Consider the following 56,644-nt stretch of genomic DNA (forward strand, 5'->3'; position numbering starts at 1 on the left):
TCACCGGTATCGGGATTGAGGATAGGCACTGTCGGGCCGCAGTAATCGATAAACAGCTTATCGCGGCAAGGTGTAATTGTCGCATGCTGCGCTTTTGGATCTTGCGCCAACTGCGATAGTGCTCACAGAACTGCGTGTAACCATAGGCAGTGGCTGAGTCCTTTTCGCGGTACTCGCGCCACAACAGTAGCTTTGTCATGCCTTTACGCTTGAGCTCTTGATGCATTTCATAAAAGTCTGGCTGGCGTTTAGCTCGGGACACATTCCGGCCTTTGTAAACACCCGCTTCAAGCTCTGTGTCACTGAACTCCTCAGGCAGCGGCCAGGTGAGTTCACTGGCAGCAAAGCGCGATAAAATCTCGCTAACGGTAGCGGGGCCGACAGATAAGCATTTACTGATGTCTCTCAAACTGAGCCCGGCATCAAACCGAAGTCTCAGGATGTCTTTTATCTTACTCATTTGGGTTCTCTTTCTAGCCATGGTCAGCCATTCCTCAATGCAGTTGCGTTGAGTTGAGCTTACCAGTTGATTTAGTTAGAAAAAGAACGGTATTTCGGCATTCCGATCACCGATTTCGGCAATCCGAACAGTGATTTCGGAAAAAGGCTAAAAGTGATCGGATAAAACCGAAACAGGTGATCGGTTTAAACCGAAATGGGTGATCGGATTGAACCGAAATGAGTGTTCGGATTCATCCGAAACATGCAAATGTATGTAACCGGATTTCTTGATCGGGACACTGGCCTCGGACTTGGAGCCAGCCCCAGCTCGACCAGAGGTGACTGGAATCAGTATACCCTGGACTTTAGGCTAAGTGGTCCGTTTGAGCTTTTAGGACGCCAACATCAAATGGTTGTTGGCTGGAACAGTAACCTTGAAGAAAATGACCGAAGCAGACGACCTTCGCTTTCAGCAATTGAGCCGTGGAGCTTTTACGAATGGGATTCTGTCCCTGAACCAGAATTTGCATCGGCATCTGACTATATCTGGGGCTGGGAAACCAAACAAAGTGGATTTTACAGTGGTGCGCAATTTGACGTAGCGGAGCCTTTGTCACTAATTGTAGGACTTCGCACCAGTTCATGGTCGCATGAAGAGTACAACTACACTCCCGAGGCTATGAGCTCCCCTATCATCGCGGTGGATGAATCTGACTCGGGTGTTATTACCCCATACGCAGGCATTGTTTACGACATTAATGAAAATTTCTCTACCTACGCAAGCCTGACCGATATCTACAACATTCAAACTCAAAAAGATCGGAATGGTAATTTGCTTGACCCAGTGCACGGCGAAAACTATGAAATAGGTCTAAAAGGTGAATTCTTTAACCAACGACTGAATTTTTCAACCGCTGTATTTCAGGTTAAACAAAAGAATGTCGCTATTCCGGATATTGAAGTTATTGTTAACGGTCAGCCAGAACAAAGCTATAAAGCTGAAGACGGCGTAGAAACAAAAGGTTATGAAGCTGAACTCTCAGGTGAACTTATGACCGGACTTCAAGTTTACGCCGGTTATACACACCGGGTAGCCCGCAACAATGAAGGTGAAAAAGTCAGCCGACAGGCGCCGGAAGATATGGTAAGAATAACCAGTTCTTATAGCTTTGCAGAGAATTTGCCGGGATTCACTCTGGGTGGCGGACTTCGCTGGCAGAGTGAAGTATTTCCTTCAAGAAACCAAGGTGTGGGCCCTAATGGTGAAATTCCCCGTCAGGAAAGTTATACGGTTGCCGACCTGTTTGCCCGCTATCAAATCTCTGACAGCCTTACTGCGTCATTAAATATTAACAACCTTTTTGATAAGAATTACTTTGAAAGTGTAGGCGTGTACAACTACGGCTCTTATGGCGAACCACGTAATATCAGTGCCAGTGTGCGCTGGGACTTTTAAGATATTGTCGACCTTTATTATCTAAACAATGGATATAGCCCCGCTACTACCTATGGTAGCAGGGCTATATGTAGACTCTCTGGTGTGCTGATTTTATCTTTACGCCAAATCATTGATTCAGATCAAGCTATTCAGCGAAACAAAGGAATACAATAATAGAATATAAATTCACTGACAGAAAAGGCTAATGCCATGAGCAGTACTTTTTATATTCCAGCGGTCAATATTATCGGCGAGAATGCCCTTAAAGATGCGGCCACGCAAATTGATAACTATGGCTTTAAAAAAGCCTTGATAGTCACCGACCCCGGCATGACCAAACTGGGCGTTACTGCCGAAATCGAAGCCCTGCTCAAAGAGCATGGAATAGAAAGTCTGGTTTACGATGGCGTACAACCCAACCCGACAGTGACGAACGTTAAAGCCGGGCTAGATGTTCTGCAGAAGCATCAATGCGATTGTGTTATTTCACTAGGTGGAGGTTCAGCTCACGACTGCGCCAAAGGCATAGCCCTGGTTGCCACTAATGGCGGGCATATTGGCGACTATGAGGGTGTTGATGTCTCGAAAAAGCCACAACTGCCACTCATTAGTATTAATACCACCGCAGGCACAGCGTCTGAAATGACCCGTTTCTGCATCATTACCGACCCGGAACGCCATATTAAAATGGCAATTGTCGACCAAAACGTGACACCTATTCTGTCTGTTAACGATCCGAGGTTAATGGTCGGCATGCCTGCCAACTTGACTGCAGCAACGGGTATGGATGCTCTGACCCATGCCGTTGAAGCCTTTGTATCTACCGATGCTACGCCGATTACCGATGCCTGTGCCATAAAAGCCATAGAGATTATCCGGGACAATCTTCACGAAGCGGTTCATAACGGAACGAATATGGAAGCTCGTGAACAAATGGCTTACGCACAGTTCCTGGCGGGTATGGCATTTAACAATGCATCTCTGGGTTATGTACATGCCATGGCGCACCAACTCGGCGGATTCTACGACTTGCCGCACGGTGTCTGCAACGCGGTTTTATTGCCTCATGTGCAACGCTACAACAGTCAGGTTGTCGCACCCCGCCTGAAAGACATTGGTAAAGCACTGGGCGCAGAAGTACAGGGATTAACAGACAAAGAAGGTGCTGACGCTGCTATTGCCGCCATTGTCGAACTGTCTCAAAGCGTTAATATTCCGGCTGGCCTGGAAGAACTGGGGGCAAAAGAAGAGGACTTTAGTACATTGGCAGACAATGCGATGAAAGACGCTTGTGGCCTGACTAATCCAATTCAACCCAGTCACGAAGACGTTGTTGCTATTTTTAAAGCGGCTTTTTAACCGGAGTCACCGAAACTTAACTGCTCAGGATTGGGCCACCTATGGAGGTGGCTTGATCCTCAATACTCTTGTGCATAAACATAAGCTGGCGCAACTTGCAGGCTTCGCGAAGCAGAGCTATAGCGGCCGGATGATCTGACGAAAGCGTATTCTGTAGCTGCTGAAAATGATGTAATGTCCTACTTAACAGAGAAATGCCGCAATTCACGCGATTTTGACGATGATATGTCTCAGACAAATTCTGCACCGCAATTGACAGGCAAATAATAACCTCGCCAGCCTGCTCATGCTGGTGTTTCAGAATATCACTCAAATGTTCCCGTAGCAGGAGAATGCTATTCATATAGTAATGATTGGCATTTTGCCATTGCCCCTGCTCAAACTCATAATTACCCATACGCTGTAACACTTTCCAATTCTGAATGAGTTCCATAGCAACCTCCTGTGTTGTTCATCAGCATGCATTGCAATTTAAATAAATGCAAATGATAATAATTATCGTTACATTAACTATCAGGAGTTAACTATGTCATTTGAATTACCTGCGTTACCCTATACTTACGATGCCCTTGAACCGCATGTCGATGCCATGACAATGGAAATTCACCATCAGCGACATCACCAGACCTATGTCAACGGTCTGAACAATGCACTGGCTGGCAGTCGTTACGAAAAATGGGACTTGTCTGAACTGTTACGACAGATTCAGAGTATACCTAGTAATATGCAATCGGCTGTGCGTAACCATGGCGGTGGTCATGCTAACCACTCATTGTTCTGGCAAGTTATGTCACCTCAAGGCGGTGGCGAGCCAACGGGCAAACTGGCTAAAGCCATAGAGAATGACATTGGTGGCTTTCAGAATTTCAAAGAGCAATTCACTCAGGCAGCGGTCAGTCGGATTGGTAGCGGCTGGGCCTGGTTAGTGCTTAATGCTAACGGGCAACTCGAAATAACCAGTACAGCCAATCAGGATAGTCCTTTAATGGATGGACTGACTCCCATACTAGGATTGGATGTATGGGAACACGCATACTATTTAAAGTATCAGAACAAACGTGCAGACTATATTGCAGCATTTTATGAAGTGATTCACTGGCCGGAAGTTGCCAGACGTTTTGAGGAGAATAAATGAAGGTAATGGAGTTATTTCAACCTGGCTGGCGACTTGGAAGCAAGCTGCTTGCCTGGTGCTGGGCGCGGGCTATGGTCTGTATCAGCTCATTCTCCTAATGCAGTATCAAGACCATGTACGCTACGCCTTTTATGCAGGAATGATGGCTGCCGGTGCAACCGCTTTAGGCACTCTTCCGGCTCTGTTCTCCAATCAGTTATCTAGTCGTTTACATGCTGCAATGCTGGGATTTGGCGCTGGTGTCATGCTGGCGGCCAGTATTTTTTCTCTCATTATACCGGCGTTAAACTTGTTTGAAGCGGCAGCACAAACGGCTTGGCAAGGCCCGCTTAAAGTAGCTGCCGCTATTCTCCGGGGCTCTTTTTTGATGATGGCTCTGGAGCGCAGTGTACCGCATGAGCACTTTATTAAAGGTACTGAAGGGCATCAGGCACTGATATTGAAACGCAGTTGGTTGTTTGTCATTGCCATTATACTGCACAACATTCCCGAGGGGCTCGCAATTGGTGTAGCTTATGCAGGCGAGGATACCGTTGGAGCGTCGACTCTTGCAACCGGTATTTCTGTACAAGACATACCGGAAGGTTTTGTCGTAGCCATGGCCTTACTGGCTGCCGGTTATAGCCGTAGACTTTCTATTGGAGTAGGTATGCTATCGGGGCTAGTAGAGCCTTTAATGGCTGTTATTGGTGCCATTGCATTGAGCAACTCAGCAGTGCTGCCCTGGGGGCTGGCTATGGCCGCGGGCGCTATGCTGTTCGTCATCAGTCATGAAATGATTCCCGAATCACACAGAAAAGGCCACGAAATGTCCGCAACGAACGGCCTTATGCTGGGTTTCGTGCTGATGTTTGTACTGGATACCGCTTTGGGTAGTTAGCGCTCAGCTTGTCGAACTTCAACGCGATCAATCAGCCAATCTTCATTCTCGGCCGGTACAGCTGTTATTTCTTCGCTATGCACGTGTTTTATTTATTAAGTAACCACATGACAAAGGCGTACAAGTTGGAAAGGAGATAAAGAGCGCACAAAAACAACGCCACAGAATAAACTGAAAACAGTACCACTTTGGGTACTGTCTCCCTGGCTAGCCAAAGGAAGCCTGATGCAGCCAACCAACAAGGCAATGCCGCAATCAATGCTAAAACTACAACCTGCATATATTCATGGCGATACTTAGCAGCGGGGTTAGCGTAATACCCGAATGTGTATTTGCCGGCAACGCCGAGAAAAAAGAGCCCGCCTACAGCAGCCAAGAAAGCCAGAATCATCCATATTTTCGAGAACATGAGTTATTCCTTTAACTACAATAATTAACATCGCCGATAATCAAGAGTACCTGTTTTGGTGAGGGAATACATACTTATCAGCTTAAAGACGTAGCAAGCTCTGTTAGTATCGTTTTTCTTTAAATAGACTGCTTTCGAACAAAGCGACACATACCTTTCCCGAGATTTTCGCCGTCTCGCGCAATAAACCCATAGTTCTGATAAAAGCCTCTTTTCCTTTAGCTGCGAGTAGACCGACCGTTGAACCCTCGGGACATGCATTACTTAAATAGTTTTTTCATTGTGTGACTCTGGTCGCCCCTGTCAGCAAGGAACTGTCTAACGACATTCCCATACTGACAGGGTAAGTATATTCAACTATTGGAACTCATTATTTTCAGACAAGCTCTCTGTAACAAATAGCTCTACTAGTACTGTAAGCAATGGGATGGACTCCTCCTCACCTCACCGGCATCGATGTGCCAAAATGGTGAGTGAGTCAAACATCACTGAGATGAGGAGAAGCCCAAATGAATATTATCCGTGTTGGAGTCGATATTGCCAAATCAGTTTTTCACGTCCACGGTGTAGATCGCTATGGAAAAACTGTATGGCAGGCCAAGTATACTCGCACAAAATGGTTAAACGCGCTGAGTCGCAAGGTCCCGGCAGGCTGTCCAGTCGGTATGGAAGCGTGTGCATCAGCCCATCATTGGGGACGAGAGCTCCAGAAGCTTGGCTATCATGTTCGTCTGGTTCCTGCTCAGTTTGTTAAACCTTACGTAAAGAGCAATAAGAACGACAAAGTTGATGCTGAAGCGATTTGTGAGGCAATGAGCCGACCCAACATGCGCTTTGTAGTCCTCAAAACAGCAGAGCAGCAAGATATCCAGGCTGCTCATCGCATACGCGAAGAATTGGTGGGGCAACGTACCGCCAAAGCTAACCAGATCCGCGGTTTGGTAGGCGAATATGGTGTTATTTCGCCAGTTGGCATCCATTAACTGAGAAGGGCTTTACAAAAATGGCTTGAGGATGCTGAAAACGGGCTGAGTGATACTTTCCGCACGCTTCTTAATAGTTTGGCGGAGGATCTTCGTTACCTCGATGACCGCATCAAAAGTCTTGATGAGAAAATTACTGAGAATGTCCAAAAGGCTCCCGTCGCGCGTCGCTTGATGACGTTGCGTGGCGTTGGGCCATTAACCGCAAGTGCACTTTCCGGGGCGCTGGGTGACGGAAAAGCTTTTCGAAAAGGACGTGATTTTGCAGCGTCTTTAGGATTAACACCCAGACAGCACAGCACCGGCGGCCGGGAGCGATTACTCGGAATTAGCAAGCGCGGTGACGGCTACCTCCGCAAGTTGCTTGTCCATGGTGCACGAGCGGTACTACGCCATGTTGATAGAAAAAGTGATGGGCTGAGTCATTGGTTAAAATGTCTGGTCAACCGTAAGCACATTAACGTAGCGACCGTTGCGTTGGCTAACAAAACGGCCCGAATTGCCTGGGCGTTAGTCGCCAATGAAACGGCTTATGATGAAACACTTGCAGCTGCAAGTAGATAATCTGATGCTCAAGTAACAAACAAATTTTAACAGGATAAACTCAACACCACGATTGCAAAGCTTTTGCTTGATGGCGAAACAGGTCGAACCGGCACTGAGAAACTCCTTATGTGACGAAGAGCCTTGAGCTCGTGTAAGCGTTTGGAAATCAGTGCGCGAATAGCCCATTAAGGTCCGATGCCTACCGATGCGGCATCTTTTTAGAGACCGAATACACGTAGGCAGTCGTACCTACTCGCAATTAAACAAAATGCTTGCAAAAGAGGGGGGTCCATACACGTCGCATAAACCACACAACCGGCCAAGATAATTGTCGCTGAGATGATTTCGGTTTAATCCGATCACCGCTTGCGGTCTACCCGAACAGTCCTTTTTAGGTCAGTTTTGCCAGCCTGATTCTTAGAAGGGTTACATCAGGTGAGATATTGGAACGGCATAGAGTTTTTCGCCAAAAGGTAGTACCTGTTCGCCATCATAAAACACCACGCCACCAGCAAAGTCCCCCTTACAGGCTTCTTTCAATTTAACCATACCTTTAAAGTCTGACTGCTTAACTGTCGCTGCCGCCTTTACCTCGATACCCGCTTTTAAACGTCCCTTCTCAATAACAATATCAACTTCTACTTTGTCCTTGTTTCTAAAGTGGTAGAACCTCAGGTCCTCATCATACCAACCGGCATGTTTTCTAAGCTCCTGATAAATGAAGGTTTCCAACAATTGTCCAAGTAGTTCTTTATCCTTCCAAAGCTCATCCGCATTGACACCCAGCAATGAGCTAACAAGCCCTGTATCAGACAAATGTAGCTTTGGTGTCTTTATAAGTCGACTAAGTCGATTGCTGTGCCAGGGAGCAAGCTCCTCTATAAGAAATATTTGTTCAAGTAATGCAAGGTACTCGCGAACAGTCGGACGACTAATCGAAAATGGAGATGCCAGTTCGCTGGAGTTAAATAGCCGACCGGTCTGAGACGCTGCGAGAGCGAGCAACTTGGGGAGCACATTGGCATTTTTTATATTGGCTAAATCTTTAATATCTCGTTGCAAAATGGTCTTAATATAATCTCGATACCATGCGTTTCTTCGTTTAGCGCTACTTCGGTTAACGGCTGCCGGATAACCTCCCTGCACTAAAATATCCGCTAAAGAGCGTCCCAGAGCATTTTTTTTCTGACTCGTACCAGCACCCGTCAGCAGGTTATCGGAAAAAAGCGAAGTCAGAAAGTTAGGAGTCCTGTCTGTCATTTCACATTGAGCCAGAGGCCGCAGGTGTATAATCTCCATACGACCAGCAAGGGAGTCAGACAATTGGGGTAAGAGCAGAACATTGGCTGACCCAGTCAAAATAAACCGACCAGGTATTCTATTAGCGTCTACGCTGTCCTTTAATGAGAGAAAAAGCTCAGGAACACGTTGAATTTCGTCTAAGATGGTTTTCTCTGGCAAACTCCTGACAAAACCAACAGGGTCGGCTTTTACTGCAGCCAATTGGTTTTCGTCATCAAAGGTAATGTAGGTATAGCCGAGTAATTCACCGACAGACTTAGCAAGGGTTGTTTTGCCGCATTGCCGCGAACCATGTATTAATACGACCGGCGTATCGTCAATAGCTTCGAGCAGATTTTGCTTTGTATTTCGCGGGAATAAGTTATCGGCCATCTACTGAATCCTTCGCCAAAATTTCGTCCAATTGTAACCTAGCTCGCGTCCATTTGAAAGCAAACGCCCGTCCAATTGAAAGTTCTAATGTGCAGATTGCTTTTCAAACGTGTGATTTGGGGACTCGGAACGACCGATTTGTAGATAAGCGTAACGATGCTCTCTTTGGAGTTCCCAGGCTTTACTAGTCACTTTTAACTCTTGAAAACCCTTGTTTTCAAGAGTAAACACCAAATCACCCAAACAGCGAAATGGTTTTTGATGCCTCCCCACAGCTTGAATTGACAACCCCAACTTTTTAAGAGTAATATTTCTTCTCCGCTGGGTTTGCGGGCCAGCCGCGGTGGCAAAAAACCTGTAAACTGTTTACTAAATTCTTTAATAAAAGCATTAGCTGTTGAGCGGCTCAACGTACGCGTGCTTATTTTTTAAGGAATTGATGTAAATGACAAAATCAAACCAACCCTTAGTCATGGATCGTCTTTTACAAGTAAAAAAAGACATCGGTGAAATTTCAAGAGAAATCCAAGAGCGTCATAACTTTCAGTACATCAAAGCTCGAGAGTTTGCACTTGCTGTGCTCGGTTTTCAAAGCAGCTATCAATTTGACCGCTGGTTTCAAAGCGAATGGAATAGACTCGAGTATTTATCAACCCACGAAAGACGATTAAACACTATGTGTCATGATGAGCCGCTTGACGACGAGCCAGTCTATATATTTGAACTTTACCCAGACTATCGCGCTTACGACTTAAAGACAGGAGAGCTTGAGCAGCTTGATATCTTACGGCACGAAGTTGCAATCGATGGGCTCAGGTTCAATTTCAACCAATTTAGATTGGAGAGCGTCGTCACTGATTTGATTCCGATATGTAGTATTTGGGCTGGAGATATGGATGATCTTGAAAAGCCTTACGAGAAACGAATTCCTCATTGCTTACCGAGCAATGAGTCAACTAGTGGCAAAGTATGAGCCTGAGTTACTTGATGATCAGGAACTGATGCCACCTGATTATCAAGCAAGGCTCCGCAAGGGGGTTGTCGGCTTCAAAATTCTTGTTGACGATATCCACGCCAAGGAAAAGCTGGGGCAGCATCGAAAAACCGATGACCAAGAAGGAGTGTTCTCCGCACTTCGGCAAAGCGCTCCTCCCGATGCGGTGGCTTTGTCGGGTTATATGAAAAAGCGAAAGCTTGGCGTTGGTAGTTAACCAAATTCACTACAACCGCTCAGCTTGTGCTATATATTTAGCCCGATACAGAAAAGGACTGTATGGCAATGACATTTAGTAAGTTTTTAAAGATCACCGCTTTCGCAGTTTTAATCCTGGGGCTATGTTCTGCTTATGTTCGAGCCTTTACCGTTGCGGGGCCGTCAATGAGCCCAACGCTCTTTTATGGTGACCTCGTCTTATCCAACCATGCAGCTTACGACTTCCGGTTGCCTTATATGGACAAGGTTTTGATTGAAGTCAGCGATCCGCAACGTGGTGATGTAATCACGTATTTTGATGTATCGAAAAATGTCATAGCAATTAAACGGATCATTGGAGTGCCCGGAGACACAGTGCAAATGAAAAATAACACTCTTTACGTCAATGGTGCTGAAGCTACTCAACGTATCGTATCCCAAGAAATTTTTGATGATATTTTTCTCCGAGATACTCCCGAGCAACTGGTTGTAAAGGAAACATTAGGAGGTGCGGAGCATTTGATTACCTACACTCCAGAAAATAGCCCGGTTCGCAGCTTTGAAGAAATAACAGTCACTGAAGGTAATTACTTTATTTTGGGTGATCACAGAGACAATAGTGCAGACTCGCGCTACATCGGCTTTATTCCCAGAGACCAAATTAAAGGGAGAGTTTTTAGAGGCATGAGAACACTAGATTCATTTTGATTCCTTGGATTTGAGGATGAAAAATCCGCTGCTCGCTCATTGCGGACATTTCAACGCGGCTCTTCAAACATCAGAAAAGTTCTACGATTTCAGACGACTTAGTTAATTCGAAAAACATTTAGCAACATTTCCGCACTGGATTTTGGCTTACTGAATGGTACGGTTAACAGTAGTTTAATAGGGACATTAAGAGATCAAGCATGAAATATCTACTAATTGCTGTTACGACGTACCTTTTAAGTTTTACCGCTATGGCATCGGATGCCGTTGAATATCGTACAGAGCTGACTTTTTCACTCGAAAGCTCAGCGTTAAACGCGGTAACTGAGATGCAAATACCAAAGAAGTACAGGAGTAGCGGTACTGTTGCCTTATTTCTGAATAAAGACTTTTCGGTAGAGTCTGTTACTGGGCAGCACATCGAGAGCTTTGAGGTAAAGCAATCGAAGAAGGTGCCTGTTTGGAATGAAGTGATAATTGAGTTTAGTTCGTCAGCTCAAGCAAACAATAAAGCTATACGCATTAAATATGCAGGCACTATTGATAATAACGCTCAGCACGGAAATTTCATTACCTCAAATCAAGTTCACCTGAGTATTGATTCGGCGTGGCATCCGGTATTCAGTGACTTTTCAACGCCAATTATAGGAACTGTTAGCGTCGAATTGGATGACGACTGGGAAGTGTTTGGTCCGGGAAGTGTGACCAGCAGTGGAAACAATTATCAGGTGATAAGTACAGAGCCAACAATCGACGTATCGCTTTATGCAGTGAAAAAGCCGACCAGCATTTATAGCGATGGCTTTACGGTTGTCCACGATGACGTTAACGCCGAGAGGGCAGAATTCGTATTAAATGCAGGTCGCCAATGTTTTGAAAAAATGAACGAGCGTTTTGGGAGGCAGAAACAGCTAAAAGCCGCTCAGGTAGTTCTTCTTGAACGCCCAGGCCCTAGCTTCGCGAGAGGAAACTATATTTCATTAAATTCTCAAACTTTGGGCTCTAAGGTCCATACGCATCAATACTTATGCCACGAAATAGCGCATAACTGGACAAACTTCACAAGCGCCATGTCGCATGACTACTGGATGATTGAATCGTTCGCTGAATACATTTCGGCCAGAGAGGTGGCACGTATTTATGGTGAAGAAGAATTTCAAAATATCGTGGAAAAATGGCAAGCGCGGGCGAAAGGCGAAGCGTTTATTTGGCGCGAAGATACTGCTCGCAGAGCGTCGCACAAAGTTAATTATGGTCTCGGCCCTATCGCTTTAATGAAGTTACAGGAAAAGCTGGGAGAAACTGCTTTTGATGAACTCATTGACTGGTATATGACCAGTGACGTAACCGAGACAGAAGCGCTAATTACAAAAGTGGGAACCTTTGCTGGTGCTGATACCAAGCGTTGGTTTAGCGCTTTATTAGCTGGCAAACATTCGGAATGAATTACTGAAATAATGGTAATTTGTAGTACGGTGGAAATATGGAATCAAAAGCGTTAACCATAATGTTTTTTATTGGGGGGGCTATGTTTCCTCATCACCAAACTCGGACATTCGCAATAACTGACTACTATGCCTTACTGTCAGAATATCTATTTGGCCTCTGACGCTGTAAATGATCCTATAGGCTCCAAATATAACTTCCCTGATGCGACGTCCTCCTACTTCAGGAACGACGCGCCCACTTTCAGGGAAGTCTGATAGCCGCTCCACAATGTCAAACAAACCTTCAACCCACTCAACAGCAGCGCTGGGTTTATCTTCCGCAATATACTGAGATATCTGTTCAACACGCTCTAAGGCAAGGGGAGACCAATTAACCCTCATTGTGCAAGCCTGCTCAGAACTCGTGATTTTGCCTCCTCATGAGAAATACCCTCCCCATTGGCCAGCTGCTCTTCAGCTTTATAAACCTCTTCCAACAGCTCTAGCCGTTCTTGCATCTTTTCGTATTCTTGGACGTCCACCAGCACAACAACGCCACGGCCTCTCTGAGTTAACACCATAGGGCGGCGGGTTTCATGTATCTGTTTTACAAATGATGCTACGCCCGCTCGAAATTCGGAAAGAGGGCGGATATCTTCATCGACGCGAACTCTTGTCATGGGAATCTCCTAAGTACATTTAGTTGTACTTTTAAGTGTACGCCGATGGTTTGGCGTTGGCAAGCAGGGTCTATGAGACATAACCTCTATATATTGTGCGTAAACACATTATATAGATTTAGCTAAACCTCCGACCCACAAGCAAACCCACTGCTCCAAGCCCATTGAAAATTAAAGCCTCCCAGCCAGCCGGTTACGTCCAGCACTTCGCCAATGAAGTACAGACCGGGTTGCTTCTGGCTTTCCATGGTTTTAGAGCTGATTTCGTCGACGTTTACGCCGCCTAGGGTAACTTCGGCGGTGCGATAGCCTTCGGTGCCGTTGGGTTTGAGCTGCCAGCGGTTAAGGTTGTCGGCTATGGTCTGGAACTGTGCGTTCGAGGTATCGGCCAGTTTGTTGCTTAACGGCCATTGGTGGTGCTCGGCTAATGCGGTAACCACGCGTTTGGGGAAGTGCGCTTGTAAAACGGTGTTGAGCTGGCTTTTAGGTTGTTGCTGCTGTTGTGTTTTCAGCCATTCGTAAGCGTCTAAATCGGGCAGCAGATTAATGGTCACGGCTTCGCCGGGCTGCCAGTAGGACGACACCTGCAAAATTGCGGGGCCGCTGACGCCTCGGTGCGTAAACAGCATGGCTTCACGGAAATAGCCGTCGTTAGCCTCTGCGGTTACTGGTAAAGCAACGCCTGAAAGCTCGGCAAAGCGTTCTTTGTCTTCTTCTTGCAGGGTAAATGGCACTAAGCCAGCGCGTACCGGCACAATGGAGTGCCCAAACTGCTCGGCAATTTGGTAGCCCAGAGGCGTAGCGCCCAATTTAGGCATGGAGAGCCCGCCACAGGCAACCACCAGTTTGTCGCTGCGGTATTCACCACGGCTGGTGTCTATGCAATACCCGTCGTCAAAGTCCACCGACATAATCTCTGTACGTAACTGTACTCGCGCGCCGTAGCGGTCGCACTCGCTCATTAGCATGCGCACAATGTCTTTGGCGGAGTCGTCGCAAAACAGCTGGCCTAAGGTTTTCTCATGGTAGGGAATGCCGTACTCAGCTACTAACCCAATAAAGTCCCATTGGGTGTAGCGGCTAAGCGCGGACTTACAAAAATGCGGGTTGGATGACAAAAAGTTATCGGGGCCTGCGTACATATTGGTGAAATTACAGCGGCCGCCGCCAGATATCAGTATCTTTTTCCCTGCCTGCTTGGCGTGATCAAGCACTAATACCGACTTACCGCGTTTAGCCGCGTGCGCAGCGCAGTGAAGTCCTGCTGCGCCGGCACCAATAACAATGACATCCCAGTTCGACATTACTTTTGCAATTGCTCCAAAATGTATTCCGCTTTGCTGACTTCAAAGGCTTTTTCGTCTTCAACGTACAAGCCTTTAACGGTGCCGTCGGTAATGATCATGGCATAGCGTTTTGAGCGAATACCGCCAAAGTTGCCAGTGTCCATTGCCAGGCCCAGCATTTGGTTGTAAGCGCCGTTACCGTCTGACAATAACCGAACTTTTTCTCCGATCCCTAACGACTCGCCCCAGGCTTTCATCACAAAAGCGTCATTTACGGCCACGCAGTTAATGCTTAAAACACCCGCTTCTTCAAGTGCTTCTGCGTGTTCGACATAGCCGGGTAAGTGTTTTTCCGAACAGGTCGGAGTAAAAGCGCCGGGTACGGAGAACAATATGTGGGTGCCCTTAGCAAATATCTCTGCCGGGTCGTAATTTTGAATGCCAAGTTCACCTTTGCTGGTCAGTGAACCGGATGGAATTTTATCGCCTTCTTTAATTTGCTGACTCATTGAAACCTCGTTTTATGTAAACATCAAAGCGATGCTTTTTACTCTTAATTTGGCTGTTTGGTTCACGCTCTGCCAGAAAAGGTGCGCTGTTCGGGCGCTTAACCACCACCCGGAACTTCGCATGAGCAAGTGCAGGCTCCAGTAGCGAATCAGCGTCGTTGTCGCTGCCAACCAGCTGTTGGAACATTTGCATGTCTTTTTTCACCTGCGCTTTTTGCTTGCCGGTTTTTGGGTACATTGGGTCTAAATACACCACGTCAGGCTCGTGGGTGAAGCCTCTGCCGGTGTATAAGTTGTCAGTGCCTATTAGGTGCATTCGCTGACAGGCTTCGCCAATATCGTCGGCTTCTAACTGAGCTCTGTGCAGGCCGTTATCGAGCAGCGCCGCGACCACTGGGTGACGTTCTATAAGCTGCACGTCACAGCCCAGCCCGGCCAATACAAAAGCGTCTCGGCTAAGGCCGGCAGTGCCGTCAACCACCGACGGTTTAAACTGTCCGGTGACACCCACTGCCTTGGCTATGGCTTCGTTTTTTAATTGCGTGTTCTGCGCACGGTACGCTGCTTTTCCCTGATGAAAATCGACCACTAACGGTGACATTTTTTGTGGGCTTTGCAGCCAGTGCAGGGCTAACACGCCTTCATTCAGCCACAGCTGAAAAGCGTCGTTGTCTCTGGCTTCTGACGGGAGCCCCCAACGTTCGGCAATAGTTTTTGCGGCAACGATGTCAGTATCGCTGCTTGCAAGCACCGGAACCCGATCTGTGACGGTCACTGGGCCGCCTTACGTTGCATATCAATGTGTGGAATGTCGTCTTCCAGATATTCTTCGCTAATCGGCTCAAAACCGAAGCTTTTATAAAAGTCGAGCAGATAAACCTGAGCACCCACACGAATAGGCGCCTGAGGTGCGTACTTCTCAAGATAGTCGATGCTGCGTTGCATAAGCTCAATGCCAAGCTTTTGGCGGCGCACTTTCTCGTGGGTTAATACGCGGCCAATGCGCGAGTAGCCAGTGTCTGCGGTGGCCTGGTAAAGTCGTGCGTAGGCAATCATTTCACCGGCGCTGTTGCGGGCGTACAAATGTAAAGCCTGCTCATCGGCGCCGTCGGCGTCAAGATACGGACAGGTTTGCTCCACAACGAAAACTTCTTGTCGAAGTTTCAGTAAGTCGTAGAGATCGTGCAGCGAAAGATCGTTAAATGCTTTTAAGTGCCAGTTCATGTGCCTACTTTCTTCAGTTTTTTATTAATAGATACGACATTGCTTGCGGCTGAATCCGTATTATAGAGCGCAAGCAGTTCGGTAACGGGCTTACGGCCGTCACCCTTTTGACTAATACTGCGTGACACCGACAAGCTGCTGATATCCGCTTGTTTGTAGAGAGCCCGCGTTAGTTCAGTATCGTGATTGCTAATAAGCACCGGTATGTCTCTTTTCTTGGCCACTTGCGCCGCCCGGCGCGCGAGTTCGTGTTGGTCAGTTAGGCCAAAGCCGCCGGTCGCGTAGCTGGTGAAGTTAGACGCTTGTACCAATGGCGCATACGGTGGGTCGCAATAAATAACGTCCCCCTGGCGTGCGCGGCGAAAAACTTGCTCAAACGGCCGGCAAATAAACTTGGCTTTGCGGGCTTTTTCGGCAAAATGCTCGAGCTCTTTTTCCGGAAAGTACGGTTTTCGGTAGTCGCCAAAAGGAACGTTAAAAATGCCTTTGCTGTTGTAGCGGCATAAGCCGTTATAACCATGTCGGTTCATATACAAAAACAGCAAAGAACGATAATAGGGGTCACTACTCGCATTAAACGCAGCGCGCAGCGCGTAGTAAGCGTCGGGCTGGTTATTGCGGTCAACGAAAAGCTTGCGGGCGTCCTGAATAAAGGTTTTAGGGCGACGCTTCACAAACTGATACAGGGTAATTAGGTCCTGGTTAATGTCGTTCAGCAGGTAACTGTCATAGTCCGTGTTCAGAAACACGGAGCCAGCACCCACGAAGGGCTCAATGAGCTTTTTACCGTGCGGCAAGCGTGCTGATATTGGCTCGATAAGTGAGTACTTACCGCCTGCCCATTTTAAAAATGCCCGATTCTTCTTCATGCGCCGGCCGTTGGTTGATCCTCAACGGATTGTAACCCAAAGGCCGGGGGATGAAAATTGCTGTGAGTATTAACGTCCCTGAATGTCGGCATGAACGCTGGCAAATGACTTAGCCCAGGGCTCCATTTGTTGAACTGCTTGCGGCAGTTCGCTGGCGGCATTGCGTGCCTGTTCAATGCTATTGTGGCTACCAAAAATAATGACATAGCGGTTATCGGCGCGCTGGTATACCTGCGTATTGTCAGTTAAGCCGTAGTCCTGGCGAAAATCTGACAGCAGCTGCGTGTCACTGATAATACTAATTTGTAAGGTGTAACTGTCGGTCGGCTGACTCAGTGCCCATTCGGTATTAAACGGTAATTCCTGAGTCTGTGCCGTTTGAGTTGTCGCCGGTTCCGCTTGGGCGGGCTGGCTTGCTTCGGTTGTCGTTGCGGCGGCTTCTGTATTTTCATTTGACTCAGCAACCACGGTGTCTACCGGCGCAGCCTCTTTCGGTTGTTGCTCTTTAATGAAACCAACGCTGATATCACCTTCTGTAATTTCAGCGGCGGCTTTGTTATTTAGCGTACCCAACGAAGCTCGATACGACGATGCCAGCTCTTCAGGAACAAGCTCTAATGAACGTTCGTTAATAGGCTCAAAGGTGGGTAACTCGGTTGTTTGTGGCTCTTCTGCCTGAGCCGTAGCAGGCTCTCTCTCACCCTCGCTGGCTTGTGCGGATGCTGCATCAGTTGCTTCTCGCGACGGCTCTGCTTGAGCTGGGCTGGCGGCTGAGCTGTTGAACTGCTCCCATAACGGCAGTAACTGGTCTTTATTCAGATAGCCAGCGACCGCGGTGCTGATAAGTGCAGCAATTAAAATAAGAGGCCACAGCTTCATTTTTGAAGGTGTCTTCTCCGTCTCCAACTCGGACGCACTTGTCGGCGCACTTTGCTCTTGTTCTGTCGGCGATGAGTCACGGTAGCGCGCCGCCTGAGTGGTTAAAGTCAGTTGCAGGCGTTGCTGAATTTCGCCGGGGTAGCCGTTAATCGAGTTTAAAAACTGCTGAATGCGCTCTAAGTTCCAGAAGCTACGTTGCTTTTCTGGTAATAGCGCTTGTACAAAACGTATTTGCTCTTCATGGCTAAACGGCTGCACTTCAACCATAGCAGGGCCTTGCACGCGAAGGTGTGGTGCCGGACGTTGCTGCTGTGCCCAACGCGAACTACCGGCAACGATAATGCTGGTGCGTTGGCCAATGGCGCTGAGTTGTGAAACTGTTGATATGCACTCGGCCAGAAAACTTTCAGACAGGTATTCGCCGTTGTCTATCACAATAATGGCGTGGTTCAGGGGGCGTTGGCGCTGAATTTGGCGGCTGAGTGACTCGTCACTAATGCTGATAGTACCAAACAGCTGATTCAGGATTTGCGCCCGCAGACGGTCGTTGGTTGAACGCTCGTTGGCTGAAATGAAAGCGACTTCTGCATAGTCTGACGCTTGCTCCAGAAAAAGCTCTGCAACGGTTGTTTTACCGCTACCTTCAGCGCCGTGCAGCATAATTAAAGACACACTTTGCTGGCATTGTTGATGAAGTTGATCAATCGCCTGCTGCTGGCTCGGTTTATTTTTTACCGGTGCGGCAACAATGTGTTGTGTGGTCGCAAGTGCTTGCATCGTTTCGTTCCTGTCTGTTTAGCCGAATAGAGATAACGCAGGTGCGTTAGCAACATTCAGTGATCACAGCAGCAACGGTGGTGTGCTCTATATCTTTGACAACGTCTGCCTGGCCAATGGCGGTAGGCAATACAAAATGCAGCTGGTCGTCTTTGACCTTTTTGTCACGCTGCATGTACTCCAACCACGACTCCCACGGCATGTCCGGGCAACGGGTTGGCAGTTCAAACGCTGTCAGCAGCTCTTTAATTCGTCGGAAATCTGACGCCGATAGCCGCTGAGTCACTTCTGACAGCTTAGATGCAATTATGATGCCAGCAGAAACGGCTTCGCCATGTGTCCATTCGCCGTAGGTTGTGGCAGCTTCAATAGCATGTCCAAAGGTGTGACCGAGGTTCAGCAGCGCCCGTAAACCTTTTTCGCGCTCATCTTTAGCCACGACATCGGCTTTTATTTCACAGCTGCGCTTTATGGCATAGGTTAAGGCATCAGGATCTTGCTGTTTTAACTCTGCGGCGTGGTGCTCCAGCCAATGGAAAAAGTCGGCGTCATAAATAATGCCGTACTTAACAATTTCCGCCAGGCCACTGCGAAAGTCTCGTTCGGTTAAGGTTTGCAGGCAGTCGATATCGATAGTGACCGACTTAGGTTGGTAAAACGCACCAATAAGGTTTTTACCGTGAGGATGGTTTACCGCGGTTTTCCCGCCCACCGAAGAGTCCACTTGCGACAACAAGGTTGTCGGTATTTGATAAAAATCGACGCCACGTTGGAAAGTCGCGGCCACAAAGCCTGCTAAGTCGCCAACCACACCTCCGCCTAAGGCAATAATGCCGCAGTCGCGGTTGTAGCCTTTACTGATTAACCGGTCCATTATTTCAGCGTAACTGTCGAGGTTCTTAAACTGCTCGCCGTCGCGCATTTCAAAAAAGTCGACATGGTGGTCGGTTAGCACGTTCAGCAAGGGCTTAAGATAGTACTGGCTCACCGTTGGATTGGTGATAATAAACAGCTGTTTATTGAGTTTATGGGCGTTGGTTGTGCGGAAGTTGGCAAGTTGTTCGTTGCCAATATGGATAGTGTAGCTGCGTTCGCCTAATGAGACTTGAACCTCGGCCATGAACGCAGCTCCTTTGTTTTATCCCAGCCCGTTAATGGTATCGAGCTGATCAATAATGTCATTGACGACAAATTTTGCACTTTGGTCGTCAGTTTGTACGGTAATGTCCGCAATTTCTTCGTACAGCGGATTACGCACATCCGCAAGCTCTTCTAATACTTCACGTGGGTCGTCGGCTTCTGCAATAAGAGGACGACGTTTATCACGCTGGGTACGTGCTAATTGCTTCTCAATAGGGGTTTTTAAATAAACCACAATACCCCGGGCTGATAAACGGTTACGGCTTTCTTTGCTCATTACCGAGCCACCACCGGTCGCAAGCACTATGCCCATTTTCTCAGTGAGTTCTTCTATGACTTTCTCTTCACGTGCGCGGAAGCCTTCTTCACCTTCCAGCTCAAACACCCAGCTGATATCCGCACCGGTACGGCGCTCTATCTCTGAATCAGAGTCATAAAAGTCTAAATGTAATTGTCTGGCGATTTGACGGCCAATCGTACTTTTGCCAGCCCCCATGGGCCCAACAAGAAAAATATTACGTTTCTCAGCCATATTCCTGCTTACATCATTGGTTAAAATTAGCTGTAACTCACGAATCCGGAGTGTCTGGAGAATCTCCCAACCCAACGAAAAGAAGCGGGATTATCTCAACTCGGAGTCACTTTAGCAATAGCCATTGGTAGCCGTGTTAGTTTTGCTGCAGAATCGTTGGTGTGACGAATATCATCAACTCACGTTTCTCTTTGCGTTGCTGCTCATGTGAGAACAGACTACCTAACACTGGAACAGACCCTAAGATGGGGACGCGACTGTCATCATTCAAGCTGTGTTCCTGAAATATTCCGCCAAGTACGATGGTTTCCCCATTGCGAGCCAGCACCCGAGTGGACATTTCCTGGGTATCTATGGCGACAGCGGGGCCGGTGGGCGTTGCGACGGTGTCGCCTCGCGTATTTTGGGTAATGGTTAAGTCCATCAGTACATGATTGTTGGGTGTGATCAATGGCGTCACGCTAAGGCCCATAACTGCTTTTTTAAACTGCACCGCGGTGGCACCGTGCGCTGCGGTTTCAACATAGGGAATCTCCGTGCCTTGTTCAATGTAGGCTGCTTGCTGGTTCGAGGTAAATATTTTCGGGCTGGTAATAATTTCGGCTTTATTTTCCTGCTCTAGTGCGGTGAGCTCTAAGTCGAGCAGAATGTCGTCGCTAAGCCGGGCTAAGTTGGCTGAAAAGGTGCCTGCCGGGTTGGTGACAGGTAAGTCGACGTGCATACCTTTAATAAAACCGGCTCCTTCTTCCGGCACCGACAACCCATAGTTAGAAGCACCCCAGCGTACGCCCAGAGCTTTACTCACGTTGGCTTTAACGGTAACCATGCGCGCTTCAATGAGCACCTGTTGCACCGGAATATCTAGTTTTTCAATGACGCGACGAACCGACTCGATTTGCTCGGGCGTGTCGCGAATAATCAACGTATTGGTGCGTTCGTCGACGCTAACGGCACCGCCTTCCGACAAGAAGCTTTGCTGGTCGTTCTTCAGTAACGCGGCTAAGTCTGCGGCCTTGGCAAAGTTGATGCGCAAAAGAGTAGAGGTACGCTCGTCGTTGTCTTCTTGCTCCTGAGGCTCGGTGGTTACCCACAACAAATCGCCCTGCCGCTTTAAATGCAGGCCGTGTGTACTGACGACGCTTTCAAAGGCATTTCTCCAGGCGACACCGTTCAGTTTTAAGGTCGACTCTCCGCTTATGTCGTTACCAATAAGAATATTCAGTTCATGCTGGTCGGCCAGCAGTTGCAGTAAATGTCGAAGCGGCAGGCCGTCGGTAGACAGCGAAACAGGCTCATTTAGCTGCTGTTCAGACAAAAGTAGCGTCCAGTCTAAGCGACTCGCGCTCACAGAAGATGTGTGGAATAGAAATAAAGAGGCCAGTAGGCAGGTCGTTATAAAATGCTTCATGAAGCGTCACTTTCCTTGTGTATGCGCAATTGTTGAGAATATCTGTGCCAGCAGTCTCCGGACTGCTGCCAGTGAGAAAGGATTAAGCTGTCTGAATGAATTGTGTCGAGTTGGGTGTGTTGTCCTAACCAGTCGCCCTCTAAAGCCGTTACCCACTTCTGGTTTTGGCTTTTAAAAATGGCTTTTCGGTTGGGAGCGGTTTGTATGGCGGTTAACCTTGCATCAGACATTTGGGGCACAATAAAATGAGGCTGTGTGCCGCTAAATGGTTTGTCATAACAGGACAAGGTCGGCACATTAATGGGCTTAAAATGGTTAGCGTATATGGGCTTCTCTAATTGGCTGATGCTGTGCTCGGTTTGCCACCGAAATTGCCACTGGAGTACGCCGTAAACACCACTGTTGATAGCGCCCAGAGCTTCCCAACGCAGGCTTTCTGTCTCCGGAAAATGTGAATATTGTTTGTATTGAGAACGAACAACTTCAGCGACGAACCGCGTTGCTTGTTGGGGTTCGGCTTCAATGGTGACCAGCCAGGTGCTGTCTACAGAGCCAGAGCGTTGGTAGTGAAGGTTAATGGGGTAGCGTTGGACAATATCAGATAACAGCTCATCCACTGGCGCTGACGGACTCAGCATAGCAGGCTCTCCGGCAAGCGCCGGAATGGGGCTGGCTAACTGCTCTGCGTTATCTGAAATAAGCTCACGTAACCGGTGCGACTGATGTGCGGTAAAGAAATAGGCCGACACAGCGCAAAGAATGCAAATAGCAACAAATAAGATTGACCAGAAGCCGATAGCTTTTGTGACCGAGCTTTTCATGACGATGACCTTTCTAGTACAAACAGCACGCGCTTTTCAGGCAGAAGTTGCTGATGCAGGGAGCTGGCAACTTCCGGGTTTTTCCAGTGCGCGTTCAACCAGTTTTTTAAAGCCTCGGTTTGGGCGATACGGTCGTATAATGAGGTCACTTCCAGTCGGCTGTTGCTCAGCTTAATGCTGGCTTCGCCGGACTCGATAGGCAGTTTCTCTAGAAGCCCGGCAAATGCATTCAGTTCATCACTGACACTTTGTTGCCTGCGCAAAAAGGCGTCTCTTTTAACCTGTGCTTGTCGCTGCTTTTCATAAATGTGTTGTTTGTGCTTGCGGCTTTCTAACTGTTGAGACTGCTGCAGAGCTATTTTATTGGCGTTATCTATAATGGGCTGATAACTGACAATAAACTGCGCCGTTAAGGCAATAGCGCCCAGACACAAGCTAACACCAATAAAACTCAGCGCCGGATGCTTAAAAACATGATAGCGGTTGTCTTTGGAAACCAGGTTTAACGATGCCATTGACTGAACCCTCTGAGAGCTAAGCCGACAAGGGCTATTTCGTTGTCTAAGGCGGACACAGTGGGCGCGGGCTCGTCAGCAAACAGCGGTGCGGTAGATAAAGCAATGTGCTTGCTGAAAGACTGGCTCTCACACGTTGTGCGCAATGCGGATTGCGCGACTTTATCGCCAAAGCTGAATAGCCAGTAGTCATCCATATCAGAGACCCGTTGCAGCAACTCAGCAGTGGCCAGTTTCTCGAACCGTTGAAAGCGGCCACTTTCACAATAAATGAGTGTCGACACCTTTTGGCGCAACTCAGCAATAATCCATTTCATGTTCGAGGAAAAGCGAGCACCTTCCGGCCATAAATACGGAATGAGTGTATTGGTGGCGCGAATTATCGAATGGTAAATAGGCTCAATGACTTTGACCGGAATGTTAAGAGGCGCCAAGTCCGATATTAACTGTTGCAGTGCACGCTCCGAACTTATCGCTGCCTCGATTTGACCGCTGTCATGCTGAATAAAGTCGTAAGAAAAACCGGCTTCGTTGTCCATAGTTGAGGGCAGCTGCTGTAAAATACTTTCCTCAACACTGACGGTAGAAGATTCGTTAGACAGCTGCTGGTAATGCACGGCTTGATAGTCTAACGCTGATATTAAGCCACAGCGTTTGAACCGCTGGGTGGTTAATTGGGCGGTCAGTTCGTGGGCAAAGTTCTGAACGGTAAAGCGTCCGTGGCTTCTGTTCAGCTGCAAAATTTTACAATTTTCTTGCTGAATACAGACCGCGATGGGTGTTTGCTCAAGCAGCGACATGAAACAATATCCTTATTGTGTAAAAGCCAGATGCAATCGTAGTGTTCTGAACAAAAATCCGCCATAATATGCGGGTAGGAATTGAACGGTAGGTAGTGTCGGAAAATGCTTATTTTGCCGACAGTTACATTTTAAGTGGTTATGGAGCAGGTCATTGAAGTGGTTTAAAAGGCTACTCTACACAATGTTAATTTGTGTGGTTCTTGGTGGTGCAACAGTTGGTGGACTTTATTTATACGTCAAACCCGAACTGCCTAGTGTCGAAACGCTACGCGATGTTCGTTGGCAGACCCCAATGCAGGTATTTACGGCCGACGGGAAGCTGATCTCGCAATTTGGTGAAAAACGCCGTATTCCGATTAAGCTCGAAGATGTACCTCAGCCACTTATTGATGCCTTCCTGGCGACCGAAGACAGTCGTTTTTACGAACACTTTGGTGTTGACCCTATTGGCGTTATGCGGGCGTTTAGCGTGCTCATAACAACCGGTGAAGTGCAGCAAGGGGCCAGTACCATTACTATGCAGCTGGCGCGCAACTTCTTTTTGACGTTTGAACGCGCGCTCATGCGTAAAATTAAAGAGTCCTTTATTGCTGTGCATATTGAACAGCAACTGAGTAAAGACGAAATTCTGGAGCTTTACTTAAATAAAATCACCTTCGGTCATCGAGCTCACGGTATTGGTGCAGCAGCCCAGGTTTATTACGGTAAAGAGCTGCATGAGTTAACGCTGGCACAAATGGCGACGCTGGCAGGTCTGCCGAAAGCGCCCTCTAACCTAAACCCAATTTCTAATCCACAGGCATCAAAAGAACGCCGCAGAGTTGTGCTGCTGCGTATGCTGGATGAAAACAAAATTACTCGCACGCAATTTGATGAAGCGGCCAATGCACCGGTGACAGCGCGTCGACATGGTGCCGAAGTTACCGTGAGTGCTCCTTACCTGGCAGAAATGGTGCGTCAGGAAATGGTCGACCGTTTTGGTGAAGAAGAGGCTTATACTGGCGGTTACAACGTTTACACAACGGTAAAAAGTGATGTTCAGTTAGCCGCTCGTCAAGCCGTGTGGGATAACCTGCATAGCTACGACGAACGTCACGGTTATCGCGGACCTATCAGTATTCTCTGGTCTGAAGAAGAAGGCCAGGAAGCGTTACCTCAAGAAGAAATAGAGCAGTATTTAGAGCAGCTGAAACGCATTGGCGATGTAACACCTGCTGTTGTTACTGGCGTTGAGGAGCAGACGGCAACTGTGATGGTCAAAGGCGCTGGTGCTGTTACTTTGCCCTGGGAGTCGATGCACTGGGCGCGCGAATACCTTAATGAAGAGCGTCAGGGCGAGCCACCGGAAACCGCATCCGATATTATGCAGCCGGGACATGTTATTTGGTTGCGTACTGTTAATGAACAGTGGCGTTTAGCGCAAATACCCGAGCCGAGTTCAGCAATTGCGTCGCTAAGACCAGACGATGGCGCCGTGGCTGCCGTTGTTGGTGGGTACAGTTTTACTCTGAGCCAATACAACAGGGCTCTGCAGGCCGAGCGTCAGGTGGGCTCGAACATTAAGCCTCTGATTTACTCAGCGGCCTTTGATAAAGGTTTGACGTTAGCGACTTTGGTTAACGATGCGCCCATCAACCAATGGAATCCGGGCTCAGGCATTGCATGGCGTCCGAAGAACTCTCCAGAGGTTTATGAAGGGCCTATTCGTCTGAGAAAGGGTCTGGCGAAGTCTAAAAACGTGGTATCTGTGCGCTTAATTCGTGAGGTCGGTGTTGAGAAAGTTGCCGATCATATTGCTAAGTTTGGTTTAAACAGAGACAACATCCCTGAGAATGAGTCGCTGTCACTGGGCTCGTTATCGATGACCCCAATGGAAGTAGCGCGTGCCTATGCGGTGTTTGCAAATGGCGGTTTTTTGGTTGAGCCGTACTTCATTTCAAAAATTGAAGATATGGATGCGAATACTGTGTATGAAGCTGATCCGGTGCGGGCGTGTTACGACTGCGAAAAACCGGCACCGCAAATTATCAGCGAGCAAAATGCCTTCTTGGTTGAGCAGGCGATGAACTCTGCTGTTTGGGGCGGCGGCAGCTGGCCAAATGGCACCGGCTGGAACGGTACGTCCTGGCGCATTCAGCGCTCGAAGCCTATTACTCAGGAAGTGGGTCGTAACATTGCCGGTAAAACCGGTACCACCAATGACGTGCGAGACACTTGGTTCTCGGGCTTCACCTCGGGCTTGGCGACGACAACCTGGGTTGGCTTTGATGACGTTTCAAGAAAGCTGGGACGCACCAGTAAGCACCCTGAAGTTGACTCTAGCCAACAAGCGATAACAGGCGGTGAAGCCGGCGCAAAAACAGCTTTACCGGGCTGGATACTCTTTATGGAAAAAGCGATTCCTGAATACCCGGCGCGAGAGTTCAGCATACCGCCGGGCGTGGTGAATGTTCGTATCGATTTAGAAACGGGCAAACTGTCGCGTAAAAACGACTATACCTCACGGTTTGAGTACTTTATTAAAGGTACAGAGCCTACGGAGTACGTTCGCGGCGACAGTAACAACGATGATATTTTCGAAGATGAAGGCGGGTTGTTTTAACGCCCGCCTATTGAACCGAAAATTAATGACCGACAGACAGCTTCCCAAGTAGCTGGTTAAGGTCTGACTGCACCCCGCCGGCTGTGACGTGCTTGCCGGCTCCCGGGCCGCTAATTACTAATGGCATTTCCGAATACCAGTCTGTATAAATCACGAAGATATTCTCGCCTGGAATAAGGTTCGCCAGCATATCGCCCTCAGGTATGTATTCAATACCAATGCTTGCCGTGACTTTATTGTCCTGGCTCACCGAAAAGCTGGCCAGTAAGCGGGGGACTTTTGCGTCTTTCGCTGCTTCTTCCAGCATTTGGTTCATAGGTTCATCCATGTCCGTTACTTTATCCATAAACTCAGCCGCAGAAATGTCCCGCAAATGCTCTGGCACCAACGACTGAACCTGTATGTCCTGCCAGTCGAGTTTTAAGCCAATTTCGCGGGCGAGAATAAGCAGTTTTCGGACTAAGTCCTGACAGGAGAGATCCTCGCGTGGATCCGGCTCTGTGTAACCCCGGGTCTTGGCTTCTTTGACTAAGTCACTAAAGTTGACGCCTTTGGTGAAGTTTTCGAACAACCAGGACATTGTGCCGGAGAATATGCCCGAAATACTGCGAATTTCATCGCCTGAGTTACGCAGGTCGTTAATAGCATAGTTAAGCGGAAGCCCGGCGCCAACCGTGGTGTTATAAAGCCACTCGCGTTTGTACTCGTGTTGAATGGTGCGTATTTCGCGGTACAAAGCTTCGTCGGCCGAGCCTGCGCGCTTGTTGGCGCTAATAATGTGCATGCCGTTGGCAAACAAGCTTGGGTACAGTTGCGCTATCTGTTTGGCATCGGTTAAATCAATAACGACAAGTTCGTCATAAGGCGCGTTAGGTAGCTCTCTTAGCAGTTCGGTTAACACATAAGGGCGTGCCAAACGGTCAAAGTCGCTGGCCCACTCACCTAAGTCGACCCCGTTGTAATCCAGCCAAAGCTGGCGTGAGTTAGCAATGCCAATAACCCGTACGTCCATGACTTGGTTAATGCGGTCACGCTGTTGACGGAACAACTCGAGCCAGGCACTGCCAATATTGCCGCGACCAATCACTAAAACACCCAAACTGCGGCGATAGTTAAAGAGCTGGCTGTGCAGGCGGTTAAGCAGTCGGCTGTCGAGTGATTGCTCTAAAATAGCAACGGCAGAATCACCTTTTTCGCTTAGTACGAAGCGACGTACTTTTTGCTCAGACAGTTGCAGTTTGAAGGTCGAAAACTGATCGGTTTCCTGAATACGATTGCCCACAATAGCCAGCATTGAGTAGCCGCGAATTTGTGTAATGGCATCGTTGGCATCGACCTTGTCGAGCCACTCGTTAAGGTAGTCAGCATGGTTTTGATGAAAGACTAAATACTGGATGTGGTTTTCCGGCTCTACCCAGCTGACTAGTGGCGTTAAGTCCAGCTCGTCGAGTTTTTTAACTAGCGCTTTGTCGTGCAGCTGCACTTTAAACAGCAACACTTCAGAAAGCGACGTGAACACTTTGCCGCGAGGCTCGGTGTCGTGGAACTGCCCAATGCGGGTTTTCTGGTTTTCCACTTTCAAACTGGAACGAACGGAAATGACCATGCGGTTACGGTCGACCGGCTGAAAGGTTCTGGGGTGCAGAACCGGACTGCCCAGGCGTGCTAATTCTTCCGCTTCTGTCCAGTCGAGCGTAGGCAAGCTGACAACACGTTCAACTTTACGCGGGTCTGCGGAATAAACCCCGGCGACGTCTTTCCAAATAGTCACTTGTTTTACGTCAAGCAGGCTGCCAACCAAAGTCGCTGAATAGTCACTGCCGTTACGACCTAGCGTTAGGCTTTCGCCATTTAAACCGCGTGCGATAAAGCCAGTGACAATAAAACGAGTACCTGAATGCGGTGCGACACGTTTGAGCAAATTCTCGCGTGATTTTTCGACCTGAATAACGGGTTCAGGGGCATCGGCGGCCAATAAGAAGTCACGGGCATCGATGTAGTCGGCACGTGTACCTTGCTTTTGCAGTAAAGCCGCCAGTAAGCGGGCAGACCAGAGCTCACCGTAAGATAAAAGCTCTGCGTTGTGCGTTATTATTTCTTCGCCGGCCAGCCATTGACGCCAACGAGCAAAGTCCTTGCGTGACTGCTCAAGCAAACGTTCAGCCAAATCACCGCTTAATAACTCTGTAATAAGCCCCTGCTGAAACTGCTCGAGTTGGTCGAGTAAAATAGACGCCGTGTCGCCTGGATTGTCTTTGGCGTTAATAATGGCAAGTATGCGGTTGGTGGTGTCGCCAGCCGCCGAAACCACAACGAGATCACTGGCGCCGGCGTATTCTGTTACAATACGCGCAACGCGGCGGTAACAGAATGCATCTGCTAAGCTGCTGCCGCCAAATTTATGTACTTGCACGCTGTCAGCCACGTTTTGTTTTTCTGCGTCAGTGATCGGTACGTCTGTCATCCCATTTTCCTTAATAACTCTGCGTCTACTGTGGCTTTGGAAAGCGCTATTTCCTTAAGGCTAAAATATTGTGACGCAAATGTCAGCAATTTTTAGCCATCTAGACGGATAAAAATTGACGGGGCGGCTCAGTTGGGTACAATTCAATATAACTTATGTGGTTTTGTTATAACGCAGGGCAAAAATAATGAAGTGGAACGGTGAATACATCTACCCATACGCTGAACATGGTCGTAAGAGCCAACAGGTAAAAAAAGTAACGGTGTCTATTCCGACCCGCGTACTGAAAGTTCTTACGGATGAGCGAACTCGCCGTCAGGTTAACAATTTGCGCCATGCTACCAACAGCGAACTACTGTGTGAGGCCTTTTTACATGCTTTTACGGGGCAGCCGTTACCCACTGACGACGATTTGAAAAAGACGAACCCTGAGAAAATACCAAAAGCGGTGCGAGATGAGCTGGAAAAACGTGGTTTGCCCATCCCCACCGATGACGAATTGGACGATTAATCCATCATATAATTGTCCGGCATATCGATTTTGGCGACGCCGGACTTCACTGCGGCCTCCGCAACTGCGCGGGCGACACGTTGACACAAACGCGGATCAATAGGCTTAGGGATAATGTAATCTCTGCCGAAGGTGAGCGACTTTTCACCCGCACCTTTTAGGACTGACTCAGGTACCTCTTCTTTGGCGAGTTGGCGAATGGCTTCTACCGCCGCTACTTTCATTTCGTCATTAATAGCCGTTGCTCGTACGTCTAACGCCCCACGGAACATGAACGGAAAGCAAAGCACGTTATTCACCTGGTTTGGGTAGTCAGAGCGGCCTGTCCCCATAATAAGGTCATCCCGCGCAGCCATTGCTACTTCAGGTTTAATTTCCGGGTCAGGGTTAGAGCAGGCAAATATCACCGGGTTTGGTGCCATGAGTTTTAACTCTTCCGGGCTTAATAAGTCGGGACCCGACACGCCAACGAAAATATCTGCACCGTCGATAACGTCTTTTAATGTGCGTTTGTCGGTGTTGTTTGCAAATAATTGCTTGTACTCATTTAAGTCGTCGCGACGTGTATGAATAACGCCTTTTGAGTCGAGCATATAAATGTGCTCGCGCTGAGCGCCGCATTTAATCAGCAGCTCCATACAAGCAATAGCGGCAGCGCCGGCACCTAAACAAACAATGCGTGAGTCAGCCAGTTTTTTACCCTGAATTTCCAGTGCGTTGAGCATACCGGCAGCGGTAACAATGGCGGTACCGTGCTGATCATCGTGAAAAACCGGGACATTACAGCGTTCAATAAGCGCTTGTTCAATTTCGAAGCACTCGGGCGCTTTAATATCTTCTAAGTTAATGCCACCGAAGGTGTCGGCAATGTTAGCGACCGTATTGATAAAGTCCTGTGTGGTGCGGTGACTCACCTCAATGTCTATTGAGTCCAGCCCGGCGAAGCGCTTGAACAACAGCGCTTTACCTTCCATAACCGGCTTAGAGGCTAACGGACCTAAGTTACCTAAACCAAGAATAGCGGTGCCGTTGGAAATAACCGCGACCATATTGCCTTTTGCGGTGTAACGATAGGCATTGTCCGGGTCTTGTGCTATTTCTCGCACGGGCTCGGCAACACCTGGGCTGTATGCCAATGCTAAGTCTTTACTGGTTTCAGCGGGGGTGGTGAGCTCAACCGATATTTTTCCGGGGGTTGGGTATTCGTGGTAGTCCAGTGCCTGTTGGCGAAAGTCAGTCATGAGATGCGTTGCCCAATTTGCGTTACTGAGAATAATGACAGTCTATCGCTTCTCAGTGAAGAAACAAATCATACCTCCCGTAAGTTAGCTGGCAGTAAACTTTTAGGGTGGTTAAAAGTACACCGGTTAACTTTTCTTTAACAATGGGCTTTTCAGCGGTATGGGTAATAAAAAAGGCGCTGTTTAGCGCCTTTTCTAATAAATCTACTCTAAAGTAGCGTTTTCTATAGCTTTTCTTAGGCTTATTTCTTGCCCAGAGCGCCAAAACGCTTCTTAAATTTGTCGACACGACCACCAGTGTCCATTACACGTTGCTTACCAGTGTAGAATGGGTGGCACTCTGAACATACGTCAACCAGCAAGTCTTCGGTGCGGGTAGAACGAGTTTCAAATTTATTGCCGCAAGAGCAAGTTACGTTAATTGCTTCGTACTTAGGATGAATACCTTGTTTCATGGGGTTACCTCAGTTATGGGCCGCATCGCCATTCGATCCAAAGCCGAACACCATGCGCAAAAAAACATCAATGATTTAAGAGCCGCGCATTTTATGCGATCAACGGCTTGTGATCAAGCATAATCTATTGCCTTGTATTATCGGTGTCCGCGTTTCAAAATAGAGCCATGACGCAAGCCAATACCAGTGGTGAGCGGCGCTATAAAATTGCGTTGCCACTGCCTCTTAGACAAACTTATGACTACCTGTGCAACAGCCCTGAGCCATTGCCGCAGGGCGTAAGAGTGCGCGTACCTTTCGGGCAACGTCAGCTGGTTGGCTACGTTGTCAGTGAAGCAAATGATCCTGCGCCTGAATTTGAGCTGAAATACATAAAAAACGTGCTCGACTCTAAGCGGTTATGGCCAGACGATGTTTGGCAGCTCGTTAACTGGGCGGCCGATTACTACCATCACTCGTTGGGTGATGCGGCGGCAAACAGTTTGCCGGTGCTGTTGCGAAAAGGCGATGCACCCGAGTATTTAACCGAAACCTTCTACGCGTTAACCGACTTGGGGCTGGCACAGTCCATTAACGACTTGAAAGGGGCAACACGACAACAGCAGGTGTTGGCCGCTCTGAAGCACCAACCGCTGCGGCGCAGTGACTTAAGTGATATTGGCGTAAGCTCGGCGGTGCTCAGAACGTTGCAGGACAAAGGTTGGATAACCGTTCAGGAACGGGCACCGAAGAAGCCGAAAGACTGGCGCAGTCAGCAGACGGTATTGCGTGAGGAAGGTCACTCGCTGAATACCGAGCAGGCTGTGGCGGTATCGACCATTAACCAGCAGCGCAAGCATAGTACGTTGTTGCTGGAGGGGGTTACCGGCAGTGGTAAAACAGAAGTGTATTTACAAGCCATGCAACCGGTGCTGGAACGTGGTGAGCAAGTGTTGGTATTGGTGCCGGAAATTGGCCTGACACCGCAGACCCTGCAGCGCTTTAAAGAGCGCTTCGATGTGCCTGTGGTGATGCTGCACTCTGCCATGAGTGACCGCGAGCGCTTAAATACCTGGCTGGATGCAAAGCATGGCCATGCTGCCATTGTTATTGGCACCCGTTCGGCGGTGTTTACCCCCTGCCAAAAGCTCGGCCTTATTGTTGTGGATGAAGAACATGACTTGTCTTACAAACAGCAGGACGGCTTTCGGTATCATGCGCGGGACTTAGCCACGAAGCGTGCGGCGCTTTTAGACATACCACTGGTATTGGGCAGTGCGACAGCCTCTTTAGAAACGTTAAATAACGCGGTGAGTAAACGTTTCCACTGGCTTAAGTTGGGTCAGCGAGCCGGCGGCGCGGAAATGGTCAAGCACGAGCTTATTGACTTGAAACAGCAACCGGTAAAAGCCGGTATTTCAAAAGCGTTGCAGGAGCAAATTCAAACCGAAATTGAGCGCGGCAACCAGGTGTTACTGTTTCTAAACCGCCGTGGCTTTGCGCCTGCTTTGATGTGTCATGAGTGTGGCTGGCTGGCGCAATGCCACCGTTGTGACGCTTATTACACCGTGCATAAGACTCACCAGCAATTGCAGTGTCACCATTGTGGTAGCCAGCAACGAATACCGCGACAATGCGGTTCGTGTGGTTCGCCGCAGCTTATTTCGCACGGGGTTGGCACCGAGCAGCTGGAACACACATTAAAAGACTTGTTCCCGGGGCGTGGTGTGCTGCGTATTGACCGAGACTCAACACGTCGCAAAGGTCAGCTGGACGAATACCTGCAAAAAGCGACTAATAACGAGTACCCGCTGTTGGTTGGCACGCAAATGCTGGCAAAAGGGCACCATTTCCCTAATGTCACTCTGGTCGCTTTGCTGGATGTCGACGGCGCGCTTTACAGTGCGGACTTTCGGGCTGCGGAACGTCTGGGGCAGCTGTATACCCAGGTCGCCGGGCGTGCCGGGCGAGAGCATAAAGCGGGTAAAGTGGTATTGCAGACCCATCACCCTGAACATGAGCTCATTCAGGACTTGCTCAACAACGGGTATTCGCACTTTGCGTTAACCGCCCTTGCTGAACGTCAGCAAAGTGAGTTACCGCCATTTTCATATTTGGCACTGTTTCGGGCAGAAGCAACCGACCGCGACGCGGTCATACAGGCAATGACTCAAATTCAGCAGTTAATGCCCGACGTAGAAGGGGCTTTTTTATTAGGCCCAATGCCGGCACTAATGGAACGTAAAGCCGGTCGTTACCGGTATCAATTGCTGTTACATTGTCCTTCAAGGAAGCTGCGATTCCAGCTTATTGAGCACTTGCTGCCGCAAATTAACGCCTTGCCGTTATTGAAAAAAGTACGTTGGTCGCTGGATATCGACCCACAAGACTTTAGCTGATTAACGCTTAAGCGGTTTTTTTTATCGGGCGTAGCGATTAAACTATACGCTTTGAATTTGAGCGTCTTGAATTTCCTCTTCGATTTTTCATACAGGTAGTCGCATTAATGAAAGAACAACTTGAACAGTTACTGGCCGAAGCGATTGGTCAACTTAAAGCACAGGGCACTTTGCCTGATGATCTCCCAGTAAACATTAAGTTGGACCGTCCCCGAGACAAATCGCACGGTGATTTTGCGACGAACCTCGCACTGATGTTAGCGAAGCCTGCTAAGTCAAACCCGCGTCAGTTAGCAGAAGCCATTATTGAGGCAATTCCAGAAAATACGTTGCTGGCAAAAACTGATATTGCCGGGCCGGGTTTTATTAATTTCACTATCTCTCAGGACCAGTTGAAAGATCAGCTGAGCGCTATGTTCAGTAGTGACCGCCTGAACGTCGATGTTGCGGATAACAGCGAAACCATCGTTATTGACTACTCGTCACCAAACCTGGCGAAAGAGATGCACGTCGGTCACTTGCGCTCGGCTATTATTGGTGACGCGGTGTCTCGCGTGAGTGAATTTTTAGGTCACAAAGTCATTCGGCAGAATCATGTGGGCGACTGGGGCACACAGTTTGGTATGTTGTTGGCGTACATGGAAGCGCTGGACAATCAGTCGGCTGAGTACGAACTGAGCAACCTGGAAACTTTCTACAAAGCGGCGAAACAGCGCTTTGACGAAAGCGAAGAATTTGCCGACCGCGCACGTCAATTGGTGGTAAAGCTGCAGTCTGGCGACGAATATTGTTTGAAGCTTTGGAATCAGTTTATTGATGTGTCACTGAGCCATTGTCAGGACGTTTACGACCGTTTAGGTGTTAAGTTAACGCGCGACGACGTGATGGCAGAAAGTGCCTACAACGATAAGCTGCCGGGCGTTATTGAGCATCTGCGTGAAAAAGGACTGTTGAAGGAAGACCAGGGCGCACAGTGTGTTTTCCTAGACGAGTTTAAAGGCAAAGAAGACGAGCCTCTGCCAATTATTGTTCAGAAAAAAGGCGGCGGTTACTTGTACGCAACTACTGACTTAGCAGCTATTGAATATCGCCAAAAAGTCTTAGGTGGTGACCACCTCATGTACTTTGTCGATGCGCGTCAGTCATTGCACTTTGACCAGATTTTTACACTGGCTCGCAAAGCCGGTTTTGTCGAAGGCGATATTAAACTGGACCATTACGGTTTCGGTACGGTTATGGGCAAAGACGGTAAGCCATACAAGAGTCGAGACGGTGGTGTGACTAAGCTGGCCGACTTGCTGGACGAAGCGGAGCGCCGCGCACTGGAGCTGCTGCAACAAAAAACAACGGACCTAACCGAAGACGAGCAAAAACGTGTTGCTGAAGTGGTTGGCATTAGCTCGGTGAAATACGCCGACTTATCGAAAAACCGCACCAGCGACTACATTTTCGACTGGGATCACATGCTGACATTCGAAGGTAATACGGCCCCGTATTTGTTGTACGCCTTTACCCGTGTGAACAGTATTTTTTACCGTCTGGGTGAGACCGGCTTTGATGAAAGCGCCGACTTCATTTTAGACGACGAGCGTGAACTTGCGCTGGCAAACCAACTGGTTCGTTTCAACGAGGTGTTGGTTCAGGTGCAGAATAAAGCCATGCCGCACTTTTTATGCGGTTATTTGTTTGATTTGGCGGGGCGTTTCTCGAGCTTCTACGAAGCCTGCCCAATTTTGAATCAGGAAGACGAAGCACTGCGCAATAGTCGTTTAAAGCTGGCAAGGTTAACGGCCAATGTCTTGAAACAGGGCTTAGATTTACTGGGTATTCCAACGCTGGAGAAAATGTAGTTGAGTATGGATTACGCGAATCGTAAGCCAAAGCAAAACAAGCGCAAGCCGTCGAAGAAAAAGGGCAGTAGCAAGAAAACGCAACGTGGCGCTAAGCCGGTTCATGACAGACAGCCAGTCCCCTGGGCTATCGTGATTATTGCAGTCGCAATTATTGCTGGCTTTGTCTATTTTCTGGTGTCTATTAGCGGCAAGTCGGAGGAACAGGCCAACCAACCTGAAGTTCAGGCACCGCCGGCGGACCTGCTTCCGGAGAAGTCAGCCGAGCGCTGGCGCTACATAGAAGAACTGGAAAGCAAAGAAGTGGAAGTCGACGTGCCAGAGCGTGAAGTGGGACCGCCTAAGCTTATGCAGTGCGGCTCATTCCGACAGCAGTCTGACGCTGAGCGCCTGCGAGCTCAAATTGCTATGGCGGGGTTAGAGTCGCAGGTTCGTGCCACCGAAGGCAGTAACGGGTTATGGTATCGCGTTATCCTGGGCCCTTATGAAACCAAACGTGACGCCGAGCGTGATCGTCATAAGTTGCAGCGTAATCAGGTATTTGGCTGCGCTATCTGGAATTGGAACATCGATTAGTCCTAACTCACCATTGAAAAATCCTCAAAGGACCCTCAGATACTGGTCATCGTTGTCAGAAATTGACGCAAAGACAAAAAGAGGGTCCAGATTTGACTACTATCGTATCAGTACGCCGCGGTGACAAAGTTGTCATTGGTGGTGACGGCCAAGTATCTCTTGGCAACACTGTAATGAAAGGCAATGCTCGCAAAGTTCGCCGTCTCTATAATGACCAGGTGTTGGCTGGTTTTGCCGGCGGTACAGCGGACGCTTTTACCTTATTCGAACGTTTTGAAGCTAAGCTCGAACAGCACCAGGGCAACCTTATGCGTGCTGCCGTCGAGTTGGCGAAAGACTGGCGCACCGACAGAGCGCTGAGACGTCTGGAAGCGTTATTGGCCGTTGCCGACAAAGAGTCCTCATTGATCATTACCGGGAACGGCGACGTCGTACAGCCAGAGAATGACCTTATCGCAATTGGCTCGGGTGGCTCTTTTGCCCAATCCGCTGCCCGCGCTTTACTAGAGAATACTGAACTAAACGCCCGCGATATTGTGGAAAAATCACTGACCATAGCGGGTGATATCTGCGTTTACACCAACGGCAATCAGACCATCGAAGAGCAAGAGTCGATTGTCGAAGACAAGATAACTAAGGGGAAAAGTTAAGATGTCGGAGATGACCCCAAGAGAAATCGTTGATGAATTGAACCGCCACATTATTGGCCAGGATAAGGCTAAAAAAGCTGTGGCAGTGGCGTTAAGAAATCGCTGGCGGCGCATGCAGCTCGATGATGACCTGCGTCAGGAAGTGACGCCTAAAAACATTTTGATGATTGGCCCAACGGGTGTGGGTAAAACTGAAATTGCCCGCCGCTTAGCGAAGTTGGCAAAAGCGCCTTTTATCAAAGTTGAAGCGACCAAATTCACCGAAGTGGGTTATGTCGGTAAAGAAATTGAGTCCATTATTAAAGACTTAACTGACGTAGCGGTTAAGCAAACGCGCGAAGAAATGATGCAACGCGTTCGCTACCGTGCAGAAGAAGCGGCAGAAGAACGCATTTTGGACGTGTTGTTGCCACCGGCGAAAACAACCTCTCAATCGGGTTGGGCGCAGCAGGAAGAGAAGAGTGAGAGCGAAGAGCAACGTGGTACGCGTCAGGTGTTCCGCAAGAAGCTACGCGAAGGCCAGTTGGACGACAAAGAAATTGAAATTGATTTAGCCATGCCGCAAATGGGTGTTGAAATTATGGCGCCACCGGGTATGGAAGAAATGACGTCGCAGCTACAAAACATGTTCCAGAACATGGGCAGCGACAAGACCAAAGCACGCAAAATGCGTATTAAAGACGCATACAAGCAGTTGGTTGAAGAAGAAGCGGCCAAACTCCTGAACCCCGATGATGTTAAAGAAGCGGCTATTGAGTCGGTTGAGCAGAATGGCATTGTCTTCTTAGACGAAATTGACAAAATTTGTAAGCGTGGCGACACCAGTGGTCCGGATGTTTCCCGTGAAGGTGTCCAGCGTGACCTGTTGCCATTGGTTGAAGGTACGACGGTAAATACTAAGCACGGTATGATTAAAACCGACCATATCCTGTTCATTGCTTCTGGTGCGTTCCAGATGAGCAAGCCGTCGGACTTAATCCCTGAATTACAGGGGCGCTTGCCTATTCGGGTAGAGCTTGAAGCATTAACCAGTGGTGACTTTGTTCGCATTCTGACAGAGCCAAGTGCGTCGCTGACGACACAATATCATGCGCTGCTAAACACTGAAGGTGTGGAAGTCACGTTCACCGAAGATGGCATTCAGCGCATTGCGGAAGTAGCTTTCCACGTGAACGAAACCACTGAAAACATTGGCGCGCGTCGCTTACATACGGTGCTGGAGCGCTTAATGGAAGAAATTTCATTCAACGCGACCGATCACAGTGGTGAAAAGCTGACGGTTGACGCGGCCTATGTGGATGAGCATGTCGGCCAGTTGTCACAAGACGAAGACTTAAGCCGCTTCATCTTGTAACGTAAAGTAGGACTAATAAGCCGCTGCCACATCGCGTGGTAGCGGTTTTTTATTGCCCTGAATTTGGCGCTCGATGAACTGCTCTGCGAACTGCTGACGCATAGGCGGTGAGTAGAAATAGCCCTGCATCATGTCGCAGCCTAGTTTTTGCAGAATGTCTTGCTGTTCTTCGGTTTCAATACCTTCCGCGATAACCCGTTTACCCAAGCCGTGGGCAAGGCGAATCATGGCTTTTAGAATAGTGACATCGTTATTGCTGTGTTGCAGCTCGCTAATAAAACTGCGATCAATTTTAATTTTATTAATAGGCAGTGAACGTAAATACGCCAGCGAAGAGTGGCCCGTGCCAAAGTCATCTATCGCGATACCGTAACCCATTTCACGTAATCGTTGAATCACGCTCATGCCGTTATGTAAGTCTGACATGGCAACATTTTCAGTAATTTCCAGCTCTAGCCATTCTGGTTCAATACCAAACTCCTGCTGCAGGCGCTCCATTTTCTCAATAAGCTGGAAATGCTGGAATTGGGGCGCCGATAAATTCACTGCAATAGGCCAGCACATACCAAACAGACGTTTCCAGTGCATAAGAATGTTCGCTGCCTCATTAAGCACCCAATCATCAAGCTCAGCCGACAACCCTAACTGGTCAATGTAGGGCAAGAATTCAGCCGGACTCAGTAGGCCTCGCTCTGGGTGCTGCCAGCGAATAAGAGCTTCAAAGCCACAAAGCTGTTGATGATCAAAATCGAACTGCGGCTGCAGGTACAGCTGGAATTCGTTGTCGTTCATTGCTTTACGCAGTACCGGTTCCATATCCACCAGGTGTGAGTACATCTCGTCCATACCCCTTTCGTAAAAGGTGACTATGGGTTGGTGGGACTCTTTGGACTGCGTGAGTGCAATAGTGGCCTTGTTAATGAGTACTTCCGAACGTGTTCCGTGCTGCGGATACCGTGAAATACCCACTCCGGCCACGATATAGACGGTTTCATCGTTAACGTCAATGGGTTCAGCAATGCGACTCTGGATTTCGACAGCAAGATCTTTAATACGACTACGGCTTTTCAGGTGGTCAAAAGCAACGGCAAATACGTCACCACTAATGCGGGCAACAGTCAGCGGTTGTTTGTAGAAGTTTTGCAGACGTCTGGCGATCTCCTTGAGGACCTGGTCGCCACCGCGAATACCCATGTTTTCATTAACCACTTTGAAACGGCTGATACCGACTAACATGATCGTTAAATGACGGTTATTACTGCGAGAGTACTCAATGAACAGCGGGATTTTACTGACTAACTGATCGCGGTTAGACACGCCGGTCAGTGCGTCATGAGTATGCAGATACTCGGCGCGCTGAATAGCGCGAACGGCGGTATTTCGCTCGGACTCTAACAACCAAATAATGATCCCGACCATAATGGCGGCAATAATTATAACGGTGACTAACGCCTGGAAGCTAAGTAGCCAGTCCAGTGAATTACCGGTAATGGCATACAGGCCATAAAGTACGATGAAGTTCTTTATACCAATGCTGAGAAAGCCTGCAGAAACTAACTTAGGGCCAACACCTGAGCCCAAACGTCGCCACATGAAAACACCGATAATGAATAAAGCCAGGCCAGTAACCAGAAAGTGCATAAAGCCGGAATTCGGGCTACTCGATGTGTAGCTAATGGAAGGCTCTAGCCAGAAATAAGAGATAATACCGCCAAACAATGACGTGGCATAAGCAACGTACAGCCAGTATTGCTTCGGTTTGTTATTAAAAACAGCACAGCTGGCGCCGAGGCCAATAAAGGTTATAGCCAAATACTGTAGGGTCAGAGCTATACCCTGTAAGCCACTGGACCATCCCAGGGTCGACTCTGGATCGACCATGGCGCTGCCGGCTAATAGTGCCCGAATAAGCTCACTGGGGCCAAAAGCGAAACAGGCAAACGACCAGTAACGCAGGTAATCTCGGCGGTAGAAGCTATAGTAATACAGAAGTAGGGCTGCGAAACCCAGCAAAAACAACGCTTGTATTGAATGCGTAAAGGTTTCTATGGCCAGACTGGTGATCAGATCGAGCTGAGGCATTAAGATTTAATCTGCTTTTATTATTCTTATAGTTACCTAGATTAAACGGGTTTTTATTCTATAATTCAAGAGGTTCGTTCACTGCTATTGAATCCTTTAGTAATAAGAGGATAGCAGGTATACTCCTAGGCCTAGCCAACAGCGACTTTAGGATACGCTCATGGAATACAATACTTCAGAACTTTGTGACCTATATCCCGACATGGTGGATGTGGTAGAACCCATGTTTGAATCCTACGGCGGACGGCCGTCTTTCGGTGGGCGCTTAGTGATTGTTAAATGTCACGAAGACAAAGGCATTATTGAAGAAACAGTTGCCGAAGACGGTGGGGGTAAAGTGCTCTTAGTCGATGGCGGTGGCTCCTCACGTCGTGCACTCATTGATGCGGCTATTGCTGAGCAAGCCATGGACAACGACTGGGAAGGTATTGTCTGTTACGGCTCGGTCCGTGATGTTGATGCACTGGAAGAGTTGGATATTGGCATTCTTGGCGTCGCTTCAATTCCGGTTGCTGCAATGAGCGACGGTATTGGCGAATTTAACGTGCCGGTGAATTTCGGTGGCGTTACCTTCCTGCCTGACGATCACCTATACGTTGACACCACAGGCGTTATCTTGTCACCAGAGCCACTTGATATTGAGTAATGAGTGATATTTCTTTTCTGGAACTGACAGACCCGGCGAAATGGGTCAATGTCAGAGAGCATGAAACGAAAATAGGTCAGGCAATACGGGTTCTTTCAGAAGAAGGGACCTACGAAGAGAGTTTAAAAAGTGCCTGGGACGACGGTCAGCGCGTTGCTTTAGTCGGTATTCCGGAAAGCATTGGTGTGCGAGGCAACCTCGGACGCGCCGGCGCAGAAGACGGTTGGCAGGCATTCTTAAAAAGCTTTCTGAACCTACAAAAAACCGGTTTATTATCCACCCACGAATTGCTGCTAGTTGGTGCCGTAAATTGTGCCGACTTAATGGATACAGCAGCAGATTTAGACGCGAAAAACCCACACGACTTAGCGGAATTAAGAGCGCTTTGCGCGCAAGTGGATGCGCGCGTTCGCGCCGTTGTAACCCCGCTGTTTGAACAAGGTTTTGAAGTTATTGTTATAGGCGGTGGCCATAATAATGCCTACCCGCTTTTGAAAAGCTTGTCGGAAGTCTCTGAAGAGGCTTGCGGCTCCGTCAACTTAGACCCCCATGCAGATTTTCGTCCAAGAGAAGGCCGTCATTCTGGTAATGGCTTTAGCTATGCCTACATGGAAGGCGCGTTAGAGTATTACCATGTGGTTGGCCTGCACCAGGGTAAAAACTCAGCCGAAAGCTTACGACAGCTGCAACACGCCGGTATGCGTTATCACACCTTACACCGACTGTACGAACGCCCATTTTATGAAGTGATGGATGAAGTGGTTGCCAAAGCAGACTCCTGGCAACGTCCGTTAGGTATTGAAGTGGATGTCGACGCACTAAATGCGGTGCCAGCCAGCGCGGTTAACTATGCAGGGTTGAGTTTGGCGCAGGGTTTTCAGTATGTAAAACGCTTGTCTGAAGTTAATGAAACCCGCTATTTGCACTTAGCAGAAGCGGCGCCTTCGCTGTGCAGCGCCGGTTTTGAAGAAGGCATGAAAATATGTGGCCAGCTGCTTAGCGAGCTGACCACGGCTTACTTACACGGTCGTGAGCGACGCCGCTAAACCACAGTGTTTGCAGTGGGTTAACCCCGGTTTGGTAGGTTAGCTCTGCTGCATCCTGACATTTCCATAATGCTAAGTCAGCGTAATTTCCTTCAGCGATAACGCCTCGACTGTTTTCTCCCAGAGCTTTAGCCGCATTGACCGTAACGCCCCGCAAGCATTCCTCGGGGGTTAAATGAAAGAAGGTTGCCGCCATTTGTAGCATCAGCGGTAAATTATGGATGGGCGACGAGCCTGGGTTAGCATCGGTTGCTACCGCCATAGGTACCTTATATTTTCTTAATAACTCAATGGGCGGCTTTTGAGTGTCACGCAGAAAGTAAAAAGCGCCCGGTAGCAATACGGCCACAGTACCGTTCTCGGCCATTGCTTTAACACTGTCCTCGTCTAACTGCTCTAAATGGTCAGCCGACAGCGCTTGATACTCAGCTGCCAGTTTTGCGCCTTGTTGATTGGTAATTTGCTCGGCGTGCAGCTTCACAGGCAAGCCAAGCGCTTTCGCCTTTTCAAATACCCGACGAGTCTGCTCTATATTGAAACCAATGCTTTCACAAAAGGCATCAACCGCATCGACAAGGCCTTCCTGAGCTAACGTCGGCAGAATGCTGCTGACAATGTCATCAACGTAGCCGTCGGCGTTATCTTTATATTCGGGCGGTACGGCATGGGCAGCAAGTAAGGTGGTTTTCACTTGTACGGGAAGCTTTTCGGATAGCTGACGAGCGACTTTTAACTGTTTTCGCTCGTTTTCCAAATCGAGACCATAACCAGACTTCACTTCCAGCGTAGTGACGCCTTGTGACATGAGCGTTTCTGCACGCTCTAATGCAAGTGCCAGTAACTCTTCTTCGCTGGCTTCACGAGTGGCTTTGACGGTACTTTTAATACCACCGCCCTGCTCGGCAATTTCCTGATAACTGATGCCATGCAGACGCTGCGCAAATTCATTAGCACGAGACCCGGCCCAGACTAAATGCGTGTGGCAATCGATAAGTCCGGGTGTCAGCAACCCGCCGTTACCATCAACAACGTCCGCGGTTGGCGTTGCCGGTGCGTCATAAGCAGGCCCCACAAACTCAACTTTACCGTCGTTGATAATAACCACGGCGTCTTGTATGAGCCCATAACCGGCGTCATCAGACATGGTAGCGGCAGTAATATTTTCGATGCGCTGCATAATAATCCTTTCTGATTTGCGATGAAAAAAAGAATAACAAAACAAGCTTGTATATACAATTATTCTCCACTAAACTTTCTCACCACAACTGCCTGTTTAGCGGTGAGGAATGCGGTGAATAAATTTACGAAAATTAAAGAGCACATTTATCACAAAATTGAGTCTGGCGAGTGGCCCGAAAACCACCCTGTTAGCTCGGAGAATGCCCTTTGTACACAGTTCTCTGTGAGTCGAATGACGGCGCGCAGAGCATTACAGGAGCTGGCTGACGAAGGGTTAGTGATACGCACTCAGGGCTCTGGCACTTATGTAGCGCCTATCAAGTCGCAAACGTCATTTATGGCCATTCGTAACATTGCCGACGAAGTACGCTCACGCGGTCATGACTACCGCGCCAAAGTGCACCTGCTGAAAGAGCAACCAGCCTCGGCACAAATTGCTGAAGCGTTAGAGTTAGAAGAAGGCGCTCCTGTGTATCACTCGCTGATAACGCACTACGAGAACGATCAGCCCGTGCAGTTAGAAGAGCGCTTCGTTAACCCGACGCTGGTGCCTGACTACCTCAAGCAAGACTACAGCAAAGTGACGCCGCACGAATATCTCTGTGTGGTGAGCCCACTGACCGAAGCCAGTCACCAAATTGAAGCTATTTTACCGGTTCATTCGGTGTGCCAATACTTAAGCATAGACCGTCATGAGCCTTGTTTACGAATTTTTCGCCGCACCTGGAGCTCTGGCGGCGTGGTCACTTTTGCCACGCTGACGCATCCGGGCTCTCGCTTTAAATTAGGCGGCCACCTAACGTTTAAGGAGTAATGTATGTCATTCACCCGTTTGGATAAAAGTCGCAAAATAAGCGCACCTCACGGCACCGAGCTAACCACTTGTAACTGGCAGGTAGAAGCGGCCAAGCGCATGCTCATGAACAACCTGGATGACGAAGTGGCGGAGCACCCGCAAGCTTTGGTTGTTTATGGCGGTATTGGCCGCGCGGCACGTAGCTGGGAATGCTATGACAAAATTGTAGAGACGTTAGAGCGTCTGAAGCCAAACGAGTCATTATTGATTCAGTCAGGTAAACCAGTGGGCGTATTCCCAACGCATGAAGACGCGCCACGTGTACTTATTGCAAACTCTAACCTGGTGCCCGAATGGGCGAACTGGGACCACTTTAACGAGCTCGATAAGAAAGGCCTGATGATGTATGGACAAATGACCGCCGGCTCGTGGATTTACATTGGCTCGCAAGGCATTGTTCAGGGTACTTACGAAACCTTTGGCGCGGTTTCTCGTCAGCACTTCGACGGCGACGCTAAAGGTAAGTGGGTACTTACTGGCGGTCTTGGTGGTATGGGCGGTGCTCAACCGCTGGCCGCGACTATGGCGGGCTTTTGTATGCTTGCAGTTGAGTGTGACGAAACCCGCATCGATTTTCGTTTGCGTACCCGTTATGTCGACCACAAAGCCACCAGCCTCGATGAGGCTATGCAACTGATTAACGATGCTAAAGCCAAAGGCGAGGCAATTTCTGTGGGTTTATTGGGCAATGCTGCGGACGTCTATGCAGAGCTTCAAAAACGCGGCGTAACGCCAGATGTTGTGACCGACCAAACGTCAGCGCATGATCCGCTACATGGCTATCTACCTCAGGGTTGGACACTGGATGACTACAAAGCGAAGCAGGAAAGCGACCCCAGCGGTACAGTAGCGGCGGCGAAAGAGTCGATGGCAGTGCAGGTACGCGCTATGCTGCACTTCCAGAAAGAAAGCGCTGCGGTACTGGATTACGGCAATAACATTCGCCAAATGGCCAAAGACGTTGGCGTGGATAACGCCTTTGATTTCCCGGGCTTTGTACCGGCATACATTCGTCCGCTGTTCTGCGAAGGCATAGGCCCATTCCGTTGGGTGGCACTTTCGGGTGACCCGGAAGACATCTACAAAACTGACCAGAAAGTCAAAGAGCTCATTCCTGATAATGAGCACTTGCACAACTGGCTGGATATGGCCAAAGAGCGTATTAGCTTCCAGGGCTTGCCGTCACGCATTTGCTGGATAGGCCTGAAAGATCGTGCCCGCATTGCTCGCGCTTTTAATGACATGGTTAAAAGTGGCGAGTTAAAAGCGCCAATCGTGATTGGTCGTGACCATTTGGATTCCGGTTCAGTTGCCAGCCCTAACCGCGAAACCGAAGCCATGCAGGACGGTTCAGACGCAGTTTCTGACTGGCCGCTGCTGAATGCGTTGCTGAATACAGCTGGCGGCGCGACCTGGGTCAGCCTGCACCATGGTGGTGGTGTTGGTATGGGTTACTCTCAGCACGCGGGTGTGGTGATTGTAGCCGACGGTACAGAGGCTGCCGATAAACGCTTAAGTCGTGTCTTGTGGAACGACCCGGGCACAGGTGTTATGCGTCATGCTGATGCCGGATACGATATTGCGAAAAACTGCGCCCGTGAACAAGGGCTTGATTTACCCATGCTGGATACGAAGTAAGGAGGTTGCATGAGTCATTTTGAATTACAGCCAGGAAAGCTGCAGCTAAGCGATTTGCGCAGCTGGTTTTACGAGCATCAGACGCTGAAGCTGTCTGATGAAGCAAACGACAATATTGCTACTTCCGCAAAAACTGTTGCTGATGTGCTTGACCAGGGACGCGTAGTTTACGGTATTAACACGGGCTTTGGCTTGCTTGCGAATACTCGCATTCCACCTGAGCGTTTGACTGATCTTCAGCGCCGCATTGTGTTGTCGCACGCCGCCGGCACAGGCGATTTAATGGAAGACGCCGTTGTACGTTTAATGCTGCTGTTAAAAGTAAATTCGCTGTCTCGCGGCTTTTCCGGCGTACGCCCGGTTGTCATTGATGCGCTCATTAAGTTGTTGAACGCAGAAGTGTACCCCTGTGTGCCTGAAAAAGGCTCAGTGGGCGCTTCAGGCGATTTGGCGCCGTTGGCGCACATGGTATTACCGCTGTTGGGCGAAGGAACGGTTCGCTATAAAGGCGAAGTGTATGAGTCAAAAGAAGGTATTAAGCATGCCGGACTTGAGCCGCTGGAATTAGCACCGAAAGAAGGTCTGGCCTTACTGAACGGAACTCAGGCATCGACCGCATTGGCCTTGGCAGGTCTGTTCCGAATTGAACGTAACTACCATGCGGCCATTTTGGTGGGCGCCACATCGGTAGAAGCCGCTATGGGCTCTCGAGCGCCATTCGATGAGCGTGTTCATGCTGTGCGTGGTCAGCCTGGCCAAATTAAAGCCGCCGAAATGTTCCGCCATGTGCTGACAGAAACGTCAGAAATTGCCAAAGATCACGAAGACTGCGAAAAAGTGCAGGACCCTTATTCATTGCGCTGCCAACCTCAGGTGATGGGCGCGGTTCTCGATCAAATGGAGCATGCTTCAGCGATTTTAGAGCGTGAAGCCAATGGGGTCACCGACAACCCACTGGTATTCAGTGAAGAGCAGGATATTATTTCCGGTGGTAACTTCCATGCGGAACCCGTCGCTATGGCTGCCGATGTTTTGGCTATCGCTGCCAGTGAAATTGGAGCTTTGTCAGAACGCCGCAGTGCGCTACTTATCGACAGCAACCTAAGCAAGTTGCCAGCATTTTTGGTCAACGATGGTGGGGTCAACTCAGGCTTCATGCTGGCGCAGGTGACTGCAGCAGCATTGGCTTCTGAGAATAAAACCTTGGCGCACCCGGCTTCTGTCGACAGTATGCCAACCTCTGCTAACCAGGAAGATCATGTTTCGATGGCGACATTTGCAGCGCGTCGTTTGACCGATATTGCTAAAAATGTCAGTGACATTATTGCTATTGAATGGCTTGAAGCGGCACAGGGTTTGGACTTCCGCCGCCCGCTGAAAGCTTCGGCAGCGGTTGAAACCGCCTTTAATTGCTTGCGTGAACAGGTGGCTTACTACGACCAGGATCGCTATTTTGCCCCGGACATTAAGGCAGCCAGTGACTTAATTCAGAAGGGTGAGTTAGCGGCAGTGGTGAAACTACCGCATATTTTTTCGTAAGCTTTGGTTCTAAGCGTTAGTCGCGCTTAGCCAATACAACAAAGCGGCCGGTAAATTCAGCGACCGGTCGCTCGTCATCCAAAATTTGCGCCTTCATCATTAAACGCGCATTTTTCCCTTCTTTAAGCGCCGAGAAGTCTCCCGTGACATCGCTTAACCGGGCGACAGCTCGTGGCTCTTGTGTGACCGGCTTATGATAATGGATATTCCCGTCACCTAAAACAACTGAGCCTTCCAGCTCTCGCTCGAGTAGCTGCAAGTGCAATAAGCCCCAACAGGTTAAAGTGCCTAATGAATAGATGCTGCCGGCAAACATGGTGCCATGCACATTGATGTTACGTGATAACTGCGCGCGGGTTTCAAAGACACGGCCGGTATACTGATGAATTTTAATACCCATGGCGTCGGAGATGGGAATGTCGTCCTGCCAGGTTTTTTGCAGCTCCGCACACCAGTCAGGACGGTAAATGATACGGTTGTAGTCGTTAAATGACTTGCGTAACTGGTGTTCAGCCATGGGGTTATTGACGGTATCTGCCTCCTCAACAACGTCGTAGCCGCATTTTTTATAAAAACCGATGGTGTTATCGCGCGAGTTTATAACAACGTGGGTGGCGCCCTCTTGGCGTGCGGCTATTTCTAACGCGTAAATAATGGCAACGCCATGCCCTTCTCCCCGATATTCAGGCGCAACCGCCATAAAGCGTATTTGTGCTTCTTCCGGGCTGTTAAAGTGCAGTCGACCGACAGCGACGGCTTCGTCCGCTTCATTCACCACCATGCGATGGTGGCCAACTTGATCGTACTCGTCCTGCTCAGAGCCTAATGGGCGCTGAAAAGGCTCCCGCAGTACCCGCCAGCGTAAGTAATAATAACGTTCAAGTTCGGTGTCGGATTGCGGTGTTATAACGCGGTACATATCATTAAACTCTTAGTTCGAAGGTAACAGGGCCATCATTGACCAGTTCAACCTGCATGTCGGCAGCGAACTGACCGGTTTCAACAGGTAAGCCCTGTTTTTTCATGGCGTCGCAGAACCTTAAGTATAGTGCTTTCGCCTGGTCAGGCGTTGCTGCTGATGAAAAGCTTGGACGGCGGCCTTTGCGTGTATCTGCTGCCAGTGTGAACTGTGACACTACCAGCACAGAGCCTGACTCATCAATAACGCTGTTATTCATCTTGCCTTCGCTGTCTGTGAAAACACGGTAATTAGCAATGCGTTGAGCCAACTTGTCAGCGGCTGCTTCGTCGTCTGCGTGCTCAACACCCAGTAATATGAGCAGCCCTTTATCAATGGCGCCGACTATCTGATCGTCGACTGTAACTTTCGCTCGTGATACGCGCTGAATCAGTCCTATCATGTTAACCCGAGTCTGTTAAAACGAACCTGTTATGGTCTTTTAAAAAGGGGGCAAGGTCAATCAGAAGTCGGTTCTTCCGGTAACTGTTGGTATTCTTCCAGGCTGACGGTTAACACTGCGCCGGTCAGTACAATCATCCAGGACAGGTAAACCCAAATAATGAGAATGGGTACCGTTGCAAGCGCACCGTAAATAGCCTGATAGGTCGGAAATGAGGTGATATACAACGAAAAAAGCTGTTTGCTGAGCTCGAATAAAATCGCCGCAATGGCGGCCCCAAATGCAGCGTAACGCAGTTTAACCTGACGGTTTGGCACCAGTTGATACATTAACGTGAAAAATATGAAAGAGGTGGCGACCGGCACCATCCATAACGTGAAACTGCGTGCACCAGAAATATATTCATCAGCAAACTGGCTTAATGAAATAAGGTAAGACGTCGCAGCGAGTCCGGAGCCAATCAGCAGCGGCCCCAGAGTTAATAGCATCCAATAAACCGCGAATGAGACCAGCCAATGCCGCTTATTCACGTCGCGCCAGATATTATTAAGTGCCTTGTCTATAGCTGACATAAGCGTAATGGCGACAATAAATAAAAAGCCGACACCAACGGCTGTCATTTTTGAGGCGTTAGCAACAAACTCATTAATGTATTCCTGCAGCTGCTCGCCGGAGGTGGGTAACAAATTCGCGAACAACGCCTGTTCCAGGTTACCTTTTAGCTCTTCAAAGACCGGAAATGCAGAGAAAATGGTAAACATAACGACAAGTAGGGGGACCAGGGACAGCAGACTCACATAGGTTAAGTGCCCGGCAGTCACATTAATACTGTCGCTGTTAAACCGGCGCCCAAAATAGGTTAAAAAACGCCAGGTTTGGCAGGCGTAATGTTTCCAGTTTATTTGCTTCATGCGATTGAGCCGCTTATCTGTCCGTTGCGTATTTATTAAAGACTATCATGATTGAGGATAAGCGAAATGGCAATGGTGATATTGGGCGCCGGCGGTGTGATAGCACAGAGCTGCCTTATTAACATGGCTATAATTGATCTGATAAGAGAGTTGCTTGGTAGAAGACGATAAGACTTTATTTGCTTTTACGCTGAGAATGTCGGTTAATTGGTAATAAGGCCTTTCAGTGTAAGGAGTTTTTATGCTTTATATTTTAGCGATTTTATTTCCGCCGCTGGCTATTTTGTTCACGGGAAAAATTTTCCAGGCGATTTTTAACCTCATTATTGCCGTGGTTGGTGTGGTTTTGTTCATTGTCTCGGTCGGCGCCTTAGGTATCGTTTATTTAATTGCGATTATTCATGCCATTATCGCTGTGCACGATTATCGCCAGCGCAAGCGAGATGAGCGACTGATTAATTCGGTAAGAGGAAAAGACTAATGAAACAGTGGATTGTTCCGGCAGTTGCTTTAGTAGCACTGACTGCCTGTCAAAGTGCTTATTACGGCACTATGGAGAAGTTTGGCGTTGAGAAACGCGACATTTTAGTCGACCGTGTTGACGATGCTCGCGACTCGCAAGCTGAAGCTCAGCAAGAGTTCCGCTCGGCTTTTGAACGCTTGGACGAAATGCTGAACATTGAAGGCGGTGAACTGGAAGAAACCTACAACGCACTCAATGACGACTACGAGGACAGCAAAGCAGCCGCTGAAGATGTGAGAGATCGCATCGACGCGGTCGATGACGTAGCTCAGGACTTATTTGATGAATGGAGTGAAGAGCTCGGCGAGTACAGTAATGACAATATGCGCCGCCAAAGTGAACGCCAACTTCGTGAAACAGAACGTCGTTATGCGGAGCTCCTGCGAGTTATGGAACGGGCTGCCGACAAAATGCAGCCAGTACTGGATAAAATGCAAGATAACGTGCTTTACCTGAAGCACAATCTAAACGCCAAGGCGATAGATGCCATTCGCGGTGAATTTAACAGCCTGCAAAATGACATTTCATCGCTCATTGCTGACATGGAAGCCTCAATCGAGGAATCGAATCGCTTTATTGAGTCAATGCAGCAGTAATAATTAGGAGACAGTATGACGGTATTATTTATCGGGGGCAGCCGCCGCAAAGAATCACTGAATGCAAAGCTTAAGCATCGATTAGTCGAGGTGGCTGAAAAGCATGGTATACAGCATAAGCTGCTCGACGCCGACGCGCTCGATGCACCGATTTACCATGGGGACCTGGAAGAAGCAGAAGGTGTACCAGAGTCGATGCAGGCGTTGGCGAAAGCCATTGATGCCGCAGACAAAGTGGTGTTAGTGAGCCCTGAATATAATTCGTCGGTATCTCCGTTAATTAAAAATGCGATTGACTGGGTGTCTCGCGTTGATATTGGCGCCTGGGGCAATAAAACCGTTCTTTTGGCGGCTGCGTCTCCCGGTGGCCTAGGTGGTTTGAGAGCGGTCAGTCATTTGCGTGACATACTGGCGAACGTGGGGGCGTGGACGGCACCTATGTGTGCAAGCTGTCCTAAAGCGAATGACAGCGCTATCGCATCAATGGACGAAGAGTTTCTGGTTAATTTCCTGCGCCAGGGAGACAGCCGTTAGTGATTGACTGGCAATTGGTTCAGGAACTAGGCCCATACTATTTGGGCTTTGGCTGGCGCCGGCGACGCGGCGACAGCAATGAACCTTAGTGGTGTTTAACGCGGCAATCCTTTGACATAAGTGTCTATAGCGGTATTGCCGTACTCAACCAACGGGAAGAAGTCGGGCGCCAGTAACCAGTTATAAATGAGCCCATCAACTAAAGAAAACAAACCAATAACTGCCGTTCTTGCATTGACAGACTGAGCGATTTCGCCAGCGTCTATAGCTTTTTGGAAAAGACCTTCAACATCATTAATACACTCATTCCGGCCGCTGACGTGGCGAAGTTTTATAGGGTTAACCTCGTCGATATATTCGCACTTGTGCAGCAGTATACTGGCAAGCGATTGTACCTGTGGCTCGTTTTGAATCCTTGCCAAAAACTCTTTAGAGCGGGCTTTTATTTCTTCAAGAATCTCAAACTCACTGGTTTCTGAAATTTGCTCACGCATTTCGTCGATAGGCAACTTAACGCGCCCCATCAACGACTCAATGAGATCCATTTTATTTTCAAAATGATGGTATATCGCACCACGAGTGACGCCTGCTTTCTCTGCCACTTGCATCATAGACGTCTGGGTAACCCCCTTTTCACTGAACAAAGCTTCTGCAGCGTCCAGTAACTTGGAGCGAGTTTCCATGGCGTCTTCTTTTGTGCGTCTAACCATTGTGAACTCCAATTACTTAACATTCGTTCATTATTATAACGGATTCTGGTTAATCATGCACATGTGTATGTAAAAGATTAGGCAACTAAATTCAAACATTTGTTCCAAATTGGTTGTCGAAATGGTTTTAGACCCCAATAATGAAGGTATACATTTCAATAAGAAGAGGTGCGGCATGAAAAACGAGCTAGACACAAAACTGATGCTTGATGCTTACGAGAAAATTCAGACTCATGGTGAAGCTCGCCAGGGACGCCATTATTTAGATGGCATTGAAGCTTATACCGACCACGACGGCTATACGGTGTTTTTAGAAGGCTACGGTGTGACGCTGACGCTGCAGTTTCATAGCTCTTATCATCTGAATTACGAAAATCAGTCGCAGGTTGATAAGTTTATTAGAGCGGTTAAGAATATAGCCGAAGGTTACGAAACGCCAGGGTATGAACGATGACTGAACAAAAAGCCTATACGGCGATGGAGGAAGTCGCTCATGCATTGACGCATGGCATGGGTGCAGTATTAAGCATTGCGGCTTTGGTTGTCATGATACTTTGGTCCGTCGCGTATGGTGATGCTTGGCACGTGGTAGCAGCCAGCATTTACGGGGCTAGTCTTATTTTGCTTTACACGGCTTCGACGCTTTATCACGCGTTTCCATGGCCGAATATTAAGGCCGTTTTTCAGCAGCTTGATCATGCGGCTATTTATATTCTCATTGCCGGCACCTATACACCCTTTGCACTGATAAACTTACGCGGCGCCTGGGGCTGGACGTTATTGGGCATAGTCTGGGGCATAGCAATAGTCGGGGTTGTGTTGGAGCTCGCTATGACCAAACGCATTAAATGGCTGTCGCTGAGCTTATATTTAGGTTTGGGCTGGATGGCGCTTATTGCGATAAAACCCATGATAGATAATGTCGATTTCGGTGGCTTGATGTTATTGGTAGCAGGAGGGCTGGCTTATACTTTCGGCGTTATTTTTTATGTCTGGAAGTCACTGCCTTATCATCATGCTATTTGGCATTTGTTTGTCTTAGCAGGCAGTATTTTTCACTTCTTTTCTATTTTCTATTTTGTTTTGCCGCGACCAGAAATGATGGCAGCCAGTTAGGCTTAGGTAAACAAAGCGTTAAATACAAAAAGCCCCGCATTCGAAGCGGGGCTGTTTCTTATTTGCTAAACGTCTATTTAGCCTTTTGACTCGCGGCCAAGGCGTTTACGCTCGTTCTCTGTTAAAGCACGCTTACGAATACGGATAGATTCAGGCGTAACCTCAACCAGTTCGTCGTCGTTGATAAACTCAAGCGCTTGCTCCAGTGTGTACTTAATTGGCGGGCTCAGTGTTTGAGCGTCGTCTGTACCTGAAGCACGAACGTTGGTCAGCTGCTTACCTTTAAGGCAGTTAACAGTTAAGTCGTTCGAACGGTTATGAATACCAATAACCTGGCCTTCATAAACTTCGTCGCCGTGTGCTGCGAATAATTTACCGCGCTCTTGCAGGTTAAACAGTGCGTAAGTCAGTGCTTTACCCTGGGCGTTCGAAATGAGTACGCCGTTTACGCGTTGGCCAATAGTGCCGCCTTTGTGCGGGCCGTAATGGTCAAACGTGTGGTACATCAAGCCTGTGCCTGACGTTAATGTCATGAACTCAGTCTGGAAGCCAATTAAGCCACGGCTTGGTACTTCGAAGTCGACACGAACACGGCCTTTACCGTCAGGTGTCATGTTTGTCATCTCGGCTTTACGTAAGCCAAGTTTTTCCATGACTGCACCTTGGTGCTGCTCTTCAATATCAACCGTCAAAGACTCATACGGTTCCATTTTCTTACCGTCTTCTTCTTTGATGATAACTTCCGGGCGAGATACAGCCAGTTCGAAGCCTTCGCGGCGCATGTTCTCGATTAATACACCTAAGTGCAATTCACCACGGCCTGATACGCGGAATTTATCCGGGTTGTCCGTTTCTTCAACGCGAAGCGCAACGTTGTGAACCAGCTCTTGCTGTAAGCGTTCAAGAATTTGACGTGAAGTAACGAACTTACCTTCTTTACCCGCGAACGGAGAGGTGTTGACCTGGAACGTCATGGTAACCGTTGGTTCGTCAACGCTTAGAGGTTTCATTGCTTCAGCTGCGCCAACCGCACAAACGGTATCTGAAATTTTCAGTTCACCCAAACCGGTTATGGCACAAATGTCGCCTGCATGCGCTGATTCAGCGTCAATGCGGTCAAGGCCCAGGTAGTTAAATACTTTACCAATTTTACCGCTACGCTCTTTACCGTCAGCACCAACAATGGTCACGGGTTGGTTGACTTTCACGCTACCGCGAGTCACACGACCAATACCGATAACGCCAAGGTAGCTTGAGTAATCCAGCTGCGAAATTTGCATCTGTAAGTCAGCGTCAGGGTCTGCGTCCGGGTGGCTAACTTCATTGACGATAGTTTCGAACAACGGTGTCATGTTGTCGCCAACCGTTTCTTCTTCACGAGTCGCCCAACCGTTTAGAGCTGATGCGTAAACCACAGGGAAGTCTAACTGCTCATCAGTAGCGCCTAAGTTATCGAACAAGTCGAATACTTGGTCCATGACCCAGTCAGGGCGAGCGCCGGGACGGTCGATTTTGTTGATGACAAGAATTGGGTTCAAACCGTGCTCGAACGCTTTCTGTGTAACGAAACGAGTTTGCGGCATAGGACCGTCAACAGCGTCGACCACCAGCAATACGGAGTCAGCCATTGATAATACACGTTCTACTTCACCGCCAAAGTCAGCGTGTCCAGGAGTGTCCAGAATGTTGATGCGGTAGTCTTGCCAGTTAACGGCTGTATTTTTTGCCAAAATGGTAATGCCGCGTTCTTTTTCCAGATCGTTAGAGTCCATGATGCGCTCTTCGAGCTCACCACGACTTTCTAAGGTGCCAGATTGTTGAAGTAGTTTGTCGACCAGTGTGGTTTTACCATGGTCTACGTGCGCAATAATCGCAATGTTGCGAAGCTTATTGATATCAAATGCCTGAGTTGTCATTAAGAAAGCCTGTGTTTGTCGGTAGTGAGTGTAAACCCAACCCTTCCGACGGGGGTTTATGAAAAATAGCGGCGTATTCTACCTTCTTAGACTCTATTAAAAAAGACCTGATTGTTTTTTGTTCGCTATTTTTACTGAATAATCGGACAATAGTTTCGAGACTTACTGTGATCGTTTGCACCGTCATGGTGCGTAATGGGCTATAGTGGTGCGAATTTGTTGGTGCGAAATAAATGATTTTAAGCAACCTTTTGATTTATAAAGGAAAGTAAATTGGCATAAGCTTTGCTATACTGTGCCTGTTACTTTTAAAAAGACGCTGTCTACTGGAGGACAACATGTCAGCTGATAAGATTTTCGATACCATTAAAGAAAACGACGTAAAATTCGTCGACCTACGCTTTACCGATACTAAGGGTAAAGAACAACACGTCACTATCCCGGTGTCGCAAATCGATGACGACTTCTTTGAAGAAGGCAAAATGTTTGACGGCTCGTCAATTGCGGGCTGGAAAGGTATTAATGAATCAGACATGGTGCTGATGCCGGACAACGAGTCGGCAGTATTAGACCCGTTCACTGATGAAATGACCCTGAATATTCGTTGCGACATTTTAGAGCCTGAAACGCTGCAAGGTTACAGTCGTGACCCTCGTTCTATTGCCAAACGTGCGGAAGAGTTCTTGCGCAGCTCAGGCATTGCTGATGAGGCTTATTTTGGTCCTGAGCCAGAGTTCTTCCTGTTCAACGACGTTCGTTTCCGTACCGACATGAGCGGTTCGTTCTACAAAATTGATGCTGATGAAGCTGAGTGGAACTCGGGTCGAGAATATTCTGAAGGCAACATGGCTCACCGTCCGGGCGTGAAAGGCGGTTACTTCCCGGTACCTCCGGTTGACTCAGCTCACGACATTCGTGGCACCATGAGTTTGGTTATGGAAGACATGGGTTTAGTGGTTGAGGCGCACCACCATGAGGTGGCGACAGCCGGTCAGAACGAGGTAGCGACCCGTTTCAACACCTTAACGACTAAAGCCGACGAGCTTCAGGTGTACAAATACGTTGTTCATAACGTCGCGCACTCTTATGGCATGACAGCAACCTTTATGCCTAAGCCATTAGTCGGTGATAACGGCTCTGGTATGCACGTACACATGTCACTGAACAAAGGCGGTGAAAACCTATTTGCCGGTGATCAGTACGCTGGTTTGAGTGAAACCGCGTTGTATTACATTGGCGGTATTGTTAAGCATGCTCGCGCGATTAACGCCTTCGCAAACGCATCAACGAACTCATATAAACGTTTGGTTCCTGGTTTTGAAGCGCCGGTTATGCTGGCTTACTCAGCGCGTAACCGTTCAGCGTCCATTCGTATTCCGTTGGTGTCGAGTGCTAAAGCCCGTCGTATTGAGGTACGCTTCCCTGATCCAAGCGCGAACCCTTACCTATGTTTCACTGCGCTGCTTATGGCTGGTCTTGACGGTATTCGTAACAAGATTCACCCGGGTGATGCAATGGATAAGGACTTATATAACTTGCCACCAGAAGAGGCAAAGGATATTCCGACCGTTTGTCATTCGTTAGAAATGGCGCTGGAAGCACTGGATAAAGACCGTGACTTCCTGAAGCAAGGTGGTGTCATGGACGATGACATGATCGATGCGTACATTGGTCTGAAGTACAACGAAGTTGAAACACTGAAGAAGACAACACACCCTGTTGAATTCGACATGTACTACAGTGTTTAACAACCTTTAGAGGGCGGTTTATACTGCCCTTTTTATTTGCACCAATATGGTGCATAAGCTAATCTTCCCTTGTGAATACTCATTCTTTAATTAATCAACTTCTGACCGGGATACTCGTTTTAGACGAGAGTCTTACTATTCGCTACGTTAATTCGGCAGCGGAGTCCCTGTTTGATCATAGTGCGAAGCGTTTGCTTGGAGAGCCTTTCTCGACGGCTTTTTTTCAGTGCTCGTTAGCCAGTGAAACCATTGCCAATTGCTTTCATTATGAGCAAAGAGTGCTCAATACGGATGCGGAATTCGCTTTGCATTCAGGGCATCGAATTACCGTCGATGTGTGCATTCAGACCATTCAGGATGACGGTCAAACACTGTTGTTGATGGAGCTTCGCAAGGCGGACCAACTGCGCCGCATTAATCAGGAAGACCAACAGCGGAACCAATTGTTTGCTACCCAGCATTTATTGCGTGGTATGGCGCATGAAATAAAAAACCCATTAGGCGGACTACGCGGCGCGGCGCAGCTG

Annotated in this window: 54 protein-coding genes and 2 pseudogenes (1 of these 56 cut by a window edge); 28 read left to right on the forward strand and 28 right to left on the reverse strand. The window is 48.5% G+C overall.

Going from position 1 to position 56,644, the window contains the following annotated elements; translation table 11 throughout:
- A pseudogene (locus tag BLT32_RS06215) lies at positions 1-481 on the reverse strand (IS21 family transposase); the annotation flags it as partial.
- Between the two features lie 222 nt (positions 482-703).
- Here BLT32_RS06215 and BLT32_RS06220 point away from each other — a divergent pair.
- Together BLT32_RS06220 and yiaY are read left to right on the forward strand one after the other, a co-directional pair.
- On the forward strand, positions 704-1,897 hold the full coding sequence (locus BLT32_RS06220) for a TonB-dependent siderophore receptor (protein WP_235443969.1): 1,194 nt from the start codon (positions 704-706) through the stop codon (positions 1,895-1,897).
- Between the two features lie 192 nt (positions 1,898-2,089).
- Positions 2,090-3,238: an L-threonine dehydrogenase gene (gene yiaY, locus BLT32_RS06225; protein ID WP_053953417.1), complete on the forward strand. Its 1,149-nt coding sequence runs from the start codon at positions 2,090-2,092 to the stop codon at positions 3,236-3,238.
- 16 nt (positions 3,239-3,254) lie between these two features.
- Here the strand turns inward: yiaY and BLT32_RS06230 are convergent, their stop codons facing one another.
- Positions 3,255-3,671, reverse strand: a complete 417-nt coding sequence (locus BLT32_RS06230; RefSeq protein WP_053953416.1) for a hypothetical protein — start codon at positions 3,669-3,671, stop codon at positions 3,255-3,257.
- Positions 3,672-3,764: 93 nt separating this feature from the next.
- On the opposite strand from BLT32_RS06230, the gene BLT32_RS06235 reads away from it, so the two are divergent.
- The gene (locus tag BLT32_RS06235) at positions 3,765-4,373 is read left to right on the forward strand and encodes a superoxide dismutase (protein WP_053953415.1); all 609 of its coding nucleotides are present in this window, start codon (positions 3,765-3,767) and stop codon (positions 4,371-4,373) included.
- On the forward strand, positions 4,357-5,253 hold the full coding sequence (locus BLT32_RS06240; protein ID WP_235443968.1) for a ZIP family metal transporter: 897 nt from the start codon (positions 4,357-4,359) through the stop codon (positions 5,251-5,253). Before BLT32_RS06235 ends, BLT32_RS06240 begins: the two co-directional genes overlap by 17 nt.
- Before the next feature lie 88 nt (positions 5,254-5,341).
- Here BLT32_RS06240 and BLT32_RS06245 read toward each other — a convergent pair whose 3' ends face one another.
- On the reverse strand, positions 5,342-5,662 hold the full coding sequence (locus BLT32_RS06245) for a hypothetical protein (protein WP_053953414.1): 321 nt from the start codon (positions 5,660-5,662) through the stop codon (positions 5,342-5,344).
- 509 nt (positions 5,663-6,171) lie between these two features.
- On the opposite strand from BLT32_RS06245, the pseudogene BLT32_RS06250 reads away from it, so the two are divergent.
- Positions 6,172-7,209 (forward strand): annotated as a pseudogene (locus tag BLT32_RS06250) (IS110 family RNA-guided transposase).
- Between the two features lie 408 nt (positions 7,210-7,617).
- Here the strand turns inward: BLT32_RS06250 and BLT32_RS06255 are convergent.
- Complete coding sequence (locus tag BLT32_RS06255; RefSeq protein WP_053953413.1) at positions 7,618-8,865, reverse strand: ATP-binding protein; 1,248 nt, start codon at positions 8,863-8,865, stop codon at positions 7,618-7,620.
- A gap of 445 nt (positions 8,866-9,310) precedes the next feature.
- Here BLT32_RS06255 and BLT32_RS06260 point away from each other — a divergent pair, with 445 nt between their 5' ends.
- The 4 genes from BLT32_RS06260 (at position 9,311) to BLT32_RS06275 (ending at position 12,210) form a co-directional block, all read left to right on the forward strand.
- Complete coding sequence (locus BLT32_RS06260; protein WP_053953412.1) at positions 9,311-9,838, forward strand: hypothetical protein; 528 nt, start codon at positions 9,311-9,313, stop codon at positions 9,836-9,838.
- Positions 9,825-10,076, forward strand: coding sequence for a hypothetical protein (locus tag BLT32_RS06265; RefSeq protein WP_053953411.1), 252 nt, complete (start codon positions 9,825-9,827; stop codon positions 10,074-10,076). The genes BLT32_RS06260 and BLT32_RS06265 overlap by 14 nt, the downstream gene beginning before the upstream one ends.
- Before the next feature lie 68 nt (positions 10,077-10,144).
- Entirely contained in the window at positions 10,145-10,765 is a 621-nt protein-coding gene (gene lepB, locus BLT32_RS06270; RefSeq protein ID WP_074668919.1) for a signal peptidase I, read from the forward strand.
- Between the two features lie 200 nt (positions 10,766-10,965).
- Positions 10,966-12,210, forward strand: a complete 1,245-nt coding sequence (locus tag BLT32_RS06275) for a M1 aminopeptidase family protein (RefSeq protein WP_053953409.1) — start codon at positions 10,966-10,968, stop codon at positions 12,208-12,210.
- Positions 12,211-12,291: 81 nt separating this feature from the next.
- Here BLT32_RS06275 and BLT32_RS06280 read toward each other — a convergent pair whose 3' ends face one another.
- The 14 genes from BLT32_RS06280 to BLT32_RS06345 all read right to left on the reverse strand — a co-directional run bounded on the left by BLT32_RS06280 (position 12,292) and on the right by BLT32_RS06345 (position 23,632).
- The gene (locus BLT32_RS06280; protein ID WP_053953408.1) at positions 12,292-12,594 is read right to left on the reverse strand and encodes a type II toxin-antitoxin system RelE/ParE family toxin; all 303 of its coding nucleotides are present in this window, start codon (positions 12,592-12,594) and stop codon (positions 12,292-12,294) included.
- A complete protein-coding gene (locus BLT32_RS06285; protein ID WP_053953407.1) occupies positions 12,591-12,872 on the reverse strand; it encodes a type II toxin-antitoxin system Phd/YefM family antitoxin in 282 nt (93 codons plus the stop codon). Before BLT32_RS06285 ends, BLT32_RS06280 begins: the two co-directional genes overlap by 4 nt.
- Before the next feature lie 122 nt (positions 12,873-12,994).
- The gene (locus BLT32_RS06290) at positions 12,995-14,176 is read right to left on the reverse strand and encodes a BaiN/RdsA family NAD(P)/FAD-dependent oxidoreductase (protein WP_053953406.1); all 1,182 of its coding nucleotides are present in this window, start codon (positions 14,174-14,176) and stop codon (positions 12,995-12,997) included.
- A complete protein-coding gene (locus BLT32_RS06295; RefSeq protein WP_053953405.1) occupies positions 14,176-14,667 on the reverse strand; it encodes a peroxiredoxin in 492 nt (163 codons plus the stop codon). Before BLT32_RS06295 ends, BLT32_RS06290 begins: the two co-directional genes overlap by 1 nt.
- Complete coding sequence (locus BLT32_RS06300; protein ID WP_082343196.1) at positions 14,651-15,442, reverse strand: class I SAM-dependent methyltransferase; 792 nt, start codon at positions 15,440-15,442, stop codon at positions 14,651-14,653. The genes BLT32_RS06295 and BLT32_RS06300 overlap by 17 nt, the downstream gene beginning before the upstream one ends.
- Positions 15,439-15,891, reverse strand: a complete 453-nt coding sequence (locus tag BLT32_RS06305) for a GNAT family N-acetyltransferase (RefSeq protein WP_053953404.1) — start codon at positions 15,889-15,891, stop codon at positions 15,439-15,441. The genes BLT32_RS06300 and BLT32_RS06305 overlap by 4 nt, the downstream gene beginning before the upstream one ends.
- Positions 15,888-16,760 (reverse strand): Dam family site-specific DNA-(adenine-N6)-methyltransferase, encoded by an 873-nt coding sequence (locus tag BLT32_RS06310; RefSeq protein WP_053953403.1) that lies wholly within the window; start codon positions 16,758-16,760, stop codon positions 15,888-15,890. The genes BLT32_RS06305 and BLT32_RS06310 overlap by 4 nt, the downstream gene beginning before the upstream one ends.
- A gap of 69 nt (positions 16,761-16,829) precedes the next feature.
- Complete coding sequence (locus BLT32_RS06315) at positions 16,830-18,416, reverse strand: AAA family ATPase (RefSeq protein ID WP_053953402.1); 1,587 nt, start codon at positions 18,414-18,416, stop codon at positions 16,830-16,832.
- 46 nt (positions 18,417-18,462) lie between these two features.
- Positions 18,463-19,536, reverse strand: coding sequence for a 3-dehydroquinate synthase (gene aroB / locus BLT32_RS06320; protein ID WP_053953401.1), 1,074 nt, complete (start codon positions 19,534-19,536; stop codon positions 18,463-18,465).
- Positions 19,537-19,554: 18 nt separating this feature from the next.
- The gene (aroK, locus tag BLT32_RS06325) at positions 19,555-20,088 is read right to left on the reverse strand and encodes a shikimate kinase AroK (protein WP_053953400.1); all 534 of its coding nucleotides are present in this window, start codon (positions 20,086-20,088) and stop codon (positions 19,555-19,557) included.
- Between the two features lie 136 nt (positions 20,089-20,224).
- Positions 20,225-21,496 carry a type IV pilus secretin PilQ gene (locus BLT32_RS06330; RefSeq protein WP_053953399.1) on the reverse strand — a complete coding sequence of 424 codons (1,272 nt, stop codon included), beginning with the start codon at positions 21,494-21,496 and terminating at the stop codon, positions 20,225-20,227.
- Positions 21,493-22,317 (reverse strand): hypothetical protein, encoded by an 825-nt coding sequence (locus BLT32_RS06335; protein WP_053953398.1) that lies wholly within the window; start codon positions 22,315-22,317, stop codon positions 21,493-21,495. The genes BLT32_RS06330 and BLT32_RS06335 overlap by 4 nt, the downstream gene beginning before the upstream one ends.
- On the reverse strand, positions 22,314-22,832 hold the full coding sequence (locus tag BLT32_RS06340) for a hypothetical protein (protein WP_053953397.1): 519 nt from the start codon (positions 22,830-22,832) through the stop codon (positions 22,314-22,316). The genes BLT32_RS06335 and BLT32_RS06340 overlap by 4 nt, the downstream gene beginning before the upstream one ends.
- The gene (locus BLT32_RS06345) at positions 22,820-23,632 is read right to left on the reverse strand and encodes a hypothetical protein (RefSeq protein ID WP_053953396.1); all 813 of its coding nucleotides are present in this window, start codon (positions 23,630-23,632) and stop codon (positions 22,820-22,822) included. Before BLT32_RS06345 ends, BLT32_RS06340 begins: the two co-directional genes overlap by 13 nt.
- Positions 23,633-23,786: 154 nt before the next feature.
- Here BLT32_RS06345 and BLT32_RS06350 point away from each other — a divergent pair, with 154 nt between their 5' ends.
- Entirely contained in the window at positions 23,787-26,237 is a 2,451-nt protein-coding gene (locus BLT32_RS06350; RefSeq protein ID WP_053953395.1) for a penicillin-binding protein 1A, read from the forward strand.
- Between the two features lie 22 nt (positions 26,238-26,259).
- On the opposite strand, the gene BLT32_RS06355 is transcribed toward BLT32_RS06350, so the two are convergent.
- Positions 26,260-28,701, reverse strand: a complete 2,442-nt coding sequence (locus BLT32_RS06355; protein ID WP_053953394.1) for a bifunctional aspartate kinase/homoserine dehydrogenase II — start codon at positions 28,699-28,701, stop codon at positions 26,260-26,262.
- A gap of 187 nt (positions 28,702-28,888) precedes the next feature.
- Between BLT32_RS06355 and metJ the strand changes: the two genes are divergently transcribed.
- Positions 28,889-29,212 (forward strand): met regulon transcriptional regulator MetJ, encoded by a 324-nt coding sequence (gene metJ / locus BLT32_RS06360; protein ID WP_053953393.1) that lies wholly within the window; start codon positions 28,889-28,891, stop codon positions 29,210-29,212.
- Here the strand turns inward: metJ and BLT32_RS06365 are convergent.
- Together BLT32_RS06365 and rpmE are read right to left on the reverse strand one after the other, a co-directional pair.
- Complete coding sequence (locus BLT32_RS06365; protein ID WP_053953392.1) at positions 29,209-30,453, reverse strand: malic enzyme-like NAD(P)-binding protein; 1,245 nt, start codon at positions 30,451-30,453, stop codon at positions 29,209-29,211. The genes metJ and BLT32_RS06365 overlap by 4 nt on opposite strands.
- Before the next feature lie 242 nt (positions 30,454-30,695).
- Entirely contained in the window at positions 30,696-30,908 is a 213-nt protein-coding gene (gene rpmE, locus BLT32_RS06370; RefSeq protein ID WP_053953391.1) for a 50S ribosomal protein L31, read from the reverse strand.
- A gap of 167 nt (positions 30,909-31,075) precedes the next feature.
- Between rpmE and priA the strand changes: the two genes are divergently transcribed.
- The 5 genes from priA to hslU all read left to right on the forward strand — a co-directional run bounded on the left by priA (position 31,076) and on the right by hslU (position 37,716).
- Positions 31,076-33,286: a primosomal protein N' gene (gene priA / locus BLT32_RS06375; protein ID WP_053953390.1), complete on the forward strand. Its 2,211-nt coding sequence runs from the start codon at positions 31,076-31,078 to the stop codon at positions 33,284-33,286.
- Positions 33,287-33,393: 107 nt separating this feature from the next.
- The gene (gene argS / locus BLT32_RS06380; protein ID WP_053953389.1) at positions 33,394-35,136 is read left to right on the forward strand and encodes an arginine--tRNA ligase; all 1,743 of its coding nucleotides are present in this window, start codon (positions 33,394-33,396) and stop codon (positions 35,134-35,136) included.
- A 6-nt stretch (positions 35,137-35,142) separates the two neighbouring features.
- On the forward strand, positions 35,143-35,712 hold the full coding sequence (locus tag BLT32_RS06385) for an SPOR domain-containing protein (protein WP_053953388.1): 570 nt from the start codon (positions 35,143-35,145) through the stop codon (positions 35,710-35,712).
- A 92-nt stretch (positions 35,713-35,804) separates the two neighbouring features.
- Complete coding sequence (gene hslV, locus BLT32_RS06390) at positions 35,805-36,362, forward strand: ATP-dependent protease subunit HslV (RefSeq protein WP_053953387.1); 558 nt, start codon at positions 35,805-35,807, stop codon at positions 36,360-36,362.
- A 1-nt stretch (position 36,363) separates the two neighbouring features.
- Positions 36,364-37,716 (forward strand): ATP-dependent protease ATPase subunit HslU, encoded by a 1,353-nt coding sequence (hslU, locus tag BLT32_RS06395; RefSeq protein WP_053953386.1) that lies wholly within the window; start codon positions 36,364-36,366, stop codon positions 37,714-37,716.
- A gap of 12 nt (positions 37,717-37,728) precedes the next feature.
- Here the strand turns inward: hslU and BLT32_RS06400 are convergent, their stop codons facing one another.
- On the reverse strand, positions 37,729-39,798 hold the full coding sequence (locus BLT32_RS06400; RefSeq protein WP_053953385.1) for a putative bifunctional diguanylate cyclase/phosphodiesterase: 2,070 nt from the start codon (positions 39,796-39,798) through the stop codon (positions 37,729-37,731).
- A gap of 160 nt (positions 39,799-39,958) precedes the next feature.
- Between BLT32_RS06400 and rraA the strand changes: the two genes are divergently transcribed.
- Complete coding sequence (gene rraA / locus BLT32_RS06405) at positions 39,959-40,444, forward strand: ribonuclease E activity regulator RraA (protein WP_053953384.1); 486 nt, start codon at positions 39,959-39,961, stop codon at positions 40,442-40,444.
- Positions 40,444-41,490: a formimidoylglutamase gene (locus BLT32_RS06410; RefSeq protein WP_053953383.1), complete on the forward strand. Its 1,047-nt coding sequence runs from the start codon at positions 40,444-40,446 to the stop codon at positions 41,488-41,490. Before rraA ends, BLT32_RS06410 begins: the two co-directional genes overlap by 1 nt.
- On the opposite strand, the gene hutI is transcribed toward BLT32_RS06410, so the two are convergent.
- Positions 41,441-42,667, reverse strand: a complete 1,227-nt coding sequence (hutI, locus tag BLT32_RS06415; RefSeq protein ID WP_053953382.1) for an imidazolonepropionase — start codon at positions 42,665-42,667, stop codon at positions 41,441-41,443. The genes BLT32_RS06410 and hutI overlap by 50 nt on opposite strands.
- Before the next feature lie 114 nt (positions 42,668-42,781).
- On the opposite strand from hutI, the gene hutC reads away from it, so the two are divergent.
- Genes hutC through hutH form a run of 3 tightly spaced genes read left to right on the forward strand, consistent with a single transcriptional unit; the run spans position 42,782 to position 46,702 of the window.
- On the forward strand, positions 42,782-43,483 hold the full coding sequence (gene hutC / locus BLT32_RS06420; RefSeq protein WP_053953381.1) for a histidine utilization transcriptional repressor HutC: 702 nt from the start codon (positions 42,782-42,784) through the stop codon (positions 43,481-43,483).
- A gap of 3 nt (positions 43,484-43,486) precedes the next feature.
- A complete protein-coding gene (gene hutU / locus BLT32_RS06425; protein WP_053953380.1) occupies positions 43,487-45,163 on the forward strand; it encodes a urocanate hydratase in 1,677 nt (558 codons plus the stop codon).
- 9 nt (positions 45,164-45,172) lie between these two features.
- Positions 45,173-46,702: a histidine ammonia-lyase gene (hutH, locus tag BLT32_RS06430; RefSeq protein ID WP_053953379.1), complete on the forward strand. Its 1,530-nt coding sequence runs from the start codon at positions 45,173-45,175 to the stop codon at positions 46,700-46,702.
- 16 nt (positions 46,703-46,718) lie between these two features.
- Here the strand turns inward: hutH and BLT32_RS06435 are convergent, their stop codons facing one another.
- Genes BLT32_RS06435 through BLT32_RS06445 form a run of 3 tightly spaced genes read right to left on the reverse strand, consistent with a single transcriptional unit; the run spans position 46,719 to position 48,974 of the window.
- On the reverse strand, positions 46,719-47,621 hold the full coding sequence (locus BLT32_RS06435; protein ID WP_053953378.1) for a bifunctional GNAT family N-acetyltransferase/hotdog fold thioesterase: 903 nt from the start codon (positions 47,619-47,621) through the stop codon (positions 46,719-46,721).
- Between the two features lie 4 nt (positions 47,622-47,625).
- Positions 47,626-48,063, reverse strand: coding sequence for a D-aminoacyl-tRNA deacylase (dtd, locus tag BLT32_RS06440; RefSeq protein WP_053953377.1), 438 nt, complete (start codon positions 48,061-48,063; stop codon positions 47,626-47,628).
- A 56-nt stretch (positions 48,064-48,119) separates the two neighbouring features.
- Positions 48,120-48,974, reverse strand: coding sequence for a virulence factor BrkB family protein (locus BLT32_RS06445; RefSeq protein ID WP_053953376.1), 855 nt, complete (start codon positions 48,972-48,974; stop codon positions 48,120-48,122).
- 241 nt (positions 48,975-49,215) lie between these two features.
- Here BLT32_RS06445 and BLT32_RS06450 point away from each other — a divergent pair, with 241 nt between their 5' ends.
- From BLT32_RS06450 to BLT32_RS06460, 3 genes are read left to right on the forward strand one after another with little or no spacing between them, the layout of a single operon-like run.
- Positions 49,216-49,455, forward strand: a complete 240-nt coding sequence (locus BLT32_RS06450) for a hypothetical protein (RefSeq protein WP_053953375.1) — start codon at positions 49,216-49,218, stop codon at positions 49,453-49,455.
- A complete protein-coding gene (locus BLT32_RS06455; protein WP_053953374.1) occupies positions 49,455-50,093 on the forward strand; it encodes a DUF2959 domain-containing protein in 639 nt (212 codons plus the stop codon). The genes BLT32_RS06450 and BLT32_RS06455 overlap by 1 nt, the downstream gene beginning before the upstream one ends.
- A 15-nt stretch (positions 50,094-50,108) precedes the next feature.
- Positions 50,109-50,627: an NADPH-dependent FMN reductase gene (locus tag BLT32_RS06460; RefSeq protein ID WP_053953373.1), complete on the forward strand. Its 519-nt coding sequence runs from the start codon at positions 50,109-50,111 to the stop codon at positions 50,625-50,627.
- Between the two features lie 95 nt (positions 50,628-50,722).
- Here the strand turns inward: BLT32_RS06460 and BLT32_RS06465 are convergent, their stop codons facing one another.
- A complete protein-coding gene (locus BLT32_RS06465) occupies positions 50,723-51,337 on the reverse strand; it encodes a TetR family transcriptional regulator (protein ID WP_053953372.1) in 615 nt (204 codons plus the stop codon).
- Between the two features lie 175 nt (positions 51,338-51,512).
- On the opposite strand from BLT32_RS06465, the gene BLT32_RS06470 reads away from it, so the two are divergent.
- Both BLT32_RS06470 and trhA read left to right on the forward strand, forming a co-directional pair.
- Entirely contained in the window at positions 51,513-51,791 is a 279-nt protein-coding gene (locus BLT32_RS06470) for a DUF3081 domain-containing protein (protein ID WP_053953371.1), read from the forward strand.
- Positions 51,788-52,453 carry a PAQR family membrane homeostasis protein TrhA gene (gene trhA, locus BLT32_RS06475; RefSeq protein WP_053953370.1) on the forward strand — a complete coding sequence of 222 codons (666 nt, stop codon included), beginning with the start codon at positions 51,788-51,790 and terminating at the stop codon, positions 52,451-52,453. Before BLT32_RS06470 ends, trhA begins: the two co-directional genes overlap by 4 nt.
- 77 nt (positions 52,454-52,530) lie before the next feature.
- On the opposite strand, the gene typA is transcribed toward trhA, so the two are convergent.
- Positions 52,531-54,369 carry a translational GTPase TypA gene (gene typA / locus BLT32_RS06480; protein ID WP_053953369.1) on the reverse strand — a complete coding sequence of 613 codons (1,839 nt, stop codon included), beginning with the start codon at positions 54,367-54,369 and terminating at the stop codon, positions 52,531-52,533.
- 338 nt (positions 54,370-54,707) lie between these two features.
- Between typA and glnA the strand changes: the two genes are divergently transcribed.
- On the forward strand, positions 54,708-56,117 hold the full coding sequence (glnA, locus tag BLT32_RS06485) for a glutamate--ammonia ligase (protein ID WP_053953368.1): 1,410 nt from the start codon (positions 54,708-54,710) through the stop codon (positions 56,115-56,117).
- A 71-nt stretch (positions 56,118-56,188) separates the two neighbouring features.
- Positions 56,189-56,644 carry the 5' portion of a nitrogen regulation protein NR(II) gene (gene glnL, locus BLT32_RS06490; protein WP_053953367.1) on the forward strand. It continues 603 nt past the right edge of the window, so the window shows 456 of its 1,059 coding nt (coding positions 1-456); its start codon is at positions 56,189-56,191; its stop codon lies beyond the right edge, outside the window.

The sequence above is a fragment of the Idiomarina zobellii genome (assembly GCF_900100855.1).
Taxonomy (GTDB): domain Bacteria; phylum Pseudomonadota; class Gammaproteobacteria; order Enterobacterales; family Alteromonadaceae; genus Idiomarina; species Idiomarina zobellii.

What these genes read in the sequence shown, in the direction of transcription:
- rpmE (WP_053953391.1), bottom strand. Translation starts at nt 30,908, where the DNA reads ATGAAACAAGGTATTCATCCTAAGTACGAAGCAATTAACGTAACTTGC.
- BLT32_RS06275 (WP_053953409.1), top strand. Translation starts at nt 10,966, where the DNA reads ATGAAATATCTACTAATTGCTGTTACGACGTACCTTTTAAGTTTTACC.
- BLT32_RS06335 (WP_053953398.1), bottom strand. Translation starts at nt 22,317, where the DNA reads ATGAAAAGCTCGGTCACAAAAGCTATCGGCTTCTGGTCAATCTTATTT.
- BLT32_RS06305 (WP_053953404.1), bottom strand. Translation starts at nt 15,891, where the DNA reads ATGAACTGGCACTTAAAAGCATTTAACGATCTTTCGCTGCACGATCTC.
- BLT32_RS06230 (WP_053953416.1), bottom strand. Translation starts at nt 3,671, where the DNA reads ATGGAACTCATTCAGAATTGGAAAGTGTTACAGCGTATGGGTAATTAT.
- BLT32_RS06435 (WP_053953378.1), bottom strand. Translation starts at nt 47,621, where the DNA reads ATGTACCGCGTTATAACACCGCAATCCGACACCGAACTTGAACGTTAT.
- argS (WP_053953389.1), top strand. Translation starts at nt 33,394, where the DNA reads ATGAAAGAACAACTTGAACAGTTACTGGCCGAAGCGATTGGTCAACTT.
- BLT32_RS06280 (WP_053953408.1), bottom strand. Translation starts at nt 12,594, where the DNA reads ATGAGGGTTAATTGGTCTCCCCTTGCCTTAGAGCGTGTTGAACAGATA.
- BLT32_RS06290 (WP_053953406.1), bottom strand. Translation starts at nt 14,176, where the DNA reads ATGTCGAACTGGGATGTCATTGTTATTGGTGCCGGCGCAGCAGGACTT.
- BLT32_RS06255 (WP_053953413.1), bottom strand. Translation starts at nt 8,865, where the DNA reads ATGGCCGATAACTTATTCCCGCGAAATACAAAGCAAAATCTGCTCGAA.
- BLT32_RS06455 (WP_053953374.1), top strand. Translation starts at nt 49,455, where the DNA reads ATGAAACAGTGGATTGTTCCGGCAGTTGCTTTAGTAGCACTGACTGCC.
- BLT32_RS06260 (WP_053953412.1), top strand. Translation starts at nt 9,311, where the DNA reads ATGACAAAATCAAACCAACCCTTAGTCATGGATCGTCTTTTACAAGTA.
- BLT32_RS06310 (WP_053953403.1), bottom strand. Translation starts at nt 16,760, where the DNA reads ATGAAGAAGAATCGGGCATTTTTAAAATGGGCAGGCGGTAAGTACTCA.
- BLT32_RS06235 (WP_053953415.1), top strand. Translation starts at nt 3,765, where the DNA reads ATGTCATTTGAATTACCTGCGTTACCCTATACTTACGATGCCCTTGAA.
- metJ (WP_053953393.1), top strand. Translation starts at nt 28,889, where the DNA reads ATGAAGTGGAACGGTGAATACATCTACCCATACGCTGAACATGGTCGT.
- BLT32_RS06340 (WP_053953397.1), bottom strand. Translation starts at nt 22,832, where the DNA reads ATGGCATCGTTAAACCTGGTTTCCAAAGACAACCGCTATCATGTTTTT.
- BLT32_RS06295 (WP_053953405.1), bottom strand. Translation starts at nt 14,667, where the DNA reads ATGAGTCAGCAAATTAAAGAAGGCGATAAAATTCCATCCGGTTCACTG.
- BLT32_RS06330 (WP_053953399.1), bottom strand. Translation starts at nt 21,496, where the DNA reads ATGAAGCATTTTATAACGACCTGCCTACTGGCCTCTTTATTTCTATTC.
- BLT32_RS06285 (WP_053953407.1), bottom strand. Translation starts at nt 12,872, where the DNA reads ATGACAAGAGTTCGCGTCGATGAAGATATCCGCCCTCTTTCCGAATTT.
- BLT32_RS06365 (WP_053953392.1), bottom strand. Translation starts at nt 30,453, where the DNA reads ATGACTGACTTTCGCCAACAGGCACTGGACTACCACGAATACCCAACC.
- aroK (WP_053953400.1), bottom strand. Translation starts at nt 20,088, where the DNA reads ATGGCTGAGAAACGTAATATTTTTCTTGTTGGGCCCATGGGGGCTGGC.
- glnA (WP_053953368.1), top strand. Translation starts at nt 54,708, where the DNA reads ATGTCAGCTGATAAGATTTTCGATACCATTAAAGAAAACGACGTAAAA.
- priA (WP_053953390.1), top strand. Translation starts at nt 31,076, where the DNA reads ATGACGCAAGCCAATACCAGTGGTGAGCGGCGCTATAAAATTGCGTTG.
- BLT32_RS06355 (WP_053953394.1), bottom strand. Translation starts at nt 28,701, where the DNA reads ATGACAGACGTACCGATCACTGACGCAGAAAAACAAAACGTGGCTGAC.
- typA (WP_053953369.1), bottom strand. Translation starts at nt 54,369, where the DNA reads ATGACAACTCAGGCATTTGATATCAATAAGCTTCGCAACATTGCGATT.
- BLT32_RS06450 (WP_053953375.1), top strand. Translation starts at nt 49,216, where the DNA reads ATGCTTTATATTTTAGCGATTTTATTTCCGCCGCTGGCTATTTTGTTC.
- yiaY (WP_053953417.1), top strand. Translation starts at nt 2,090, where the DNA reads ATGAGCAGTACTTTTTATATTCCAGCGGTCAATATTATCGGCGAGAAT.
- trhA (WP_053953370.1), top strand. Translation starts at nt 51,788, where the DNA reads ATGACTGAACAAAAAGCCTATACGGCGATGGAGGAAGTCGCTCATGCA.
- hutU (WP_053953380.1), top strand. Translation starts at nt 43,487, where the DNA reads ATGTCATTCACCCGTTTGGATAAAAGTCGCAAAATAAGCGCACCTCAC.
- BLT32_RS06385 (WP_053953388.1), top strand. Translation starts at nt 35,143, where the DNA reads ATGGATTACGCGAATCGTAAGCCAAAGCAAAACAAGCGCAAGCCGTCG.
- BLT32_RS06410 (WP_053953383.1), top strand. Translation starts at nt 40,444, where the DNA reads ATGAGTGATATTTCTTTTCTGGAACTGACAGACCCGGCGAAATGGGTC.
- hutI (WP_053953382.1), bottom strand. Translation starts at nt 42,667, where the DNA reads ATGCAGCGCATCGAAAATATTACTGCCGCTACCATGTCTGATGACGCC.
- BLT32_RS06220 (WP_235443969.1), top strand. Translation starts at nt 704, where the DNA reads ATGCAAATGTATGTAACCGGATTTCTTGATCGGGACACTGGCCTCGGA.
- BLT32_RS06400 (WP_053953385.1), bottom strand. Translation starts at nt 39,798, where the DNA reads ATGCCTCAGCTCGATCTGATCACCAGTCTGGCCATAGAAACCTTTACG.
- BLT32_RS06445 (WP_053953376.1), bottom strand. Translation starts at nt 48,974, where the DNA reads ATGAAGCAAATAAACTGGAAACATTACGCCTGCCAAACCTGGCGTTTT.
- dtd (WP_053953377.1), bottom strand. Translation starts at nt 48,063, where the DNA reads ATGATAGGACTGATTCAGCGCGTATCACGAGCGAAAGTTACAGTCGAC.
- BLT32_RS06345 (WP_053953396.1), bottom strand. Translation starts at nt 23,632, where the DNA reads ATGTCGCTGCTTGAGCAAACACCCATCGCGGTCTGTATTCAGCAAGAA.
- rraA (WP_053953384.1), top strand. Translation starts at nt 39,959, where the DNA reads ATGGAATACAATACTTCAGAACTTTGTGACCTATATCCCGACATGGTG.
- BLT32_RS06315 (WP_053953402.1), bottom strand. Translation starts at nt 18,416, where the DNA reads ATGCAAGCACTTGCGACCACACAACACATTGTTGCCGCACCGGTAAAA.
- hslU (WP_053953386.1), top strand. Translation starts at nt 36,364, where the DNA reads ATGTCGGAGATGACCCCAAGAGAAATCGTTGATGAATTGAACCGCCAC.
- BLT32_RS06465 (WP_053953372.1), bottom strand. Translation starts at nt 51,337, where the DNA reads ATGGTTAGACGCACAAAAGAAGACGCCATGGAAACTCGCTCCAAGTTA.
- BLT32_RS06245 (WP_053953414.1), bottom strand. Translation starts at nt 5,662, where the DNA reads ATGTTCTCGAAAATATGGATGATTCTGGCTTTCTTGGCTGCTGTAGGC.
- hutH (WP_053953379.1), top strand. Translation starts at nt 45,173, where the DNA reads ATGAGTCATTTTGAATTACAGCCAGGAAAGCTGCAGCTAAGCGATTTG.
- BLT32_RS06470 (WP_053953371.1), top strand. Translation starts at nt 51,513, where the DNA reads ATGAAAAACGAGCTAGACACAAAACTGATGCTTGATGCTTACGAGAAA.
- lepB (WP_074668919.1), top strand. Translation starts at nt 10,145, where the DNA reads ATGACATTTAGTAAGTTTTTAAAGATCACCGCTTTCGCAGTTTTAATC.
- BLT32_RS06460 (WP_053953373.1), top strand. Translation starts at nt 50,109, where the DNA reads ATGACGGTATTATTTATCGGGGGCAGCCGCCGCAAAGAATCACTGAAT.
- aroB (WP_053953401.1), bottom strand. Translation starts at nt 19,536, where the DNA reads ATGGCCGAGGTTCAAGTCTCATTAGGCGAACGCAGCTACACTATCCAT.